Annotated in this window: 43 protein-coding genes and 1 pseudogene; 18 read left to right on the top strand and 26 right to left on the bottom strand. The window is 74.3% G+C overall.

What is annotated here, in order from left to right; all coding sequences use genetic code 11:
* The coding region (locus tag TOK_RS18335) for an AraC family transcriptional regulator (RefSeq protein ID WP_098959173.1) at positions 1–749 on the top strand (749 nt) is incomplete at its 5' end.
* On the opposite strand, the gene TOK_RS18330 is transcribed toward TOK_RS18335, so the two are convergent.
* Positions 665–1,087, bottom strand: coding sequence for a VOC family protein (locus tag TOK_RS18330; RefSeq protein ID WP_172457633.1), 423 nt, complete (start codon positions 1,085–1,087; stop codon positions 665–667). The two genes, TOK_RS18335 and TOK_RS18330, sit on opposite strands and share 85 nt — an antisense overlap.
* Before the next feature lie 70 nt (positions 1,088–1,157).
* On the opposite strand from TOK_RS18330, the gene TOK_RS18325 reads away from it, so the two are divergent.
* The 3 genes from TOK_RS18325 (at position 1,158) to TOK_RS18320 (ending at position 5,095) form a co-directional block, all read left to right on the top strand.
* Positions 1,158–3,989 carry a LuxR family transcriptional regulator gene (locus tag TOK_RS18325; RefSeq protein WP_098959172.1) on the top strand — a complete coding sequence of 944 codons (2,832 nt, stop codon included), beginning with the start codon at positions 1,158–1,160 and terminating at the stop codon, positions 3,987–3,989.
* 102 nt (positions 3,990–4,091) lie between these two features.
* The gene (locus TOK_RS31795; protein ID WP_141566441.1) at positions 4,092–4,571 is read left to right on the top strand and encodes a hypothetical protein; all 480 of its coding nucleotides are present in this window, start codon (positions 4,092–4,094) and stop codon (positions 4,569–4,571) included.
* Positions 4,568–5,095 carry a YceI family protein gene (locus tag TOK_RS18320; protein WP_141566440.1) on the top strand — a complete coding sequence of 176 codons (528 nt, stop codon included), beginning with the start codon at positions 4,568–4,570 and terminating at the stop codon, positions 5,093–5,095. The genes TOK_RS31795 and TOK_RS18320 overlap by 4 nt, the downstream gene beginning before the upstream one ends.
* 67 nt (positions 5,096–5,162) lie before the next feature.
* Here the strand turns inward: TOK_RS18320 and arc are convergent, their stop codons facing one another.
* Both arc and TOK_RS18310 read right to left on the bottom strand, forming a co-directional pair.
* Positions 5,163–6,977 (bottom strand): proteasome ATPase, encoded by a 1,815-nt coding sequence (arc, locus tag TOK_RS18315; protein ID WP_098959170.1) that lies wholly within the window; start codon positions 6,975–6,977, stop codon positions 5,163–5,165.
* 163 nt (positions 6,978–7,140) lie between these two features.
* Positions 7,141–7,989 (bottom strand): tRNA (adenine-N1)-methyltransferase, encoded by an 849-nt coding sequence (locus TOK_RS18310; RefSeq protein ID WP_098959320.1) that lies wholly within the window; start codon positions 7,987–7,989, stop codon positions 7,141–7,143.
* A 625-nt stretch (positions 7,990–8,614) separates the two neighbouring features.
* Between TOK_RS18310 and TOK_RS18305 the strand changes: the two genes are divergently transcribed.
* Together TOK_RS18305 and TOK_RS18300 are read left to right on the top strand one after the other, a co-directional pair.
* Positions 8,615–9,781 carry a PD-(D/E)XK nuclease family protein gene (locus TOK_RS18305; protein WP_216362007.1) on the top strand — a complete coding sequence of 389 codons (1,167 nt, stop codon included), beginning with the start codon at positions 8,615–8,617 and terminating at the stop codon, positions 9,779–9,781.
* Positions 9,782–9,811: 30 nt separating this feature from the next.
* On the top strand, positions 9,812–10,627 hold the full coding sequence (locus TOK_RS18300; RefSeq protein WP_253258469.1) for a thioesterase family protein: 816 nt from the start codon (positions 9,812–9,814) through the stop codon (positions 10,625–10,627).
* Positions 10,628–10,642: 15 nt separating this feature from the next.
* On the opposite strand, the gene hisG is transcribed toward TOK_RS18300, so the two are convergent.
* The 4 genes from hisG to metH form a co-directional block, all read right to left on the bottom strand.
* Positions 10,643–11,527, bottom strand: coding sequence for an ATP phosphoribosyltransferase (gene hisG / locus TOK_RS18295; RefSeq protein WP_098959168.1), 885 nt, complete (start codon positions 11,525–11,527; stop codon positions 10,643–10,645).
* Positions 11,528–11,564: 37 nt separating this feature from the next.
* Positions 11,565–11,828, bottom strand: coding sequence for a phosphoribosyl-ATP diphosphatase (locus TOK_RS18290; protein WP_098959167.1), 264 nt, complete (start codon positions 11,826–11,828; stop codon positions 11,565–11,567).
* 171 nt (positions 11,829–11,999) lie between these two features.
* Positions 12,000–12,689 carry an HAD family phosphatase gene (locus TOK_RS18285; protein ID WP_253258468.1) on the bottom strand — a complete coding sequence of 230 codons (690 nt, stop codon included), beginning with the start codon at positions 12,687–12,689 and terminating at the stop codon, positions 12,000–12,002.
* 1 nt (position 12,690) lies between these two features.
* Positions 12,691–16,227 carry a methionine synthase gene (gene metH / locus TOK_RS18280; protein ID WP_098959315.1) on the bottom strand — a complete coding sequence of 1,179 codons (3,537 nt, stop codon included), beginning with the start codon at positions 16,225–16,227 and terminating at the stop codon, positions 12,691–12,693.
* A gap of 103 nt (positions 16,228–16,330) precedes the next feature.
* Here metH and TOK_RS18275 point away from each other — a divergent pair, with 103 nt between their 5' ends.
* Complete coding sequence (locus tag TOK_RS18275) at positions 16,331–17,227, top strand: PAC2 family protein (RefSeq protein ID WP_098959165.1); 897 nt, start codon at positions 16,331–16,333, stop codon at positions 17,225–17,227.
* A 38-nt stretch (positions 17,228–17,265) separates the two neighbouring features.
* Entirely contained in the window at positions 17,266–18,447 is a 1,182-nt protein-coding gene (locus TOK_RS18270; RefSeq protein ID WP_306305149.1) for an MFS transporter, read from the top strand.
* A gap of 3 nt (positions 18,448–18,450) precedes the next feature.
* Here the strand turns inward: TOK_RS18270 and TOK_RS18265 are convergent, their stop codons facing one another.
* The 6 genes from TOK_RS18265 to TOK_RS18240 form a co-directional block, all read right to left on the bottom strand.
* Positions 18,451–18,810, bottom strand: coding sequence for a DUF2237 family protein (locus TOK_RS18265; RefSeq protein WP_098959163.1), 360 nt, complete (start codon positions 18,808–18,810; stop codon positions 18,451–18,453).
* Between the two features lie 24 nt (positions 18,811–18,834).
* Positions 18,835–20,073, bottom strand: a complete 1,239-nt coding sequence (gene mshC / locus TOK_RS18260) for a cysteine--1-D-myo-inosityl 2-amino-2-deoxy-alpha-D-glucopyranoside ligase (RefSeq protein WP_098959314.1) — start codon at positions 20,071–20,073, stop codon at positions 18,835–18,837.
* Positions 20,074–20,137: 64 nt separating this feature from the next.
* Positions 20,138–20,353 (bottom strand): hypothetical protein, encoded by a 216-nt coding sequence (locus tag TOK_RS18255; RefSeq protein ID WP_098959162.1) that lies wholly within the window; start codon positions 20,351–20,353, stop codon positions 20,138–20,140.
* A 5-nt stretch (positions 20,354–20,358) separates the two neighbouring features.
* A complete protein-coding gene (locus tag TOK_RS18250) occupies positions 20,359–21,546 on the bottom strand; it encodes an MFS transporter (protein WP_172457632.1) in 1,188 nt (395 codons plus the stop codon).
* A 99-nt stretch (positions 21,547–21,645) separates the two neighbouring features.
* On the bottom strand, positions 21,646–23,604 hold the full coding sequence (locus tag TOK_RS18245; protein ID WP_098959160.1) for a VWA domain-containing protein: 1,959 nt from the start codon (positions 23,602–23,604) through the stop codon (positions 21,646–21,648).
* Complete coding sequence (locus TOK_RS18240) at positions 23,597–24,997, bottom strand: ATP-binding protein (protein WP_098959159.1); 1,401 nt, start codon at positions 24,995–24,997, stop codon at positions 23,597–23,599. Before TOK_RS18240 ends, TOK_RS18245 begins: the two co-directional genes overlap by 8 nt.
* A gap of 138 nt (positions 24,998–25,135) precedes the next feature.
* On the opposite strand from TOK_RS18240, the gene TOK_RS18235 reads away from it, so the two are divergent.
* On the top strand, positions 25,136–25,660 hold the full coding sequence (locus tag TOK_RS18235; RefSeq protein WP_098959158.1) for a DinB family protein: 525 nt from the start codon (positions 25,136–25,138) through the stop codon (positions 25,658–25,660).
* A gap of 27 nt (positions 25,661–25,687) precedes the next feature.
* On the opposite strand, the gene TOK_RS18230 is transcribed toward TOK_RS18235, so the two are convergent.
* The 3 genes from TOK_RS18230 to TOK_RS18220 form a co-directional block, all read right to left on the bottom strand.
* Positions 25,688–26,593: a M56 family metallopeptidase gene (locus TOK_RS18230; RefSeq protein WP_098959156.1), complete on the bottom strand. Its 906-nt coding sequence runs from the start codon at positions 26,591–26,593 to the stop codon at positions 25,688–25,690.
* A 35-nt stretch (positions 26,594–26,628) separates the two neighbouring features.
* Entirely contained in the window at positions 26,629–26,970 is a 342-nt protein-coding gene (locus TOK_RS18225) for a BlaI/MecI/CopY family transcriptional regulator (protein ID WP_098959155.1), read from the bottom strand.
* A 132-nt stretch (positions 26,971–27,102) separates the two neighbouring features.
* Positions 27,103–27,804 (bottom strand): L,D-transpeptidase, encoded by a 702-nt coding sequence (locus TOK_RS18220; RefSeq protein WP_253258465.1) that lies wholly within the window; start codon positions 27,802–27,804, stop codon positions 27,103–27,105.
* A 302-nt stretch (positions 27,805–28,106) separates the two neighbouring features.
* Here TOK_RS18220 and TOK_RS18215 point away from each other — a divergent pair, with 302 nt between their 5' ends.
* Complete coding sequence (locus TOK_RS18215) at positions 28,107–29,612, top strand: MFS transporter (protein WP_098959152.1); 1,506 nt, start codon at positions 28,107–28,109, stop codon at positions 29,610–29,612.
* Here the strand turns inward: TOK_RS18215 and TOK_RS18210 are convergent.
* Positions 29,609–30,442, bottom strand: coding sequence for a TIGR03620 family F420-dependent LLM class oxidoreductase (locus tag TOK_RS18210; protein ID WP_098959151.1), 834 nt, complete (start codon positions 30,440–30,442; stop codon positions 29,609–29,611). The two genes, TOK_RS18215 and TOK_RS18210, sit on opposite strands and share 4 nt — an antisense overlap.
* A gap of 127 nt (positions 30,443–30,569) precedes the next feature.
* On the opposite strand from TOK_RS18210, the gene TOK_RS18205 reads away from it, so the two are divergent.
* Both TOK_RS18205 and TOK_RS18200 read left to right on the top strand, forming a co-directional pair.
* Positions 30,570–32,090 carry an FAD-dependent oxidoreductase gene (locus TOK_RS18205; protein ID WP_216362006.1) on the top strand — a complete coding sequence of 507 codons (1,521 nt, stop codon included), beginning with the start codon at positions 30,570–30,572 and terminating at the stop codon, positions 32,088–32,090.
* Between the two features lie 100 nt (positions 32,091–32,190).
* Positions 32,191–33,792 carry a bifunctional 3'-5' exonuclease/DNA polymerase gene (locus TOK_RS18200; RefSeq protein ID WP_098959147.1) on the top strand — a complete coding sequence of 534 codons (1,602 nt, stop codon included), beginning with the start codon at positions 32,191–32,193 and terminating at the stop codon, positions 33,790–33,792.
* A 4-nt stretch (positions 33,793–33,796) separates the two neighbouring features.
* On the opposite strand, the gene TOK_RS18195 is transcribed toward TOK_RS18200, so the two are convergent.
* The 3 genes from TOK_RS18195 to TOK_RS18185 form a co-directional block, all read right to left on the bottom strand.
* Positions 33,797–34,711: an SGNH/GDSL hydrolase family protein gene (locus TOK_RS18195; RefSeq protein ID WP_216362005.1), complete on the bottom strand. Its 915-nt coding sequence runs from the start codon at positions 34,709–34,711 to the stop codon at positions 33,797–33,799.
* Between the two features lie 98 nt (positions 34,712–34,809).
* The gene (speD, locus tag TOK_RS18190) at positions 34,810–35,997 is read right to left on the bottom strand and encodes an adenosylmethionine decarboxylase (RefSeq protein ID WP_172457631.1); all 1,188 of its coding nucleotides are present in this window, start codon (positions 35,995–35,997) and stop codon (positions 34,810–34,812) included.
* Between the two features lie 178 nt (positions 35,998–36,175).
* Complete coding sequence (locus tag TOK_RS18185) at positions 36,176–37,288, bottom strand: type III PLP-dependent enzyme (RefSeq protein WP_098959311.1); 1,113 nt, start codon at positions 37,286–37,288, stop codon at positions 36,176–36,178.
* Between the two features lie 57 nt (positions 37,289–37,345).
* On the opposite strand from TOK_RS18185, the gene TOK_RS18180 reads away from it, so the two are divergent.
* On the top strand, positions 37,346–37,810 hold the full coding sequence (locus TOK_RS18180) for a pyridoxamine 5'-phosphate oxidase family protein (protein ID WP_098959310.1): 465 nt from the start codon (positions 37,346–37,348) through the stop codon (positions 37,808–37,810).
* 82 nt (positions 37,811–37,892) lie between these two features.
* On the opposite strand, the gene TOK_RS18175 is transcribed toward TOK_RS18180, so the two are convergent.
* Positions 37,893–38,927 carry an acyl-CoA dehydrogenase family protein gene (locus TOK_RS18175; RefSeq protein WP_098959145.1) on the bottom strand — a complete coding sequence of 345 codons (1,035 nt, stop codon included), beginning with the start codon at positions 38,925–38,927 and terminating at the stop codon, positions 37,893–37,895.
* Complete coding sequence (locus TOK_RS18170; RefSeq protein ID WP_253258464.1) at positions 38,924–40,102, bottom strand: acyl-CoA dehydrogenase family protein; 1,179 nt, start codon at positions 40,100–40,102, stop codon at positions 38,924–38,926. Before TOK_RS18170 ends, TOK_RS18175 begins: the two co-directional genes overlap by 4 nt.
* 271 nt (positions 40,103–40,373) lie before the next feature.
* Here TOK_RS18170 and TOK_RS18165 point away from each other — a divergent pair, with 271 nt between their 5' ends.
* The 4 genes from TOK_RS18165 to TOK_RS18150 are packed head-to-tail and all read left to right on the top strand — an operon-like array spanning position 40,374 to position 43,028.
* Positions 40,374–41,099, top strand: coding sequence for an energy-coupling factor ABC transporter permease (locus TOK_RS18165; RefSeq protein WP_253258463.1), 726 nt, complete (start codon positions 40,374–40,376; stop codon positions 41,097–41,099).
* Positions 41,096–41,491: a PDGLE domain-containing protein gene (locus TOK_RS18160; RefSeq protein WP_098959144.1), complete on the top strand. Its 396-nt coding sequence runs from the start codon at positions 41,096–41,098 to the stop codon at positions 41,489–41,491. The genes TOK_RS18165 and TOK_RS18160 overlap by 4 nt, the downstream gene beginning before the upstream one ends.
* Positions 41,491–42,255, top strand: a complete 765-nt coding sequence (gene cbiQ, locus TOK_RS18155) for a cobalt ECF transporter T component CbiQ (protein ID WP_098959143.1) — start codon at positions 41,491–41,493, stop codon at positions 42,253–42,255. The genes TOK_RS18160 and cbiQ overlap by 1 nt, the downstream gene beginning before the upstream one ends.
* Positions 42,252–43,028, top strand: coding sequence for an energy-coupling factor ABC transporter ATP-binding protein (locus tag TOK_RS18150; protein WP_098959141.1), 777 nt, complete (start codon positions 42,252–42,254; stop codon positions 43,026–43,028). The genes cbiQ and TOK_RS18150 overlap by 4 nt, the downstream gene beginning before the upstream one ends.
* Positions 43,029–43,167: 139 nt before the next feature.
* Here the strand turns inward: TOK_RS18150 and TOK_RS18145 are convergent, their stop codons facing one another.
* The 3 genes from TOK_RS18145 to TOK_RS18135 all read right to left on the bottom strand — a co-directional run bounded on the left by TOK_RS18145 (position 43,168) and on the right by TOK_RS18135 (position 45,896).
* Positions 43,168–44,559, bottom strand: coding sequence for an SPFH domain-containing protein (locus TOK_RS18145; RefSeq protein ID WP_098959140.1), 1,392 nt, complete (start codon positions 44,557–44,559; stop codon positions 43,168–43,170).
* A gap of 64 nt (positions 44,560–44,623) precedes the next feature.
* The gene (locus tag TOK_RS18140) at positions 44,624–45,061 is read right to left on the bottom strand and encodes an NfeD family protein (RefSeq protein ID WP_098959139.1); all 438 of its coding nucleotides are present in this window, start codon (positions 45,059–45,061) and stop codon (positions 44,624–44,626) included.
* Between the two features lie 19 nt (positions 45,062–45,080).
* Positions 45,081–45,896: a DUF3097 domain-containing protein gene (locus TOK_RS18135; protein WP_098959137.1), complete on the bottom strand. Its 816-nt coding sequence runs from the start codon at positions 45,894–45,896 to the stop codon at positions 45,081–45,083.
* A gap of 182 nt (positions 45,897–46,078) precedes the next feature.
* Here TOK_RS18135 and TOK_RS18130 point away from each other — a divergent pair, with 182 nt between their 5' ends.
* A complete protein-coding gene (locus tag TOK_RS18130; RefSeq protein WP_098959136.1) occupies positions 46,079–46,876 on the top strand; it encodes a hypothetical protein in 798 nt (265 codons plus the stop codon).
* Positions 46,877–47,171: 295 nt separating this feature from the next.
* On the opposite strand, the pseudogene TOK_RS32715 reads toward TOK_RS18130, so the two are convergent.
* Positions 47,172–47,470 (bottom strand): annotated as a pseudogene (locus tag TOK_RS32715) (hypothetical protein); the annotation flags it as partial.

Here is a 47,470-nt window from a genome sequence, read left to right as displayed (position 1 = left end):
TCGAGTGCGGCTGGCGGTCCGCCGTGCCCGCCGGAACGCCCGGTGCCGACGCCCACGTGCTGCCCGACGGCTGCATGGACCTCATGTGGATCGACGACCACGTCGTCGTCGCCGGCCCCGACACCGCCGCCCACACCGTCCGCCGCTCCCCCGGCGCCGCCGCACACGGCCTGCGCCTGCACCCCGGCGCCGCACCCGCCCTGCTCGGCGTCCCCGCCACCGCGCTGCGCGACCAGCGGGTCCCGCTCACCGAGCTCGACCCGGCCGCGGCCGACCGCACCGCCCGCGCCGTCGACGCCGGCCGGGACCCCCTCACCGCCCTCGCCCGCCTGGCCCACGAGCTGCGCGCCGGGAACGGCGCCCCCGACCCGGCCGTCCACGCCGCCGCCCGGCTCATCGCCGCGGGTCGCAGCGTCGCCGACACCGCCGACGCCCTCGGCTGGACCGTCCGGACCCTGCACCGGCGCGCCGGTGCCGCCTTCGGCTACGGACCCACGACGCTGCGCCGCGTGCTGCGCTTCCGGGTCGCCGTCGCCCTGCTCGCCGCCGGACGGGCCCCCGCCGACGTCGCCGCGCACGCCGGCTACGCCGACCAGCCACACCTCAGCCGCGAGATCCGGGACCTGTCCGGGCTCACCGCCGCCGCGCTGCGGCCCCGGCCCGGTCAGCCCGTCGCGTCCTCACCCGCCGCGGGCAGCGGGGCGAACAGGTCGACGCCGTTGCCGTCCGGGTCGAGGACCGTGGCGTAACGCTGCCCCCAGAACGCGTCGAACGGCTCCACCTCGCCGTGGTGGCCCGCGCCGGTCAGCTCCGCGTACGCGGCGTCGACCGCGGCCGGGTCGTCGAGAAGGAACGCCAGCCCGATCCGGCCACCCGGCGGCGGCGGCGTGAAACCCGGCACGAACGAGCCGATCGTCGCCTCGGTGTCGAACGCCAGCCGCAGCCCACCCGGCAACGACACCTCGACGTGCGGCTCACCGTCTGCGTCGAGGGGCACCGCCAGACCCAGCGTCCGGTAGAAGGTCAGGGCCGCGGCCATGTCCGCGGTGATGCTGCCGATGACGTCCAGACGTGCGGAGATGCTCATGACCGCAGACGGTAGAGCCGCCGGGTCTGCATCGTCGTGAACGGATCGGACACCTGCCACACTTCCCGCCATGTCGCTCGTGGGCCGCGTCGCCGAGCTCGCCGCGCTGACCGCGGCCCTCGACGACGTCCGCGCGGGCACCGGAGCCACCCTGCTGCTCGCGGGCGAGCCCGGGATCGGCAAGACCACCCTCGCCGCGGCACTCACCACGATCGCCCGCGACGCCGCGGTGCCCGTGCTCACCGGCCGCTCCGTCCCCGGGGTCGGTGTCCCGCCCCTGTGGCCGTGGTGGCAGGCGCTGCACGGGCGCCCCGAGCACGACGTCCTCGCCGCGCTGCCCACCCCTGACGACAGTGCCGGCGGCACGGTCGACGGCACCGCCGCGGCGCTCCTCGGGCATCGCCTGCAGGCCTTCGAGGCCGTCGCCCGAGGCCTGGCCGACCGGCCCGGCGGGCTGCTCGTCGTGCTGGAGGACCTGCACTGGGCCGACGAGGCGAGCCTCGCGCTGCTCGCCCACGTCACCGCCCGCCCCGGGGTGCTCGCCGTCGCGACCTACCGCAGCACCGAACGGCCCCCGGCGCTGCGCGCGGGACTCGTCGCACTCGACCGCGCAGGGGCGCGACGACTCGACCTGGCCGGCTGGACCGGGGCCGAGGTCGCCACCGTCGCCGCCGACGTCCATCCCGGCTGGCACCCCGTCCTGCTCCGGACGTCCGGCGGGGTGCCGCTGCACGTCCGCGAACTGGTCACGACGCTGCGCGCCGCCGGGATCGCCGCCGGACCGCCGACCCACCCGGGGTGGCCGCTCGGGGTGCCGGCGAGCATCGGTGACATCACCGCCGACCGGCTCGACCGGCTCTCCCCCGCCGCCCGCGACGCCGTCGAGGCCGCCGCGGTCGCCGGTGGCGAGGCGGGGTGCGCCGAGCTCGCCGTCCTCTGCGGCCTCGACGCCGACACCGCACTCGCCGCCCTCGACGAGGCCGCCGCCGCGGGGCTGCTCGTCGCCGTCGGCGGGCCCGCGCCCGACCGGCACACGTTCCCCCACGCGCTGCTGCGCGACGCCGTCTACACCGGGCTGCCCGCCGCGCGCAGGCTCGCCGGGCACCGTGCCGCCGGGGCCGCCGTCGCCGCCGGGACGATGGCAGGCGACGCCGTCACCCATCTGCTCGCCTCCGCGACCGACGCCCCGAGCCGGGCTGCCGCCGTCCGGGCCTGCCTGGCCGCCGCTGCCGTCGCCCGCGCCACCCCCGACAAGGCCGTCGCCGTGCTCGACGCGGCACTCGCGCTGCCCGGCGTCGCCCGCGCCGACCGGTGCGCGCTGCTGCTCGCCGCCGCCGAGGCCGAGTTCGCCGCCGGGCTCGCCGACGCCGCGGTCGCTCGCTGCACGGCGGCCGCCGCCGACGCCCTCGACGGTGCTCCCGGGGACCCCGGCGCACTCGACGGCCGCGGGCGCGCCGATGTGCTCGCCCGCGCGAGCCTCGTCGTCCGCGGCCTGGGCGGGCCGGTCAACGCGACAGTCCTCGACCTCGCCCGCACCGCCCTGCCCCTGCTCGCCACGCACGCCCCCGACGACGACGCCACCCACGCCCGCGTCCTGGCCCAGCGCGCCCTCGCGGGCGCCGAGGTCAACGGCTTCGACGACCTCGGCGACGACCCCGCCGAGGCGTTCCGGCTGGCCGAGCGCTCCGGGGACCCGCTGGCGCTCTTCGACGCCCTCCGCGCCCGCCAGCACGCCGCCAGCGGCCCCGACGGCGTCGCCGAACGCCTCGACATCGCCCGCCGGATGGCGGAGCTGCCCCGCCCCGCCGACGCGCCGCTGTGGGGCCTGCTGTGGCGCATCGACGCCGCGTTCCAGCTCGGCACCTTCGACGTGGTCGACCCCGTCCTCGCCCGACTCGGTGTCCTCGCCGACCGGCTCGGCTGGCCGCTCGCGCACTGGCACCGGCATCGGATGGCCGCGGCGCTCGCGCTGGTCCGCGGCCGGTTCGACGACGCCGAGGAGGCCGCCGACGTCGCCCTCGACCACGCCCGCCGCACCGAGGACGTCAGCGCCGTCGCGATCGACGCGGCCTTCCGCTCCGAGCTGCGCCGGCTGCAGGGCCGGGCTTCCGAGACACTGCCCGCCCTGACCGCCGCGGCCGGGCACGCCGGGCACATGCCGATCTTCCAGGCCGCCGCGGGGACGATGTACCTGGCCGTCGACGACCCCGATGCCGCCCACGCCCACCTCGACCGGCTGCGCCCCGTCCTCGAAGGCCTCCCGGCGGACGGTCGCTGGCTGCCCACGATCTCCGCGGCCGCCGAGCTCGCCGCGGGGCTCGGCGACGCCGACGTCGCCCGCCGCTGCCACACGCTGCTGCTCCCCCACGCCGGCTACTTCGTCGCAGGCGGGTCGGGGTCCGTGCGCTGCGACGGCTCCGTATCCCGCACCCTCGGCCTCGCCGCGGCCGCGGCCGGTGACCCCACCGCAGCCCGCCGCCACCTCGAGGGCGCCGTCGCCGCCGAGGACCGTGCCGGCGCCGTCGCCTACCGGACGCTGTCCGAGCTGGCGCTCGCCGACGTGCTGCTGGGCGACCCCGCAGGCCTCGAACGAGCCGCCGCCCACGCCGAACGAGCCGCCGCCACCGCCCGCCGGATCGGGATGGCCGCGGCCCTGCGCCGGGCGGATGCGCTCCTGCTCGCCATCGGCCGGGCCCGCCACGACCGCACCGGCCTCACCCCGCGCGAACGCGAGATCGCCGCGATGCTCGCCGAGGGACGCACCAACCGTGACATCGCGGCCCGGCTCGTGCTGTCGGAACGGACCGTCGAGACCCACGTCGGCAACGTGCTCGGCAAGCTCGGCCTGGCCCGGCGGGCGCAGGTGGCGGGCTGGGTGGCCGAGCACGGACCTGTTCGGTAGCCGGATGCGTACCAGCACGGATCCGGGCGGCACCCCTTGCAGGCGACCGTGGTGACCGATGCGGGGCAACCCGACGCCCCGCCCGCACCCGGAGGTCAGCCCGTGTACGCCACGATCCTGCCGTTCACGACCACCCCGCCCGACGCCGTCGTCGAGGAGGTCCGGCTGCGCCAGATCGCCGGGCCCCGCGACGTCGTCGTGCGGCTCCACGACGGCGAGCCCGGCCCCGGCGGCTGGACCGTCGAGCTCGACTCCCTCGTCGGGCCACCGGGCGGCAAGGCCGCTGTCGCGGCCGTCATCACGTTCTCCGGGCCGCTGTCCGCCGCGGTCAAGACCGCCGTCGACCGCGCCGACCGCGACCGGATCGGTCCCTTCTTCGCCGAGCGCGCCACCGACACCCAGCGCGTGCTGCGGCTCTGGCAGCCCGAGGAGCGCAGGCAGCTGGTCGTCGTCACCGCCGTCGACCAACCGTCCCTCGAAGCGGGGTTCCACGGGATCTCGTCGATGGAGCTGCTGCCCGGCGAGGACCCGGCCCTGCTGCCGGAGCCCGACCACGTCGAGATCTTCGAGGTGACGGCGTGACCACCCGGCCGGCACCGCTCGCGGCGCGGGGTGGGTCCGGGGTGCGCGGGGTCGCCCCGGGCCACTACCGGGTCGCGCCGACCCGCAGCACCGTCGGGTTCCGGGTGACGTCGTTCGGCGTGGTCGTCGTCCACGGCACCCTGGCCGTCGCGGAGGGCGACGTCGAGGTCGCCGAGGGCCTCGCCCGGGTCCGGGTCGACGTCGACGCGGCATCGTTCACCACCGGCACCCGCCGCCGCGACGTCGACGTCCGCGGGCCCCGGTTCCTCGACGCCGTCCACCACCCCGTCCTGAGCTGGACGGGGGCGCTCGCCGACGGCGCCGGCCGCGCCACGGGGACGCTGCGGGTGCGCGACACCGAGACGCCCGTCGTCGCCGACGTCGTGTCCGTCGACGCGGGCCGGGCCGTCGTCGTCACGGCCCGGCTCACCGTCGACCGCGCCGCCGCCGGGATCCGCGGCGCGCGCGCCGCGGTCGGGCGGACCGTCGAGGTCGACGTGTCGCTCACCCTGCTGCGGGCCTGACCTCCCGCGCACCGACGACGGGCGGGCCCGCCGGAGCGCTCCGGCGGGCCCGCCCTGACGTACGCGTCTACAGGTACTGGCCGGTGTTCGACGCCGTGTCGATCGCCCGGCTCGTCTCCGTGTTCTTCCCCGTGACCAGCGTGCGGATGTAGACGATCCGCTCGCCCTTCTTGCCCGAGATCCGGGCCCAGTCGTCGGGGTTGGTGGTGTTGGGCAGGTCCTCGTTCTCGGCGAACTCGTCGACGATCGCGTCGAGCAGGTGCTGGACCCGCAGGCCCTGCTGGCCCGTCTCCAGCACCGACTTGATCGCCGACTTCTTCGACCGGTCCACGATGTTCTGGATCATCGCGCCCGAGTTGAAGTCCTTGAAGTACAACGTCTCCTTGTCACCGTTGGCGTAGGTGACCTCCAGGAAGCGGTTCTCCTCCGACTCGTCGTACATCCGCTCGACGACGCGCTGGATCATCGCGTCCACCGTCGCCTTGCGGTTCCCGGCGAACTCCGCCACGTCGTCGACGTGGATCGGGAGGGTGTCGGTCAGGTACTTGGAGAAGATGTCCTGCGCCGCCTCGGCGTCGGGACGCTCGACCTTGATCTTCACGTCGAGCCGGCCGGGACGCAGGATGGCCGGGTCGATCATGTCCTCACGGTTCGAGGCACCGATGACGATGACGTTCTCCAGGCCCTCCACGCCGTCGATCTCCGCCAGCAGCTGCGGCACGATCGTCGTCTCGACGTCGGAGGACACACCCGAACCACGGGTCCGGAAGATCGAGTCCATCTCGTCGAAGAACACGATCACCGGGGTTCCCTCGGACGCCTTCTCCCGGGCCCGCTGGAAGATCAGCCGGATGTGCCGCTCGGTCTCGCCGACGAACTTGTTGAGCAGCTCCGGGCCCTTGATGTTCAGGAAGAACGACCGGGCCTCGTTCGGGTCGTCGCCGCGCAGCGCCGCGATCTTCTTGGCCAGGGAGTTCGCCACCGCCTTCGCGATGAGCGTCTTGCCGCAGCCGGGCGGGCCGTAGAGCAGGACACCCTTCGGCGGGCGCAGCTCGTACTCGCGGAACAGGTCGGCGTGCAGGAACGGCAGCTCGACCGCGTCGCGGATCATCTCGATCTGGCGGAACAGGCCACCGATGTCCTCGTAGGAGACGTCGGGCACCTCCTCCAGCACCAGGTCCTCGACCTCGGCCTTGGGCACCCGCTCGTAGGCGTACCCGGCCTTGGTGTCGACCAGCAGTGAGTCACCCGGCTTCAACGGCACGAAGTCCGGGTGGCCCGGGTCGAGGGTGAGCGGCGCCGCGAGCCAGACGATGCGCTCCTCGTCGGTGTTGCCGGAGATCAACGCGCGGCCCGCCAGACCGTCCTCGGTCGGCCCGGAGAGCACCTCGCGCAGCGCGCACACCTCTCCGATGCGCTCGAAGTCGCCCGCTTCGACGACCGTGAGCGCCTCGTTGAGCCGCACCGTCTGCCCCGCGCGGAGCTCGCCCGTCTCCACCGCCGGGGACACCGCGACACGCATGCGGCGACCCGAGGTGAAGACGTCGACCGTCTCGTCGGGGAAGCGGGTGAGGAAGACGCCGTAGCCGCTCGGTGGCTGCGCCAGCCGTTCGACCTCCTCGCGCAGCGCCACCAACTGGGTGCGCGCCTCGCGGAGCGTCTCCTGCAGCTTCTCGTTGCGCGCGCTCAGCTGGGAGAGCCGGCTGGCCGACTCGGCCAGCCGCTGTTCGAGCACTCGGGTCTGTCGTGGAGATTCGGTGAGCTTCCGGCGAAGAAGCGCGATCTCTTCCTCGAGGAAGCGGATCTGCGCGGCGGCCTCTGCGGGGGTCAGGCCCCCCGGATCACCCGCACCGTGGCTGCCGGGACCGTCATAGGGGTTCACGGCATCCTCCCTCCGTGTTCCGTTTCCATACGGTACCCGGAGATGCGGGAGTTGCGTGTTGCGTCGAATCGGTGATCCGTCACTCAGCCGGACGGCACCTTGACGACACGTCGTTGTCCTGACCCAGTAACCGGGTGGTCGCCCGGCACTGGGCTGTCCGTCGTCACCGGCTGGTCGGTCTGCGCTGCGGACGCGGTGGGGCCACCCCGTCCGCCAGCCGCCGCGCCGTCACCAGGAACGCTGTGTGACCGATCATGCGGTGCTCCGGCCGCACCGCCAGCCCCACCACGTGCCACGGCCTGACCAGCGACTCCCACGCCTGCGGCTCGGTCCAGCACTGCATCTCGCGCAGCGCCTCCATGAGCCGGGACAGCTGCGTCGTCGTCGCCACGTAACCGACGAGGACTCCGCCCGGGATGAGCGCCGCCCGTACCGTGTCGAGCACCTCCCACGGGGAGAGCATGTCCAGCACGACCCGGTCCACGGGCTCCGCGGCGGCATCGTGGTCCTTGACGTCCCCGAGGCGAAGTGTCCAGTGGGTGGGACGGGAACCGAAGAACGTGTCGACGTTCTTCTCGGCGTGTTGCAGATGGTCCTCGCGGACCTCGTAGGAGATGACGCTGCCCTGCGGCCCGACGGCCTGCAGCAGCGAACACGTCAGCGCCCCGGACCCGGCGCCCGCCTCCATGACGCGTGCGCCCGGGAAGATGTCGCCCCACATCAGGATCTGCGCGGCATCCTTGGGGTAGATGACCGCCGCGCCGCGCGGCATGGACAGCACGTAGTCGGCCAGCAGCGGCCGTAGCGCCAGGTAGGGGGTGCCGACCGGCGAGATCACGACGCTGCCCTCGGGCTTGCCGATGAGGTCGTCGTGGGCCAGGCCGCCACGGTGCGTGTGGTACTGCCCGCCGTCCTCCAGCAGCAGCGTGTACTTGCGACCCTTGGGGTCGGTGAGCTGCACGCGGTCGCCGGCGCGGAACGGTCCGCCGCGCGCCGGGCCCGCTGCTCCCAGGTCCGTCGCTTCCGGGACCGGTCGGTCGTGATCAGGGTCGCCGTCGTGGTCAGGGTCGCCGTCGTGGTCAGGGTCGCCGTCCTGGGTGAGGTCGACGGCGTCGGGGAGGGCCGGGTCGACGAGGGACGGATCGACCGGCGAGTCGGTCGGAGCGGGGTCGGGCACGGGGCGCAACGCTATCCGGTACCCGTTCGGCGACCGGCCCCGGCCGAACGATCAGGCCCCGGGCCTCCGTAGGGGGTGCCGGCGATGCGCGCCGACGAGCCTGTGGTGTGCGGGCCCACGGAGCCGACCGGGACGGCAGCGACGCGGCCTCGTTGCCTCGGCCCGGGACGTCATCCGCGAGGTCGAGGCCGACCGCAACCTCACCGCTGCGATCTCCGGTCCCGGGCAGCAGTGACGTTGCGCCCGGGGGCTCGGGTGCAACCGCATCGCTTGCGATCTCCGGTCCGGGCAGCAGTGACGTTGCGCCGGGTGCCCTGTGCAACGTCGTTGTCGTGGACGGACGGGTCGGTGACCGCAACGGGGTTGCGTGCGGGCCCCGCGCGCGGCCGGTCACAGGCGGCGTCCGGGGTGGTGGCGTCGGCGTCCAGGAGTGTCGGGACGACCGCATACGGTTGTCCTCGTGACCGAGCCGGGAGTGCGCGCCGCCGACGTGGCAGCGCCGTGCCCAGCCGCTGCGACTCCCGCGATGCCCGCCGAGCCGGAGTCGGGACCACCGTCCGGGGCCGCGGCGCCCGGGGAGGCCGTGCCGGTGCGGCGGCGACCGGCGTTGTCGCCGTCGCGGGCGAGCGACTTCCGGGCCTGTCCGTTGCTCTACCGGTTCCGGGCGATCGACCGCCTCCCCGAGCACCCCACTCCGGCGCAGCTGCGGGGGACGCTGGTGCACTCCGTGCTGGAGCGCCTGTTCGCGCTGCCCGCACCCGAGCGCACCCCCGCCGCGGCGACGGCGCTCGTCGGCCCGGCTTGGGTCGACCTCGTGATCGCCTGGCCCGCCATCTCCGATGCCTTGTTCGGGCCGCTCCCGGCCGCCACCGAGGCCGCAGCCGGTCCGGCGACGGCCAACCCCCGGCACGGGCCCGGCGAGCCGCGGCCCGTCGAAGCCGGGACCGTCGAGCTCCGGTCCCCCGATCCCGGCAGCACCGACGCGGGCACGACGGGCGGACCCGCGAACGGGGACGGACCGGCCGGGGCCGACGCCGCCGCGCGGGAGGACCGGATCGGGTTCGCCGACTGGTTCGGTTCCGCCCGCGATCTCGTGGAGGCCTACTTCGCGCTGGAGGACCCCCGAGAGGTCACCGCCGACGCGGTGGAGCTGCGCGTGGAGTCCGACCTCGGCGACGGGCTGCTGCTGCGCGGCTTCGTCGACCGGGTCGACGCGCTGCCCGACGGCGGCCTGCGGGTCGTCGACTACAAGACGGGCCGGTCACCGGGCGAGTACGGCGAGGCCGCGGCGATGTTCCAGCTGAAGTTCTACGCGCTGACCCTGCTGCACGAGCGCGGTGTCGTTCCGGGCGAGCTGCGGCTGCTGTACCTGCGCTCGGGCGAGTGGCTGAGCTACTCCCCCGACCGCGGCGAGCTGGAGCGGTTCTCCCACATCCTGGCTGCGTTGTGGGATGCGATCCGCGCGGCGGGCCGGACCGGGGACTTCGCACCGCGCCGCGGCTCGGCGTGCCGGTTCTGCGCGCACCGGGCGGTGTGCCCGGAGTGGGGCGGCACACCGCCGCCGTACCCCGGCTGGCCGGACGTCGACCCGGATCTCGTCACGGCCCCGCCGCCGGGCGACACCTGACACGATCGGCGGGTGGCGCATGATCGGGGCGTGAGCGAAGCGGAGCCGTTCTACCTTCCCCTGGACCCGGACCCCCGTGACCCCGGCACGGGCCTGTTCCACGCGACGTACTCGACGACGGGGCCGTGGTTCGCCGACGCCCAGCATGCCGGGCCGCCGTCGGCGTTGCTGGTACGGGCGATGGAGCAGCGGCCGCAGCCGGACCCGGAGGTGCCGCTGTCGCTGGCCCGGGTCACGACGGAGGTGCTGGGCAGGATCCCGGCAGGCGACGTCGAGGTGCGGGCGCAGGTGCTGCGCCCGGGACGGCGGATCGAGCTGCTGCAGGCGGAGATGCTGGCCGGGGGCCGGATGGTGCTGCAGGCCAGGGGTTGGCGGTTCGCCCCCGCGGACACGTCGGAGGTCGTCGTCGGGACGGCGCCGGCGATCGCCGGCCCCGAGGACGCCGTGCTGCAGGACGCCCGTCCGGAGGGCTGGCTGCCCGGGTTCATGGACATGATCGAGTGGCGCTGGCTGTCGGGCGCGTTGGGCGAGCCGGGGCCGGGCCGGGCGTGGGTGCGCCAGCGGGTGCCGCTGGTGGCGGGCGAGGAGCCGTCGCCGCTGCAGCGGCTGGTCGTGGCGGCCGACTCGGCGAACGGCATCGCGGCACCACTGGACCTGCGGTCGTGGCTGTTCGTGAACACCGAGCTGAGCCTGCACGTGCACCGCGCGCCCGTCGGCGAGTGGATCGGCGTCGACGCGGCGACGGTCATCGGGCCGTCGGGAGCGGGGACGGTGTCGGCGGTGCTGCACGACGCGGCCGGGCACACCGGCCGCGCCACACAGGCCCTCACGGTCGGCCCCCGCTGACAGCGGACCCCGCGGTCAGTCCTCGGAGGACGTGACCGCGCGGCAGGAGCGGATCTCCGAGGTCAGGATCGCGCGGGCGCCGGTGGCGGCCAGCTTGTCCATGACGGCGTTGGACTCGCGCTTGGTGACCATCGACCGGACGGCGACCCAGCCCTCACGCTCGAGCGGTGCGATGGTCGGCGACTGCAGGCCGGGCGTGATGGCGGTGGCCTGGGACAGCACGTCCTTGGGGCAGTCGTAGTCGAGCATCAGGTACATGCGGGCGAAGACGACGCCGCGCAGCCGCTCGGTGAAGATCCGCTTGGCCGCCTTGACCTCGTCGGCCTCGTGCCGGTCGAGGCGGGGCTCGCGCTCGATGAGCGTGGCCTCCGACTCCGCGATCGGGTCACCGATGACCTTCAGGCCGTGCTGGCGCAGCGTGCGGCCGGAGGAGACGACGTCGGCGATGGCATCGGCCAGGCCGAGCTGCACCGAGATCTCGACGGCACCGTCGAGCTTGATGATGTTCGCGCCGATGCGCTTACCGCTGAGGTGGGAGCGGACGAGCCGCGGGTAGGACGTGGCGATCGTCTTGCCGTCGAGGTCGTCGATCGTCCAGTCCTCGTCGGCGGGGACGGCGAAGCGGAACTTCGACGCGCCGAACCCGAGCGGGAGCACCGGCTGCACCTGGCTCCCGGACTCCTCCATCAGGTCGTGCCCGGTGATGCCGAGCTGCAGGTCCCCGGAGCCGACGTAGGTGGAGATGTCCTTGGGTCGCAGGTAGAAGAACTCGATCTGGTTCTCCTCGTCGATCATGCTGAGATCGCGCGAGTCGGAGCGCTGCCGGTACCCGGCCTCCCGCATCATGGTGCTGGCGGGCTCGGCGAGGGTGCCCTTGTTCGGGAGCGCGACGCGGAGCATCGGGGTTCCTACTTTCGGACTGCGTGGGGTCGGTCGGTCAGAGGTACTTGTAGACGTGGTCGAGGGTGATCCCGCGGCCGATCATGATCACCTGTGCGCGGTAGAGCAGCTGCGAGATCTCTTCGGCCAGTGCATCGTCGGACTCGTGCTCGGCGGCCAGCCAGACCTCACCGGCCTCCTCGAGCAGCTTCTTGCCCTGGGCGTGGACGCCGGCATCGAGGGCGGCGACCGTGCCGGAACCGTCGGGCCGCGTCACGGCCTTGTCACTGAGCTCGGCGAAGAGCCCGTCGAAAGTCTTCACGTGGAGTATCTCCTTCCGCGCTCAGTGTCGTCGGTCGTCCCGGCGGCCACGAAATCGGCATCGTGTGGTTGCTTTCACCGGGGGCTGTGGTGCGCCGGATGGCGCGGACACCCCCAGGTCAGGAGGGTATACACCAGCCTGTGCGCGCCGAGCGGTACCCGCAGCGGGGGCTCAGCGGGCGGGGCCGGCCGACGGGGCACGCACGTCGGTGAACAGCCGGGCGAGGCCGTCGACGCCGAGCCCGGCGAGGGTGTCGCGGCGGGTGCGCAGCGGCCCGTCGGGCACCGGGACCTCGCACGGGACCACGAGCACGACCGCGCCCGCCGCCTCGGCGGCCGCGGCCCCCGTCGGGGAGTCCTCGACGGCAAGACAGTCCCCGGGCGCGACGCCGAGCAGCTCGGCGGCACGCAGGTAGACGTCGGGTGCGGGTTTGCCGTGCGCGACCTCGTCGCCGCAGACGGTCGCCGCGAACCACCCGGTGCCGATGGTGCGCAGCGCGAGGTCGGTGAGCCGGCGTCCGGTGTTGGTGACGAGGGCCGCGGGGACGCCGGCGCCGTGGATCGCGACGAGCAGCTCCCGCGCACCGGGCCGCCACGGCAGCCCGCGCAGGAACAGCTCCTCGGTGCGCGCGACCAGGTGTGCCGCCGTGTCCGCGACGCGTGTCGGGGTCGCCTCGACACCCGCCTCGCGCAGCAGCGTGCGGACGCTGAAGTCGAGGTTGCCGCCGACGGTCTCGCGGCGCGCCTCGTCGCGAAGCGGTCCGCCACCCAGCCACCCCAGGGTGTCGACGAGCGAGCGGTCCCACAGCTTCTCGGAGTCGACGAGCGTGCCGTCCATGTCGAACAGGACCGCGGCCGGCATGTCACCCGGCATTGAAGTACTTCGCCTCCGGGTGGTGGGCCACGAGCGCGTCGGTGGACTGCTCGGGATGCAGCTGCAGCTCCTCGGACAGCCCGACGCCGATCCGGCCCGGCTCGAGCATGTCGACGATCTTGGTGCGGTCCTCGAGGTTCGGGCAGGCGCCGTAGCCGAGGGAGTAGCGGGCGCCGCGGTAGCCGAGCTTGAAGAACTCCTCGACGTTCTCGGGGTCCTCCTCGGCGAGGTTGCGGCCGGTGGACCAGGTGAGCTCCTCGCGGACGCGCTTGTGCCAGAACTCCGCGAGCGCCTCCGTGAGCTGGACGCTGAGCCCGTGCACCTCGAGGTAGTCGCGGTAGGCGTTCTTGGCGAACAGCTCGTTGGCGTAGTCGGCGATGGGCCGGCCCATCGTCACCAGCTGCAACGGCAGCACGTCGACCTCGCTGTTGGTGATGGCGACGTCGCGGGGGCGCCAGAAGTCGGCGAGGCACAGGTTGCGGTCGCGGCGCTGGCGCGGGAACGCGAACCGGTACCGCTCGGGGGCATCGGCCCGCGGCTCGGTGAGCACGACGAGCTCGTCGCGCACCGCCACCGCCGGGAAGTACCCGTAGACGACGGCGGCGTTGGCGAGGACGCCCTCGGTGGCGAGCCGGTCGAGCCAGTACCGCACGCGCGGACGGCCCTCGGTCTCGACGAGCTCCTCGTAGCTGGGCCCGGAGCCGCCCTTGGCGCCGCGCAGCCCCCACTGCCCGAGGAACAGGGCGCGCTCGTCGACCATCCCCGCGTACTCGGAGACGGCGATGCCCTTGACGACGCGGGTGCCCCAGAACGGCGGCGTGGGCAGCGGGTTGTCGAGCGCGACGTCGGAGCGCTCGGGCAGCGGCCCGGCGGCCTCGGCCTCGGCGGCCTTGCGCTTGGCCGCGATCCGCTTGGAGCGTTCGTGGCGGGCCCTGCGCTCGGCGGCCTTGGCCTCCTCCTCCGGGTCGACCTCGGGTGCGTCGCCGCGGGCGCGGGCCATCGTGGCGTCCATCAGACGCAGACCCTCGAAAGCGTCGCGGGCGTAGGAGACGCGGCCGTCGTAGACGTCGGACAGGTCGTTCTCGACGTAGGAACGGGTCAGGGCGGCGCCGCCGAGGAGCACGGGCAGCTTCTTCGCGACCCCCCGGGAGTTCATCTCCTGGAGGTTCTCCTTCATGATCACCGTCGACTTGACCAGCAGCCCGGACATGCCGACGGCGTGCGCGCGGTGCTCCTCGGCGGCGGTGAGGATCGTCGAGATCGGCTGCTTGATGCCGAGGTTGACCACCGTGTAGCCGTTGTTGCTCAGGATGATGTCGACGAGGTTCTTGCCGATGTCGTGCACGTCGCCCTTGACCGTGGCCAGCACGATCGTGCCCTTGCCGTCGGAGTCGGTCTTCTCCATGTGCGGTTCGAGGTGGGCGACGGCGGCCTTCATGACCTCGGCGCTCTGCAGCACGAACGGCAGCTGCATCTGCCCCGACCCGAACAGCTCGCCGACGGTCTTCATCCCGGCGAGCAGTGTGTCGTTGATGATCTCGAGGGCGGGGCGCTCGTCGAGCCCGCTGTCGAGGTCGGCCTCCAGGCCGACGCGCTCGCCGTCGACGATGCGCCGCTCCAGGCGCTCGAACAGCGGCAGCGCCGCCAGCTGCTCCGCGCGCCCGGCCTTGGCCGAGGACGCGGTGACTCCCTCGAACAGCTCCATGAACCGCGACAGCGGGTCGTAGCCCTCGCGGCGGCGGTCGTAGACGAGGTCGAGCGCAACCGAGCGCTGCTCGTCGGCGATCTTGGCCATCGGCAGGATCTTCGAGGCGTGCACGATCGCGGTGTCGAGGCCGGCGTTCACGCACTCGTGCAGGAACACCGAGTTGAGGACCTGCCGGGCTGCGGCGTTGAGGCCGAAGGACACGTTGGAGATGCCCAGCGTCGTCTGCACGGTGGGGTGGAGGCGCTTGAGGTCCCGGATCGCCTCGATGGTCTCCAGGGCGTCGCGGCGCACCTCCTCCTGGCCCGTCGTGATCGGGAAGGTCAGGGTGTCGACGACGATGTCCTCGACGTGCATGCCGTGGTTCGTGGTGAGGTCGGTGATCAGCCGGTCGGCGACGCGGACCTTCCAGTCCGCGGTGCGGGCCTGGCCCTCCTCGTCGATGCACAGCGCGACGACCGCGGCACCGTGCTCGCGCACCAGCGCCATCGCGCGCTGGAACCGCGACTCGGGGCCGTCGCCGTCCTCGTAGTTGACCGAGTTGACGATGCAGCGCCCGCCGAGGCGTTCGAGGCCGGCCTGCAGCACCTCCGGCTCGGTCGAGTCGATCATGATCGGGAGCGTGGACGCCGTCGCCAGCCGCCCGGCCATCTCGGCCATGTCGGCGACGCCGTCGCGGCCGACGTAGTCGATGTTCAGGTCGATCATGTGGGCGCCGTCGCGGGTCTGCTCGCGGGCGATGGCGACGCAGTCGTCCCAGCGCTCCTCGATCATCGCGTCGCGGAAGGCCTTGGAGCCGTTGGCGTTGGTCCGCTCCCCCACCATGAGCACCGAGGTGTCCTGGCGGAACGGCACCGGCGCGTAGAGCGAGCTGACGCCGGGCTCGGGCCGCGGGTCCCGCTGGGCGGGCGTCACGGCGGCGACGGCGTCGGCCACCGCACGGACGTGCGCGGGCGTGGTGCCGCAGCAGCCGCCGACGAGGCGCAGACCGTAGTCGCGCACGAACGTCGACAACGCCTCGGCCAGCTCCTCGGCCGACAGCGGGTAGACGGCGCCGTTCGGGCCCAGCTGGGGCAGCCCGGCGTTGGGCATGACCGACAGCGGGATGCGGGCGTGCTTGGACAACGTCCGCAGGTGCTCGCTCATCTCGGCGGGGCCGGTGGCGCAGTTGAGGCCGATGAGGTCGATGCCCAGCGGTTCGAGGGCCGTGAGCGCGGCGCCGATCTCGCTGCCCAGGAGCATCGTGCCGGTGGTCTCGACGGTGACCTGGGTGATGATCGGGATGCGCCGGCCTTCGGCGACCATGGCCCGCTGCACGCCCAGCACGGCGGCCTTGACCTGCAGCAGGTCCTGGCAGGTCTCGACGACGAACGCGTCGGCCCCGCCGGCGAGCAGTCCGATGCCGCACTCGGTGTAGGCGTCGCGCAGCCGGGCGAACGACTCGTGGCCCAGCGTCGGCAGCTTCGTGCCGGGCCCGACCGAGCCGAGGACGTAGCGCGGCCGGTCGGCGGTGGAGGCCTCGTCGGCGGCCTGCCGGGCCAGCCGGGCGCCCTTCTCGGCGAGCTCCCGGATGCGTTCGGGGATGTCGTACTCGGCGAGGTTGGGCAGGTTGGCGCCGAACGTGTTCGTCTCGACGGCGTCGGCGCCGGCCTCGAGGTAGGCCGTGTGGATGTGCCGGACGACGTCGGGGCGGGTGTCGTTGAGGATCTCGTTGCAGCCCTCGAGCCCGGCGAAGTCGTCGAGCGTCAGGTCGGCGTCCTGCAACATCGTGCCCATGGCACCGTCCGCGACGACGACACGCTCGGCGAGCGTGTGGAGCAGAGATGTGTCGTGGCCGTCGGGGAGACGGTTCGGGTTCTGTGCGGGCACGCCGACAAGGTTAGCCGGGCCGTCACTCCGGCCCGGTCCGCCGTAGGCTGACCCGATGACCGATCGCGTGCCGGACGACGGGCCACGGCCCGATCTCCCCGAGCTCTCCGAGCCGGTGATGATCGTCGCGTTCGAGGGGTGGAACGACGCGGGCGAGGCCGCCAGCACGGCGCTGGAACACCTCGAGCTCAGCTGGGATGCCACGCCTCTCGACTCGATCGACCCCGAGGACTATTACGACTTCCAGGTCACGCGCCCGTTGGTGCACCTCGCCGACGGGGTCAGCCGACGTGTGGAGTGGCAGACGACGCGGCTCTCGGTGGCGAAGCTGCCGGGTACCGACCGGCACGTCGTCCTCGTCAACGGGATCGAGCCGAACCTGCGGTGGCGATCGTTCTGCGGCGAGCTGCTCGACTACGTCGACGTCCTCGGCGTGACGAAGGTCATCTCGCTCGGGGCCATGCAGACCGAGACCCCGCACACCCGGCCCACCCCGGTGACGGGTTTCTCGTGGGACCGCGACTCGGCGGGCGAGCTGCAGGTGGAGCCGTCCTCCTACCAGGGCCCGACGGGCATCGTCGGGGTGTTCCACCAGGCGTGCGTGGAGGCGGGGGTCCCCGCGATGTCGTTCTGGGCGTCGGTGCCGCACTACGTGTCGCAGGCCCGGGTGCCCAAGGCTGCGGTGGCGCTGCTGCACCGCGTCGAGGAGGTCCTCGACGTCGAGGTGCCGCTCGGTGGGCTGCCGGAACAGGCCGAGGAGTGGGAGCGCACGGTCTCGGAGATGGCCGAGGCCGATGACGAGGTCCGCGACTACGTGCGCCAGCTCGAGGAGCAGGCCGTCGAGGAGGAGCGCGCCGCCGCGTCCGAGCTCAAGGAGGCCAGCGGCGACGCGATCGCCGCCGACTTCGAGCGCTACCTGCGTCGTCGTGGTTCGGGGGGCTCGGGCTCCTGACGGGCACGCCGTGTGAGCCGAAGTCCCGCCGGGAACCGATACCGGCGGGACGGCCACCGGGTATCCGGTCGCGGCTCACCCGGGGCGCGATCTTCGCCGGGGCCTTCATGGGCCCGTTCGGCGGCGGCATCACCGTTTCGATGCTCCCGGAGCTCGGCGCCGACTTCGGCATCTCGGCGAGCGCCGCGTCGCTGTCGGTCACGGCCTACCTGGTGCCGTTCGCGGCGCTGATGCTCGTGTCGGGGACCCTCGGCGAGCGCTGGGGACGCCGGCGCGCCGTGATCGCCGCCTACCTGGTGTACGTGGTGGCGTCGCTGGTCGCGTTCTTCGCGACGTGGCTGCCGCTGTTCCTGGCCATGCGGGCGCTGCAGGGCGCGGCGAACGCCTTCACCACACCGCTGCTGCTGGCGGTCGTCGCCGGGTCGGCGAAGGCGGGGGCACTCGGGCGCTCGCTGGGCTGGTTCGGATCGCTGCAGGCGGCGGGCCAGACGTCGGCTCCGCTGATCGGCGGGCTCGCCGCCGAGTTCGACTGGCGCTACGCGTTCCTGGGCGTCGCGGTCGCCGCAGGGGTCCTCGCGGCGGTGGGTCTGCCGCCGTCGGCCCCGTCGACGACACGCGCCCGGCCGAAGCTGCGCAGCGCCTGGCGGGTGCACGTGCTGCGGATCGGGGTCGTCGGCGGGTTGGGCTGGGGCTGTGTCGCGGGCCTGAACTTCCTCGTCGCACTGCGCCTGGAGGACGTGTTCGGCCTGGGCGCGGCGCAACGGGGGCTGCTGCTGACCGCGCTCGGCGCCGCCGGGATCCTGACGGCCAGGCTGATCGGGTCGGCCGTCGACAGGGTCGGGCCACGCCGCTGCGTGCTCGCCGGCGTCGTGCTGGGCGCCCTGGTGATCGCGGGCGTCGGCCTGTCACCGGAGGTCTGGGCCATCGGGGTGCTGTGGGCGTTCGGCGGGGTGGCGAGCCAGCTCGTCCTGGTCGGGGTGAACGCGCTGGTGCTGCGGTCGTCTCGGGCGAACCCGGCCGGGTCGACGTCGGTGGTGCAGTCGTTCCGGTTCACCTTCGCCGCACTGGCACCCGTCGTGATCATGCCGCTCTACCACGCCCAGCCGGCGCTGGCGTTCGTCGCACCGGCGGCGTTGCTGCTGCTCGTGGGGCCGCCGACACTCCCCCGCGACGAGGAACGCCCGGGCAGCGGTGTCGACGGGGGCGCCGCGAAGGCCTGACGCTCAGGTGGCGGCGTGGGCCTGCAGGTCTGCCAGGTCCACCCACTCCAGCGTGCGGGCGTGGGTGGCCTCCAGCACGACCGCCGGGGCCGTTCCCGCACGCAGCGCCTCGGCCCAGCGGTCGGCGCACAGGCACCACTGGTCGCCGGGCTTCAGGCCGGCGAAGCCCCACTCGGGCCGCGGCGTCGACAGGTCGTTGCCCTGTTCCTTGCTGAACTCGAGGAATTCGGCGGTGACCCGGGCGCACACCGTGTGCACGCCCATGTCCTCCGCGCCGGTGTCGCAGCAGCCGGTGCGGTAGAAGCCGGTCATCGGGTCGGTGCCGCAGGTCGCGAGCTCACCGCCGAGAACGTTGCGTGCCATCGGAACACCCAACCACGCGCCGTGTCAGAGCTCGACCCCCAGCAGGGCGTCGACGGCGTCGCGGACCACGCCGGGCGCCGCGGCGTCGCCGCCCCGGCGCTCCAGGGCCGCCGACACCCAGGCGTCGACCGCGGCCAGCGCGCGCGGGGTGTCGAGGTCATCGGCGAGGTGGGTGCGCAGGTTCGCGACGGCCTCGGCCGCATCGGGCCCGGCGTCGAGCGCCACGGCCTCACGCCAGCGCGCGAGCCGCTCCTGCGCCTGCGCCAGCAGCTCGTCGGTCCACGGCCGGTCCTCGCGGTAGTGCCCGGACAGCAGGGCCAGCCGGATCGCGCCGGGATCGACGCCCGCCGAGCGCAGCTTGGAGACGAACACCAGGTTCCCGCGCGACTTCGACATCTTCTCGCCGTCGAGACCGATCATCCCGCTGTGCACGTAGTGGCGGGCGAACGGATGGGCGCCGGTGAGGGCCTCGGCGTGGGCGGCGCCGAACTCGTGGTGCGGGAAGATCAGGTCCGAGCCGCCGCCGTTGAGGTCGATCTGCTCGCCGAGGCGGTTGAGCGAGATCGCCGCGCACTCGACGTGCCAGCCCGGGCGGCCGGCGCCCAGCTCCGACTCCCACGACGGCTCGCCCTCGCGGGCCATCCGCCACAGCAGTGCGTCGGTGGGGTGGCGCTTGCCGGGCCGGTCGGGGTCGCCGCCGCGTTCGCGCGAGAGCCGGAGCATGGTCTGCTCGTCGTAGTTCGACTCGTAGCCGAAGTGTCCGGTGGCGGAGCTGTCGAAGTACACGTCGGGGTACTCGGGGTCGTCGATGCGGTAGGCGCTGCCGCCTGCGAGCAGCTTGCCGACGAACTCCGAGATCTCGGTCATCGCCTCGACCGCGCCGATGTAGTGCCGCGGCGGTACGACGCGCAGCGCCTCCATGTCCTCGCGGAACAGTGCCGTCTCCCGCATCCCGAGGACGACCCAGTCGTCCTGGTCGCGGGCGGCCCGCTCGAGCAGGGGCTCGTCGATGTCGGTGACGTTCTGCACGTAGTGCACGTCATGGCCGAGATCGCGCCAGTAGCGGTTGACCAGGTCGAACGCCAGGTAGGTGGCGGCGTGGCCGAGGTGGGTGGCGTCGTAGGGGGTGATGCCGCAGACGTACATCGTGGCCTCGGGCCCCGGCGCCGTCGGCCGGATCCGGCCGGTGGAGGTGTCGTGCAGGCGCAGCGGCGGCCCGCCGCCCTCGAGCCGGGGGATGTCGACCGGAGCCCAGGATTGCATGCCCACAACTTACGCGGTGCCGTCCCGGTCCCGACCTGATCCCGATCACGCCGGAACGGCGGTGTCATCTCTGGGGCGGGGCCCACCAGGACGGGGCGAGCCGGGCCTCGATGTCGCGGGTGTGCGCGCGCACGCACGACGGGCACAACGACCGGCCGGGACCGGCATCGCCCGGTTCCCGCTCCCGCGACCAGGTCAGTGCGGTCGCCGGGTCGTCGACGTCGCGGACGGCGTCGCACCGCGCGCACTGCTCCCCCGTCGCGTGCTCCGCCCCGGTCACACGGTTCAGCCTGCCCGTACCGCCCGGGCGCGCACCAGCACCACCGGCAGCACTGCCGTCAATGCCACGAACCAGATCGCCACCCGCAGCGACGTCAGCTCCGCCAGCCCGCCGATCACCGTGGGTCCGACCAGGAACCCGGAGTACCCGCCCGACGACACCGCCGCGAGCGCAGGAGCGGCCCGGGCGCCGGTCACTCCCGCCTCGGCGAGCAACGCCGGGAACGTGATCGAGATCCCGGCGCCGAGCAGCATGAACCCGGCGACGACCGCCACGATCGCCACCGGCCCGTCCGTGAGCTCGGCGACGATCAGGCCCGCCGTCAGGCCGCCGGCGCCGAACCCGGCGAACAGCCGCACTGCGCGGCGCCGCCCGAGCCGGGTCAGCACGCGGTCGCCGACGAGCCGGCCGAGCGTCATCGTCGCCGAGAACGCGGCGAACGCCGCCCCCGCGGCGGCCGCGCCGGCGCCGAACGAGTCACGCAGCAGAACGGCGGACCAGTCCGCCGTCGCACCCTCCGCCAGCAGCACCGCGAAGGCCGCGATCGCGAGCGGGATCAGCGGCCCGCGCGGCACCGCGAACACCGGCGGGCGCGGCTCGTCGTCGGGAACCGGTGGGTCGGGCAGGAACCCCGCCGACACCGGCAGCACCACGACCAGCCAGAACATCCCGAGCACCACGAACTGCCACAGCAACGGCACCTGATGGGCGGCGGCGACGCTGCCGACGAGGGTGCCGCCCAGCGCGCCGAGGCTGAACACGGCGTGGAACGACGACAGCACCGACCGGCGGTAGGACTGCTCCACGGTGATGCCCTGGGCGTTCATCAGCACGTCGAGCGCACCCGTGGTGGCGCCGAACAGCAGCAGCGCCCCGAACAGCGGCGCGGCGCCCTCACCGGCGGCCGCCGCCCACGCGATCGGCAGGGCCGAGAGGAAGAACGCCACCAGCGCCCAGCGGGTGGTGCGCCCGCTCCCCCAGCGGGCGGCGATCCCACCGGCCAGCGGCAACGTCAGCAGCGAGCCGGCGCCCGGCGCGAGCAGCGCGAGACCCAGCGTGCCGTCGGACAGGCCCAGTGCCGCCTTGATCTCGGGCACCCGCGGCGCCCACGACCCGAACACCGACCCGTTCGCCGCGAACGTCAGCGCCACCGCGAGCCGGGCCCGCCGTGGCACGACAGGTCGCGCGTCCACCAGGCTCCCTCCGCGCCGAGCTCGACATCGGACCGGGGTCTCGGTGGGAGAACCGGTCCGACGTCGAACCAGGCAGTCAGCGGTCCGCTGCGTTCGTGGTCAGCGGCGCCGGGTCCGCAGGTAGTCCGACACGACCTCGGCGCCCAGCCCGTCGAGTGTCGGCGCGACGACCCGGCCACCGCAGCGGCGCGCGACGTCGTCCATGAACGCCGCCAGCCGTGGGTCGTCACCGAGCACGAAGAACGTGAACGCCGCACCCAGGCCGGTGAGCCGGTCGAGCTCGGACACGGTGGCGCGCAACGTGTGCGGGCTCGGCGGGTAGTCGAAGTACGCCTCGCCGTCGGGTTCGAGGTGCGCGGTCGGCTCTCCGTCGGTGACGACGAGGACGACCGGCATCGCGTCCGGGTGGCGACGCAGGTGCTGCCCGGCGAGCAGCATCGCGTGGTGCAGGTTGGTGCCCTGGGCGTACACCCCGTCGAGGCCGACGAGCTCGCCCAGCTCCACGGTGCGGGCGTGGCGCCCGAACGTGACCAGCGCGAGGTCGTCGCCGCGGAAGCGCGTCGAGATCAGCTGGTGCAGTGCCAGCGCGGTGCGCTTCATCGGCACCCACCGGCCCTCGGCCACCATCGACCACGAGGTGTCGACGAGCAGCGCCACCGCGGCACGGGTCCGCTGCTCGGTCTCGACGATCTCCACGTCGGTGACGTCGAGCGCCCGGGTGTCGCCGCCGGCCTGCCGGAGCTGGGCGTTGAGCAACGTCCGCGGCACCGACCAGGCCTCGGTGTCGCCGAACTCCCACGGCCGGGTCGCGCCGGTGGCCTCCCCCGCCGGGCCGGAGCGTCGCGTCTCGCGTTCCCCGCGCCGCGACCCCGTCTTGTCGACGACGTCGCGCAGCGCCGACTCCCCGAGGCGGCGCAACGCCTTGGGCGACAACTGCAGCGACCCGTCGGGGGCGCGTTCGAACAGGCCCTGGCGCTGCAGCTCGCGCTCCAGGTCGGCCAGCGCGCGGGCGTCGACGCGGGCCTCGTCGCCGAGCAGGCCGGCGACGGCATCGAGGTCGATGTCCTCCATCCGCGCCCCGGGGTAGCTCTGGGCGAGCTGCTCGGCGAGCGCGTCGAGCTGTCCGAGCTCCTCCATGGCGCGGGTGGCCTCACCCATGCCCATCGGGTTGTCACCGCGGAACCGGCCCGACCCCTGCCAGTCCTCACCGGGCCGCAGCCCTTGGAGGTTGGCATCGAGCTGGGCCAGCGCCTGCGCGAGCCGCGGGTCGCCGAACGCCTGTTGGGACAGCTCCATCAGCTCGGCCTGCTGCTCGGCCGACATCGAGTTCAGCATCCGTTGCGCCGCAGCGGCGCGGGCGGCGAGCAGGTCGGCCAGCTCGTCGGTGTTCTCCGGGTTCTCCGGGAAGAACTCGCCGTGGGAGTCCATGAACTCCGAGAACTGCTCGGTCGTGTCCTGCCCGTCGGCGTGGTTCTGCAGCAGCGAGTTGAGGTCGTCGAGCATCTCGCGGATGCCCTCGACGTCCTGCGGCGTCGCGTTCTCCATGGCCTGCTTCATGCCCTGGAACCGCTGGTCGAGCATCTCCCGGCCGAGCAGGTCGCGGATCTCTTCGTAGGCCTCGCGGGCGTCGGAGGACCGCCAGTCGTACTCACCGAGCTCCCGGACAGCGCCGCCGGTGTCGTTCGGCAGCGCGTCGAGCTGCATCTCCCGGAACCGGGCGTCGTCGGAGTCCTCGTTGCCCAGCGCGTCACGCTCGGCGTCCATGGCCCGATCCAGCAGCTCACGGACCTGCTGCAACGTCCCGTCGAGCCGGTTGTCGCGCTGCAGGTCGCGGCGGCGCTGCCACACCTGGCGCGACAGCTCGTCGAGACCGCGACGGTTCTCCATGCCGCGGCGAAGCAGCTCCTGCAGCGCCTGGCGCGGGGAGCTGCCGTCCATGACGTCGCGGCCGATCTGGTCCATCGCCGACCGGATGTCGAACGGCGGCGCCAGCGGGTCCGGCCCGCCGGCGTAGGGCCCGTAGGCGAAGCGGCGCCGCTTCCGGCGCGGGTCAGCCATAGCTGACCGTGTCACCGTCGTCGGACTCGTCCTTGGCCAGCTTCCGGGTCAGGAACAGGTACTCCAGCGCCAGCTCGGCGGCCGACGCCATCGGTCCCGGGTCCTCGGTACCGGCAGCACCGAGGCGGGTGGCGACCTCGGTGAGCACCGCCACCTTCGGTAGCGCCGACACGACCTCCGCGGCCGGGACCCGCTCGCCGGTGCGTACCGGGTGGGTGCCGACGGCGTCGGTCAGCTCCGAGAGGTCGACGCCGCGCAGCGCGAACCGGGCGGTGTCGGCGACGGCCCGGCGCAGCAGGTGTTCGAGGATCTCCTCCTCGCGCCCCTCCTCGCCGGAGGCGAACTCCAGCTTGCCGCGCAGGACCGCGGGCACCGAGTCCAGGTCGACGGGCCGGGCGTAGGCCCGGGACTCCCCCGTGATCGCCGCGCGACGCAGTGCGGCCGCGGCGACGGTCTCGGCGGCCGCGACCGCGAAACGGGCCGAGACACCGGACGACTGGTCGATCGCGGTGGCCTCACGCAGGTGCCGGGTGAACCGGGCGACGACCTCAATCAGGTGCCGCGGGACCTCGGCGACGAGGCCCGCCTCCTGCAGCACGAGCGCGACCTCGTCGGCCACCTCGAGCGGGTAGTGGGTGCGGACCTCGGCGCCGAAACGGTCCTTGAGCGGGGTGATGATCCGCCCGCGGTTGGTGTAGTCCTCGGGGTTGGCCGAGGCGACGAGCAGCACGTCGAGCGGGAGCCGCAGCGTGTAGCCGCGGACCTGGATGTCGCGCTCCTCCATGACGTTGAGCAGCGAGACCTGGATGCGCTCGGCGAGGTCGGGCAGCTCGTTGATCGCGACGATGCCGCGGTGCGCCCGCGGGACCAGCCCGAAGTGGATCGTCTCCGGGTCGCCCAGCGAGCGGCCCTCGGCCACCTTGACCGGGTCGACGTCGCCGATGAGGTCGGCGACCGCCGTGTCGGGGGTGGCGAGCTTCTCGGTGTAGCGCTCGGACCGGTGCCGCCACGCCACGGGCAGCGCGTCGCCGAGCTCGGCGGCCCGGCGGATCGAGGCGGGCGTGACGGGTTCGTAGGGGTGTTCCCCGAGCTCGGAGCCGTCGATGACGGGGGTCCACTCGTCGAGCAGGCCGACGAGGGAACGGAGCAGCCGGGTCTTGCCCTGGCCACGCTCGCCCAGCAGGACGAGGTCGTGGCCGGCGAGCACGGCACGTTCGAGCTGGGGCAGGACGGTCGACTCGAAGCCGACGATCCCGGGCCAGGGGTCGCGGCCCTCGCGCAGCGCGGCGAGGAGGTTCGCGCGGAGTTCGGACCTGACGTCGCGCTGCGTGTGACCGGAGGCGCGCAGCGCGCCGAGGGTGTCGGGAAGATCGGGAGGGAGTGTGACGGGCACTTCTCCACGCTACGCCGCAGCCGCCGCGGGCAGGTCCGGAAGAAGGATCGCCGACCTGCCGCTTGCGGTCAGGATCCGGCCACAAGCCTCCGTAACGTTCTCCTCGTCGAACAGCCCAGACCAACCCCGGAGGACGAGATGATCGACACCCAGGACCGCGCCCGGACCGCCACCGGCGAGCGCGCCGACCTGCTGGAGGCGCTGGCCAAGCAACGGTTCTTCCTGGTCAACACCCTGCGCGAGCTCAGCGACGAGCAGCTCACCTCCACCCCGACCGTCTCCGAGCTGTGCCTGGTCGGCCTGGTCAAGCACGTCGCCGCGACCGAGGACAGCTGGCTGGACTTCATCGAGAACGGCGCCTCGAAGCAGCACGGCGAGCCCGACTACGAGGGCCACGCCAACTCGTTCCGGTTGCTGCCCGGTGAGACCGTCGCCGGCGTCCTCGCCGAGTACGAGCGCGTCGCCGCCCGCGCCACCGAGATCGTCACCACGCTGCCCGACCTCGACCACTCGCAGCTGCTGCCCGAGGCCCCCTGGTTCGAGCCGGGCGCGCGGTGGTCGGCACGCCGGGTGCTGCTGCACATCGTCGCCGAGACCGCGCAGCACTGCGGTCACGCCGACATCATCCGCGAAGCGATCGACGGCGCGAAGTCGATGGGCTGAGGTCTCCCCCGACGGCCCGGACCGCTCTCAGGGGTGGAGCAGCAGGGCCGTCGGGACGGCCACCAGCGCCACGGCGGCCAGCCGGACCAGCACCCGGAACGCCGTCGACGGCGGCGGGGGCGGGGCGGAGATGCGGGCGATCCGCGCGTCGACCGCCGAGGTGAACGACGACAGCGCCGCCGCGGGCGCCGATCCGCCGACCGTACGCAGCGCCCCCGCGAGCTCGAGCTGCGTCGAGCGGGTGGCCGCGACGTCGTCGGCGCGCATCTCGATCAGCGCCGCGACCGCCAGCTGCGCGCACACCATCCCCCGTACGAACGGCGCCGTCGCTCCCCACGCGACGAACGGCAGGACGACGAGGTCGTGGCGCTCGGTCAGGTGCGCGCGCTCATGGGCGAGGACGGCGCGCACCCCGTCGGGTGCCAGCCGCTCGAGCACCCCGGCCGACACGACCAGCCGCGAGCTGCGGCCCGGCAGGCAGTACGCCACGGGGATCGGGTGGTCGAGCACCCGGGTGCCCGGCACCGCCGGCCACGGGGTGGCCAGCACGTCGAGCAGGTCCCGGTGCCGCGCCCGGGCCCGCAGCGTCCGCACCGTGACCGTGCCGAGCACGGCGCACAGCCGGGTCCCCAGCAGCACCGTCGCGACCAGCGCGACGAGGTTCCCGGCGCCGAGATCGTCGAGCAGCCGGCCCTCGCGGATCGAGCGGAACAGCCCGCCGACGGCCGGGATCAGGCTCTGACCGAACGGCGACAGCCCGTAGACGACACCGGCCCCCAGCAGCGACAACCCGCCCGCGAGACCGACGGCCTGCCACACCAGCAGCGCCCCGACCGGGTCACGGGCCGGCCACCGTGCGCTCGCGAGCGCACGGCTCAGCGGCTCGGCCAGCAGCAGGCCGAGCACGAGCAACCCGAGGGCGGTCAGCTCCACCGATGACGCCGGGACACGGACGACGGCCGGAGCCGTCAGTCCAGCAGGTCGCGCAGGGCAGCGCGTGCGTCCTCGGGGATCGACCCCAGGAAACGCGACAGCGCGGCACCCCGATCGGGCGCCGCATCGAGCGCGTCACGCATCAGCTCGGCCACATGGTCCTCCCGGCTGGCAACCGGCTGATAGTGGTGGGCTCGCCCGTCACGGGTGCGGGTCACCAGTTGCTTGCGCTCCAGCCTACCGAGCACCGTCAGCACGGTCGTCGTCGCCAGGTCCCGGTGGGCGAGGGCTTCCTGGACCTCTCTCGCGGTCTGCGACCCGCCGGCGGCCCACAGCACCTCCATGACGGCACGCTCGAGCTCACCCAGACTTGGCACGAGGCCGATTCTACCCCGCGTAGAAGAGAATTCGGTGCGTCCGGACGAAGTGTTCGCACCGGAAATCTCGTCCGTCCGAACGAGGCCGCGCGCGCGTCCCGCCGACCGTCCCCACCGACGGGTCCGCAGGTCTCAGTGGACCTGTACCTCGTCGCCGACCTGGAGGTAGGAGTACCAGGCCTTCGCGTCGTCGAGGACGAGCTTCACGCAGCCCGCCGACGGGGTGTCCTGCCTGCCCTCGTGGAACGCCACACCGCCCGGCGCGAAGAACACCGAGTACGGCATCGGGGTGCCGAACTCGCGGCTCGTGTACTGCTCGGCCTTCCACTGCACCGTGAACGTCCCGGTCGGCGTCGGGTACTCCGAGCCGCCGTGCTGCATCGCGACCGGCCCGCGGACGATCCGGTCGCCGTCGAGCAGCCACGCGGTGCGCGACGCGAGATCGACGCACGCCCGCGCCGTCGCGGTGCACGGCGTCGTCGCGATGCCCTCCGGCCGGGCCGTGGGGGTCGTCGCCGGCGGAACCGTGGTCGTGGTCGTGCCCGGGGTCGTCGTCGTGCGCGGGGTCGTGGTCTGCGGCGACGTCGCCCGGGACGTCGCGGGAGGACGCGACGTCGTCGTGGCGCGGGGGGCGACCGTCGTCGGGGCCGTGTCGCCGGTGGCGGGGCGCTGCGCGGTGCCGAACAGCGGCAGGCCGGCCCGGACCGGGTCGATGCCGGAGGCGGGTGGCGGGCCGGCCGGTGCGGCGAGCGCGACGCCCGCGCCGCCGAGGGCGGCGACGGCGACCAGTGCAGCGGCCGTCAGCGCACGGCGCGTCCGGACGGGCGCGCTCACCCTGCGCCACCTGTGTGCACCCATCGCCTCGCTACCTCCCGCCGGGCCCACCCGGTTCAACGATCGCCGCGCCACCCGGTGACGAGCTGGTCACCGACTGTTCCACAGAGGGTCGTTCACCCGGCGAGTCGGTATCCCCCTCACGAACATCGCAGGAAACCGATCACGGAACGTGACACTGGATGCGCAATGCCACCCGGTTCGCCGATCACCGACGAGGCAACCTCCGGCCGTCCCGCCGCCACGTGGCGGTCCGCGCGGCGCAGAACCGGCGCGTGCGGCGGGGACTAGGGTCGTCCTCCATGGCCGACGCCGCGGGCGAGCTGCGACTACGAACCCCCGCGGGACGATGGGTGCTCCTCGCGACCGTGCTCGGCTCCGGCATGGCGATGCTCGACGGCACCGTCGTGAACGTGGCCCTCGAACGGATCGGCCGTGACTTCGGAGCCGGCTTCACCGGCCTGCAGTGGACCGTCAACGCCTACACGCTGACGCTGGCGTCGCTGATCCTGCTGGGCGGCTCGCTGGGTGACCGGTTCGGTCGTCGCCGCGTCTTCCTCATCGGCGCGGTGTGGTTCGCGCTGGCGTCGCTGATGTGCGGGCTCGCGCCGAACATCGAGACGCTGATCGCCGCCCGCGCACTGCAGGGCATCGGCGGCGCCCTGCTCACCCCGGGCAGCCTGGCGATCATCTCGGCGTCGTTCCACGGCCGCGACCGCGGCGCGGCGGTCGGCGCCTGGTCCGGGCTGGGCGGCATCGCCGGTGCCGTCGGGCCGTTCCTGGGTGGCTGGCTCGTCGGCATCGACTGGCGGCTGGTGTTCCTGCTCAACCTGCCGCTCGCGGTGCTGGTGATCGTCGTCGCGATCCGGCACGTGCCCGAGACGCGGGACCCGTCCGCCGCCCCGCATCTCGACGTCATCGGCACCGTCCTCGCCGCGCTGGGGCTCGGTGCGCTGACGTGGTCGCTGACCGGGCTGGGGTCGGGCACCACGCCCGCGCTCCTCGTCGGGCTGGTGATCGGGGTCCTCGCGCTGGTCGGGTTCGTCGTCGTCGAGCGGCGGTCGCGCCATCCCCTCGTCCCGCCCGACCTGTTCGCCGACCGCGTGTTCACCGCCGCCAACGTCGCGACCCTGCTCATCTACGCCGCGCTCGGCACGGTGTTCGTGATGCTGGTCATGTTCCTGCAGGTCGTGTCCGGGTTCAGCCCGCTGCAGGCAGGCACGGCCCTGCTGCCGGTCACGGTGATCATGCTGCTGTTCTCGGCGCGGGCCGGGGCGCTCGCGCAGCGCATCGGCTCCCGCATCCCCATGACCGTCGGCCCGCTGGTGTCCGCGGGCGGGCTCGCGCTGATGGGACGCATCGGGCCGGACGCGTCGTGGCTGGTCGACGTCCTGCCCGCCGTCGTCGTGTTCGGCGCCGGGCTGTCGCTGACGGTGGCCCCGCTGACGTCGACGGTTCTCGATGCCGCCTCCGACCGCCACGCCGGTGCGGCGTCCGGGGTGAACAACGCCGTCGCCCGCGCCGCCGGGCTGCTGGCCGTCGCGGTGATCCCCGGTGTCGCGGGGATCACCGGGGACGCCTACACCGACCCCGTGGCGTTCGCGGCGGGCTACCGGGTCACGGTGTGGATCGGCGCGGCCCTGCTGGTGACCGCCGCCCTCGTGTCGTTCGTGTTCGTCCGGACGGGCCGCACCTCGACTCCCGACGCCGCGGCCGACCCCGACCGGTTCGCCCTGGAACGCTGCCCGCAGTGCGGGATCGACGGCCCGCTGGTGCACCCCGCCGACCGCGCCGACGACACTCCCTAGAGCCCCAGCGCCGCCGCCAGCTCGGTGAGCCCGGGGACCGGGTCGGCGCCCTCGGCGACGAGCAGCTGCGCGCACACGTGGTCGGCGCCCGCAGCGAGGTGCTCGTCCAGCCTGGCCGCGACGGCGGCCGCGTCACCGTGGGCGACGACGGCGTCGATCACCGCGTCGGCCGCCGAGTCGAGCTCGGCTTCGGTGAAGCCGAGCCGCATCAGGTTGCGGCGGTAGTTGACCAGGCCCAGGTACGGGCTGATGACGGCCGGGCGCCCCAGCTCGCGGGCCCGCTGCGGGTCGGTGTCGAGGACGACCTTGTGCTCGGCCACGAGCAGCCGGCCGGCGCCGATGATCTCCCGCGCCTCACGGGTGTGCTCGGGCGTCGTCAGGTAGGGCAGGGCGCCCGCGGTCCGCTCGGCGGAGACCTTCAACACCCTGGGGCCCAACGCCGCCAGCGCCATACCCTCGACGGGGACGCCGGCGGCGTCGAGCGCGTCGAGGTAGCCCAGGATCGTGTCGAACGGCTTCGCGTACTGCTGTGTGGCCTCGGGGTGGCCGATGCCGACGCCGAGCAGGAACCGGCCGGGGAACGCCTTCTCGATGCGGTGGTAGGAGTCTGCGACCTCGGCGGCCGGGCTGTTCCACATGTTCACGATGCTGGTGCCGACCGCGATCGAGTCGGTCGCCGTCAACAGCTCCTCGACGATGCCGAGGCCTGCGGGCGGGGAGCCGCCGATCCAGATCGCGCCGTACCCGAGCTCCTCGATCCGCGTCGCCAGGGCGCCGTCGAGCTCACGCTCGCGCCGCCAGACGCCGTACCGCCCGACCTGCACCGTCATCGACGTTCCTCTCGACCGGCCGTCGCCGGCGGCTGCAGGAGCGGTACCGACGGGCTCGCTCTACGCTCGACGCGTGGGCTCCCCCGGCGGTCGCGCCGCTCCTCTGCGGATGCGGCCACGACTCCTCGTGACCGCCGATCCCACCCTGCCACGCCACGCCCCTCCGGGCACCGGGGCGATCGTCGTCGGGGCGGGGGTGGCGGGTGTGAGCGCGGCCACGGTGCTGGCCGAACGCGGGGTCGCGGTGACGCTCGTCGAGGCCGCGGCGACGCTCGGCGGGCGTCTCGGCGCATGGCCGGTCACGTTGCCCGACGGCTCCGAACAGGTTGTCGAGCACGGGTTCCACGCCTTCTTCCGGCAGTACTACACGTGGCGGGACGTGTTGCGCCGCATCGATCCCGGCCTCGGGTTCCTGGCGCCGGTCGAGGGCTACCCGGTGATCTCGCGACGGTTCCCGCCCGAGGACCTCGGCGGGCTGCCCGCCGCTCCCCCGCTGAACCTGCTCGCGCTGTTCGCCCGCTCGCCCAGCCTCACGATGCGGGACCTCGCCGGGGCCGACGTGGCGTTGGGCACCGAGCTCCTGACCTTCGACCGCCACCGCACCGTCACGGTGCTCGACACGATGAGCGCCGGGGAGTTCCTTGCCGGGCTACGGGTGTCGGACCGGGCGCGGGAGATGCTGTTCGAGGCGTTCGCGCGGTCGTTCTTCTGCGACCCCGACGGGCTGTCGGCCGCCGAGCTCGTCGCGATGTTCCACTTCTACTTCCTCGGCAACCCCGAGGGCATCGGTTTCGACGCCCCGCGCACCGACCACCTGCACGCCATCTGGGCGCCGCTGGCGGAGTACCTGCGGGCCCGGGGCGCGACGATCCGGACGGGCTGCGCGCTGCGGTCGCTGCGCCCCGACGGCCCCGACTGGGCCCTCGAGCTCGACGACGGCGCGACCCTGACCAGCCGCCACGTCGTCCTCGCGCTCGACCCGGGGGCACTGCGCGAGGTCGTCGGTGCCTCGCCCGGACTGGCGTCGGTCGCACCGCGGCTCGCCGCGCAGGCCGCGGGCCTGACGACGGCGCCGCCGTTCGTCGTCAGCAGGCTGTGGCTCGACGCCGACGTCGACCCGTCCCGGGCGGTGTTCAACGCCGTCAGCGGCGAGGCCACCCTCGACTCCGTGACCGTGTACTCGCGGCTGGAGGAGCCGTCCGCGCAGTGGGCGCGCGGGAGCGGCGGCAGCGTCCTGGAGCTGCACTCCTACGCGTGCACCGAGCCCGACGGTGCCGCCGACCGGATGCGCGCCGAGCTCGCCGGGCTGTGGCCCGAGACGGCCGGGCCGGCGCAGGTGCACCGCGTCGACCGGGTGGACGCGACCGCGCCGGCGTTCCCGCCGGGCAGCGCGGGCACCCGCCCCGGGGTGCGCACCGACGCCCGCGGCGTCCGCGTCGCGGGAGACTTCGTCGAGGCGCCGCTGGTGTGCGGGCTGATGGAACGCGCGGCCGTCACCGGTGTGCTGGCGGCGGCCGATGTGCTCGCCGAGGTCGGCGCCACCGGCGTCGACGTGTACGGCGTCCCGCAGCGGGGTCTGCTGGCCGGGCTCCCGTCGAGGGCCCGGCACCGCGCCGTCGGACGTCCGGCCCCGCGAACGGGGCTGTGAGCCGGGGCCTCCGGGGGATGTCGGTGGCCGGCGTTAGGGTCCGCGCATCGAACCGTCGACACCGGCGCAGGCCGGCGCCCGCCCCGCGCCGCGCATCGCCGTGCACGCCGATCCCGGCGGTCCGTTCCTGATCCAGCGCCTCGACGACGCGGACGCCCCGGCCGGCCCGGTGAACGCGGCGGGCCCGGCGCAGCTGTCGCTGCTCGACGACGACGCGCCCCGCTGGGTCTGGCGCAGTCCCCGGACCTACCGGGCCCTGCTCGCCGCCGGGGTCCGGGTGACGCGCGCGCACGACGTCGAGCTGGTGGAGCGGCTGCTGGTGGCCGCCGCAGGCCGGTTCGGGGCCCCACACGGGCTCGCGGCGGCGAGTGCGCGGCTGGCGGGACTGCCCGAGGAGCCCGACCCGCCCCCGGAGGCCGACGACGAGCCACCGGGCCTGTTCCCCAGCGCCGCCCCCGCCGGACCCGAGACACTCGCGGCGGTCGTCGCGGTGCACGCCGCGCAGCGCCGCACCCTCGCCGGGAACCCGCGGCTGGCACTGCTCGCGACGGCCGAGTCGGCCGGGGGTGTCGTCGCCGAGGAGATGCGCGCCGACGGACTGCCGTGGGACGCCGACGTGCACGACGACCTGCTCACCACCGCGCTGGGCCCCCGGCCGGCCGGGTACGCCCGACCGCGGCGCCTCGCGGAGCTGGCCGCCGACATCGACGCCGCGTTCGGCCGACCGGTCAACCCCGACTCCCCCGCGGAGGTGCTGCGCGCGTTCGGCAGATCCGGGTTCGAGCTGCCCAGCACCCGGTCCTGGGTGCTGAAGAAGGTCGACCACCCGGCCGTCGCGCCGCTGCTCGCCTACAAGGAGCTGGCGCGGCTGCACACCGCCCACGGCTGGGCGTGGCTGCGCACCTGGGTGCACGACGGACGGTTCCGGCCGGAGTACGTCGTCGGCGGGGTGGTGTCCGGGCGCTGGGCCACCCGCGGCGGTGGGGCGCTGCAGATCCCGAGGGCCGTGCGCGGCGCGGTCCGCGCCGACCCGGGCAACCGCCTGGTCGTGGCCGACGCCGCCCAGCTCGAACCGCGCATCCTCGCCGCGATGGCGGGCGACGACGCGCTCGCCCGCGCCGGTGGCCGCGAGCCGGACTCCGACCTCTACGCCGGGCTCGCCCACGAGCTGTTCGGCGGGTCCGCCCCCGACGGGCGGGCCAAGGCCAAGCTCGCCGTGCTGTCGGCGATCTACGGGCAGACCTCCGGCGACGCGGGCGTGCACCTGGCGTTGCTGCGCCGGCGGTTCCCCGCGGCGGTCGACGTCGTCGAGGCGGCCGCACGGGCCGGGGAGGACGGCCGGATCGTCCGGTCGTGGCTGGGCCGCACCAGCCCACCCGCCGCCCCCGGCGACGAGGTGCCCGCACGGGCCCGGGCCCGCGGCCGGTTCACCCGCAACTTCGTGGTGCAGGCGACGGCCGCCGAGTGGGCGCTCGTCCTGCTCGCGGAGCTGCGGGCGGCGCTGCACGCGGCGGGCGACCCGGCGAGGCTGGTGTTCTTCCAGCACGACGAGGTGCTCCTGCACGGCCCGGCCGACGGCGCCGAGCTCGCTGCGGCGATGGTGCAGGACGCCGCGGACACCGCGACCCGGCGGCTGTTCGGCGACACCCCGGTCCGGATCCCGGTCCCGGGCCGGGTCGTGACGTCGTACGCGGAGAAGTAGGGCGTCAGGCGACGTTCGACGACGGCACCGGCTGCCCGAGCACCGCGTCGGCCATGCCACGCATCCCGGCGGCGTTGGGGTGCGCAGGCGCGGCGGGTGAGGTCGGGATCAGGCCCTCGATCCAGCGGGTGCCGTGGTCGGCGCACATGTCGTGACCGATCGAGGGGGTGTAGGTGTCGACGTAGCCGACGCCCGCGGCGGCGGCCTGGTCGGCGAGCATGGTGTTGAGCTGCTTCTCCACGCCGCGCAGGTAGGCGACGTCGCCCGCGCTGAACGGCACCACCGGGAAGCATCCGGCGCCGGTGTCGGGCAACAGCGCCGGGTAGCCGACCAGCAGCACGCGCGCCTGCGGCGCCCGCTGCGTGATCGCGGCGAGCGCGGCGGCGATCTTCGGGGCGGTGGCGTCGATGCGGGCGGCGAGCTCGTCCGTGCCGCCCGCGGTGTAGTGGTCGTGGCACGCGGCCCCGCTCGGGCGCACCGGGGAGCGGGTGGCGCAGTCGACGATGATCGAGACGAACCCGATGTCGTTGCCGCCGATACCCAACGTCACCAGCGACACGTCGGGGCCCAGTGCGTCGAGCTGGGGGGCGTTGGTGCCCAGGCCGGTGCCCTGCGGCCCGGCCAGGTTCGCCGTCGTCGCGCCGCTGCAGCTGACGTCCTGGCTGGTGGTGAAGGCCAGGCCCTTCGCCACCAGCGCCGGGTAGTTGTTCGTCGACCGCAGGCAGCCGACCGGCTTGCCGGTCTGGATCGGGACGAGCGGACCGGCGGTGTAGGAGTCGCCCATCGCGACGTAGCGGCCGGGGGGCGCCGGTTCCTGCGCCGAGGCCGGCGCGGCGACGACCACCGCGGTCGTCAGCGCCGCGACGACAATCAACGCCGCCCTCGGGATCCGGCCCCGCCACAACCGACCACGCCGCACGACCGCTCCCGGGACTCGCGACCCCCGACGGGCCGAACCTCGTCGAGCATGGCCTACGCGCCCGGCGCGGCGGAAGAACCCCGACGGGCGATTGCGGCTCAACGGCGGCGCAGCCCCACGGGAGCGACCGTGCGCGAACGGAGGAACTCGGCGTCGATGGTCACCGGCCGGTACGGCAGCGCCGCGAGCTCCGGCTCACCCGGGTCCGCCCCGCCGACGAGGAACGACCACTCGTGCTCGTCGCTGCCGACGTAGCGGACGTGGGCGAACACGTCGTGGAACCGGTCCCACGCCGCGCGCAGCGTCGCGTCCCGCCACACCGCCGCGCTGCCCGCCTGCGACACGACCACCCCGCCGTCGGTGAGCCGGTCGCGGCAGTCGGCCAGGAAGTCACGGGTGTAGAGCCGGTTGAGCTGGTTGCCGGCGTCGTCGGGGCGTTCGTCGGGCAGGTCGACGACGATCACGTCGTAGCGTGGGCCCTCGCCCCGGACCCACTCGCGGCCGTCGGCGTAGTGCACCCGCACCGGCCCGTCGCCGCGCTCCGCCGCCACCAGGGCGTCCGGGGTGTAGCCGTAGGGCAGGTGCGCCGCACACGCCCGGACGGCTGCCGTGTCGACGTCGACGTGATCGACGAGCGTTGCGCCGCAAGCGATCGCCAGCTCGCTGACCACGCCCTCGCTGGACCCGACGACCAGTACGCGCTCACGGCGGCGGGCCCACAGCACGGCCGGGACGTAGAGCGCCTCGTGATAGGTCAGCTGCGTCGACTCGGCGCTCTGCCGCTCGTCGTCGCAGAACAGGGTGACGCCGTGCGCGGTGTCGGCGATCAGCAGGTGTTGGAACGGCGTCGTCTCCCGGTGGTGGACGCGGCCGATCTCCCAGGTCCGGGTCAGCCCCGGCGAGACCGGCTCGACGACCCGGCCGCGGGCCGCGCCGCGCGGCTCGGTCCGGGACTCGCGCACGCCCGCACCCAGCGTCTCGGCGAGCAGGACGACCGCCAGTTCCGGGTCGGCCGCGTCGCCGCAGGTGAACACGTCGACCAGGGCGCGGCCGTGCTCGGGCCACGTGTGGATCGAGGCGTGGGACTCCGCCAGCAGCGCGACGACGGTGACCCCGTGCGGCTCGAACGCCTCGGCGACGACCTGGCGCACCGTCGCACCCGCCGCGGTGAGCGCGCCGGCGAGCGCGGCGCGCAGCCGGTCGGTGTCGTCGAGGACGGCGGCGTCGACGCCGTCGAGGTCGGCCAGGACGTGGCGGCCGGCGGGCTGGGGGGACACGTGCTCCACGGCGTCGGACCCTAGATGAGCGCCCGGGCCCACCCGGCGCCCCGCCACCCCGTCGGCGCGCAACCGCACTGCTCCTGCCCGGCCGTGCGACGACCGTGGCGTTGCGGCCGCGAGGCCGGGCGCGGCCTCACGGTCCTCCGGACGCCCCGCGACGGCCCGCGACGGCCGCTGCCGGATCTCAGTCCTGTGCGGGGACGACGTGCACCGGCAGCGGGCCGAACCCGTTGAACCCCACCGACGCGTACGACGCCGTGTAGGCGCCTGCAGCCAGCAGGTCGACGTGGTCGCCCGCGCGCAACGACAGCGGCAGCGAGCAGGGGGTGCGCCGGTACAGGACGTCGTCTCCGTCGCAGGTCGGGCCGGCCGGCACGACCGGCCCGGCGGGGCCGTCGCGGCCGGGGGTGCGCAGCGGGTAGCCGATCGCCTCGTTCTCGGTCTCGGCGAGGCCCTGGTAGCGGCCGGCGTCGAGGTACACCCAGCGCCGGTGGTCGACACCGGGCCGCCGCGACACCCGCAGCACGCTCGTGCGCAGCACCCCGGCCTCGGCGACGAGAGCACGACCTGGCTCCAGGACGAGCCGCACGTCGTGTTCCCCGACCGCGGCGGCGAACTCCGCGAACCCGGGCACCTCGGACCGGTACGCGACGGGCAGCCCCCCGCCGATGTCGAGCACCGGACGGTGCAGCCCCGCCTCCCGGGCGACCTCCAATGCGGTCGCGACCCCGGCGGCGTAGGTCGCGGGACGGGTCTGCTGGGACCCGGCGTGGAAGGTCACCCCGGTAGCGACGAGACCTCGGGAAGCGCACGCGCGCAACAGGTCCACGGCCGCTGCGGGGGTGGCGCCGAACTTCCCGGAGAACGGCGTCGCCGAGCCGCTGTCGTCGACGAGCACGCGGACCAGGACGTCCGACCCGGGCGCGTGCGCGGCGATCTCGTCGAGATCCTCGGGGCTGTCGGTGACGAACCGGCGCACCCCCGCCGTGTGGCAGGCCGCCGTCGCCGAGGCTCCGCGGACCGGGTTGCCCGCGCAGATCCGCTCCGGCGCCGCACCGGCGTCGGTGCACAGCGCCACCTCGGCCGGGCTCGCCGCGTCGAACCCGGCGCCGGCGGCGACGAGCGCGCGCAGCACCGCCGGGTGCGGGCACGCCTTGACCGCGTAGAGGATCTCCGCGCCCGGGAACGCCGCTGCCAGCGCCGCGTACCGGTCGACCACGACCGCGGGGTCGAGGACGAGGAACGGTGTGGGCCGTCCCCGGTCGGCGAGGAAGTTCTCGAGGGCGTCGGAGAGCACGCCGTCAGTCTGGTCGAGCGCCGCATGTCGTCCGGCCACCGGTTAACGTCGGTGATCGTGAAGCCGCAACGCCGCGCCCGCGCCATCGCCATGACCGCCGACGAGATCGACGCCTTTCTCGCCGAGGAACGCACCTGCCGCGTCGCCACCAACGGCACCAACGGGCCGCACGCCACCCCCCTCTGGTACGCCTGGCACGGGGGCGCACTGTGGCTGACGTCGCTGTCGCGCAGCCAGCGCTGGACCGACCTGATGGCCGACCCACGGATCGCCGCCGTCGTCGACGCCGGGCACGACTACGACGAGCTGCGCGGGGTGGAACTGCGCGGGAGCGTCGAGGTCGTCGGCGAGGTGCCGCGGACGGGGGAGCCGTGCCCGGAGCTCGACGGCCCCGAGCAGCTCATGGCCGATCGCTACCACGGGGGGACGGTCCGCCACGACGGCCGGCACGCCTGGCTGCGCCTGCGCCCGGAGAAGATCACCAGCTGGGACTTCCGGAAGCTGCCCGCCGACCGGCGCTGACCGTGTGCACGGCGCCCGTGAGTGGCAACGGTCGCGACAACGACTGTCGCCACCCCACGGGCGCCGTGGGCGTGCTGGGCTCTCAGGCCGTGACCAGTGGCCACAGTCCGTCGGCGCCCGCGGCCAGGACGAGGTCGCCGATGCGGGTGGCCCACTCGCCATCGGTGCCGTCCTCGTCGCGCCACGCCCAGAGCCGGGTCGTCGTCAGCCGCAGGTCGTGCTCGCGGGTGAAACCGATGGCGCCGTGGACCTGGTGGGCGATGCGGGCCACCTCCGTGGCCGCCTCCCCGGTGCGGACCTTCGCCGACGCGACGGCCAGCTCGGCCGTCGGGGCGCCGACACCGTCGCGGACGACGACGCGGGCCGCCGACCCGGCTGCCGCCCCACCCGCCGCGACCTCCGCCGCGGCGAGCGCGAGCTGCTGCTGGACGGCCTGGAACCGGCCGATGGGGCGGCCGAACTGCTCCCGCTCCCCCGCATAGCCGACCGAGCGGGTCAGCGCCCCGCGGGCAGCCCCGGCGAGCAGGAGCGCCCGCGACAGCGCCGCCCACAGCGCGAACTCGGACTCCGCCCCGTCGGGTGCCGCGGCGACGGCCGCACTCGCGCCGTCGACGGTCAGGGTGTCGCGCGGCTCCTCGGCGACGTTGGTGCCCTCGACGAGTGTCGCCGTCGCCGGGTCGAGGACCACGACCGATCCCCCGGTGAGCACCACGACCGCCGCGGCCGACCGCGCCCACGGCACCCGCGCCAGCGTCCCGGACACGGTGTCGCCGTCGACGGTCAACGCGCCCGCGCGGTCCAGCGCGAACGTCAGGGGGCCCACCGGGACATCCAGGCCCGCGGCCGCGGCGAGCCGGCAGGCGACGTCGGTCTCGGCGAGCGGCACCCGCGCGGCCCCCGCCCCCGCCTCGACGAGCACGGCGGCCAGGTCGAGCAGCGATCCGCCGCTGCCGGCGGCGTCCTCGGCGACGGCGAGGCGGGCCAGCCCGGTCTGTTCCAGGGTGTCCCACAGCGCGGTGTCGAGCCCGGTGCCGTCGACGTCGGCGTCGGCGAACACCGATGTGGCCAGCTCGACGAGATCGGGGTCGACGACGGGCAGGTCGGTGTGCGCGCTCATCGCAGCCCCAGTCCCCGCGCGACGATGCCGCGCAACACCTCGTTGGTCCCCCCGCGCAGCGTGAAGCCGGGGGCGTGCAGCACCGCGTCGGCGAGCAAACGGGCGTAGCCGCCCTCGGCGCCAGGGTCGGGCGGTACCGACACCAGCAGCCGCGCCGCGTCGATGATCTCGTTCTCGAACCGCGTGCCCAGGTCCTTCACCACGGCCGCGGCCAGCTCCGGCGCCTCCCCGGACGCCAGCGACCCGGCCACCGCGAGCGACATCCGCCGCAGCGACCACAGTCGCGCGACGAGCGAGCCCAGCTGCCGCCGCCCCGCAGCACCCAGGTCGGCACCCGACAGCTCCCCGACGAGCGCAGCCAGCAGCGGGAACGTCGACAGGAACCGCTCCGGGCCCGACCTCTCGAACGCCAGCTCGCCGGTGACCTGCGTCCACCCGGAGCCGACGTCACCGAGCACCATGTCGTCGGGCACGAAGACCTCGTCGAACACGACCTCGTTGAAGTGGTGCGCCCCGGTGAGCAGCGGGATCGGGCGGACCGTGACGCCGTCGGCGTGCAGGTCCACGATCAGCTGCGACAGCCCGGCGTGCCGCTTGCCCTCCTCCGGCGGCGAGGTGCGGACCAGCGCGAAGAACGCGTGCGCACGGTGACCGCCCGACGTCCACACCTTCGTACCGGTCAGCGACCAGCCGCCGTCGACCTTCGTCGCGCGGCTGCGGACCGACGCGAGATCGGAGCCGGAGTCGGGCTCGGACATGCCGATCCCGAAGTAGACCTCACCCGCGGCGATGCCCGGCAGGTACTTCCGCCGCTGGGCGTCGGTGCCGTGGCGCAGCAGCGACGGCCCGATCTGCCGGTCGGCGACCCAGTGCGCCGCGACGGGTGCGCCCGCCGCGAGCAGCTCCTCGGTGACGACGTAGCGGTCCAGCGGCGACGCACCGTGCCCGCCGTACTCGGCCGGGATCGTCATGCCCAGCCAGCCCCGCGCGGCCAGCCTCCGGGTGAAGTCCTCGTCCCAGCCCGACAACCACACATCGGATCGGGGGGTCCACGAACCGGCGGCACGTTCGTCGGCGAGGAACTCCCGGACCTCGGCGCGCAGCGCCTCGGCTCGCACGGGGAGCTCGGCGGCGGGCGGCGTCAGTGCCGGCAGCCGCGACAGGGTCTGCGTCACCGCCCCATCGTGGACGACACGGCCCCGATCGGCATGTGACGTGCACCGCCCCTCCGATCGGAGGGGCGACCTGACCATCGTGACCGGGACGCGACCGGGCACCGGCCCGAGTCGGCCCCGGACGGGTCACCGCAGGTCGCACGGCCCGTACCACCATCGACCCGCAATCGCAGATCGAGGGTTCTCGCACATCTCTGGCAAGAGGAGGGCCGGGTGTGTTCTGCTGTCGCTCGCGAAGGGTCCCGTGCCGCGGGACCGGTGAGGAGCGAAGGTGTCCACCACAGACGTCGCGATGCACATGAGCGACGGCATCGTGAACGCGCCGACGTCGCTGATCTTCGGCGTGATCTCCATCCTGTTCGTCGGGCTGGCCGCCGTGCGTGCCCGCGCCGACCTCGACGACCGCACCGCCCCCATGGCCGGCCTGGTCACGGCGTTCGTCTTCGCCGTCCAGATGATCAACTTCCCGATCCTGCCCGGGGCCAGCGGTCACCTGCTCGGCGGCGCGCTCGTCGCGATCCTCGTCGGGCCGTGGGTCGGCACCTTGTGCATCACGATCGTCCTCGTCGTGCAGTCGCTGCTGTTCGCCGACGGCGGCCTCACCGCACTGGGCACCAACGTCTTCAACATGGCGATCATCGGGGTGTTCGTCGGCTGGGCCGTCGCCCGCGCCATGCGCGGCCTCGCCCGCCGAAGCCGCCGCGGCCTGATCGTCACCGCGTTCGTCGCCGCCTTCGTCAACACCGTCGTCGCGTCCCTCGGGTTCGTCCTCGAGTACGCGATCGGCGGTGCCGCCGGCGCCACCACCGGCACCGTCCTCACCCTCATGGTCGGCTTCCACGCCCTCATCGGCATCGGCGAGGGCATCATCACCGCCGCCACCGTCGGCGCCGTCGCCGCCGTCCGCCCCGACCTCGTCCACCTGCTGCGCACCGCACCCCGTGTCGCGCAGCCCGCCGGCCGCGGCCCCGCCCGCGGCGAGGGGAGCACGGCATGACCGCGCCCGACACCCGACGCCGGTCGCGGTTCCTCATCGGGTTCCTGCTCGCCGCGCTCGTGATCGCCGGCGGCGTCTCCTACCTCGCCAGCTCCTCCCCCGACGGCCTCGACTCCGTCACCCTGCACGGCTGCCAGGTCACCGAGACCGCGACCGGCGAGCAGCTCGACGGCGCCTGCATCGCCCAGAACGCCACCGAGCACCCCGCGGCGACGGGCCCGCTCGCCGACTACTCGATCGGCGGCGCCGAACACTCCGTCGGCCTCGCCGGGATCATCGGCGTCATCGTCACCGTCCTCGCCGCGGGCGGGCTGTTCTGGCTGCTGCGCGGCCGTCGCGGCCCCGCGGCGGGAGACGGTCCCGGCGACGACGGCGCCCACGACCACGGCTGATGGGCGCCGGGCACTCGCATCCGCTGTACCTGGAAGGCAGCTCGGTCGTACACCGGCTGCCGGCCGAGGTGAAGATCGTCGCCGCGTTCCTCACCGTGCTCTGCGTCGTCGCGACGCCACGCGAGGCGTTCTGGGCCTTCGGCGGGTACCTGCTGCTCCTCGCCGCGGTGTGGGCCGCGGCCCGCATCCCGCCGGGCTGGATGGCGCGGCGCGCCCTGATCGAGGCACCGTTCGTCGTGCTGGCGGTCCTGCTGCCGTTCACCGGCCCGGACCCGCGGTTCGAGTGGGCCGGGCTGTCACTGTCGCACGCCGGCACACTCGGCGCCTGGAACATCCTCGCCAAGGGCACTCTCGGCGTCCTCACCTCGCTCACCCTCGCCGCCACCACACCGATGCGCGACCTGCTGCTCGGGCTCCAGCGGCTGCGCGTGCCCGCGCTGGTCCTCACCATCGCAACGCTCATGCTGCGCTACGCCGACGTCATCGCGGGCGAGGCCCGCCGGATGCGGCTCGCACGCATCGCCCGCGGCCACGACCCCCGCTTCCTCTGGCAGGCCGGTGCCACCGCCCGCGGCATCGGCAGCCTGTTCATCCGCTCCTACGAACGCGGCGAACGCGTCCACCTCGCGATGCTCTCCCGTGGCTGGACCGGCACGATGCCGACGACCGGAGCCCCCGCGACCGTCCGCAGCCAGTGGCTCGTGGCGCTGGCCCTCCCGCTCGTCGCCGCCGCGCTGGCCGTGACGGGCATGATGACGACGTGAGCGCCCACACCGAGCCGGCGTCGCCGCCCGCCGCCGACCCGGCGGTCGCGTCCCTCGACGTCCGCGGCCTCGACTTCGCCTACCCCGACGGCACTACCGCCCTGCACGGCGTCGACCTGCGCATCGAGCCCGGCGAACGCGTCGCCCTGCTGGGCCCCAACGGTGCCGGGAAGACGACGCTCGTCCTGCAGCTCAACGGGATCCTCGCCCCGACCGGGGGTGAGGTCGTCGTCGGCGGGCTACCGGTGCGCAAACCGCACCTGCAGGAGGTCCGCCGCCGCGTCGGGATCGTCTTCCAGGACCCCGACGACCAGCTGTTCATGCCGACGGTCCGCGAGGACGTCGCGTTCGGGCCCGCCAACTTCGGGGTCCGCGGCGACGAGCTCACCGCCCGTGTCGAGGCCGCGCTCGAGGCGGTGGGGATGGCCGAGCACGCCGACCGCTCGCCGCTGCACCTGTCAGGTGGGCAGCGCCGCCGCGTCGCGCTGGCGACCGTCCTGTCGTGCGACCCCGAGATCCTGGTGCTCGACGAACCGTCGTCCAACCTCGACCCGGTGGCCCGGCGCGAGCTCGCCGAGGTGCTACTCGGGCTCGACCGGACGCTGCTGATGGTCACCCACGACCTGCCCTATGCGCTGCAGCTGTGCCCGCGCAGCGTGGTCGTCGACGGCGGGCGCATCGTCGCCGACGGGCCCACCCGGGCGTTGCTGGCCGACGACGGGATGCTGCGGGCGCACCGCCTCGAACTGCCGTTCGGCTTCACGCTCGCCTGAGCCCACGCCGGACGCTGCACATCCGGACGCGGCACATCCGGACGCCGAGTTCGACGTGGGACCGGTGTCGATCATGATCGGACGGGTCTGTTGCCGAACTCGGCGTCGACGTGCGGGGTCGGCTCAGCGCGGGGTCGGCTCAGCGCGGGGGCGGCGGTGCCGGGTAGCCCGGCAGCCCGCTGCCGTCGTCGTCGCCGGAGCGGCCGCTCTGGTTCTCGTCGCGGCCCGGTGCGGGGGTCCCCCGCGGCGGCGTCGGCACCGAGCTATGGCCCTCGTCGTTCCAGTCGTCCGGCGCGATCTCCCGGGGTGCCTCGTGCCGCGGAGCCGGCGACGGCGCCTGGCGCTGCTGCCGGGGACCTGCCCCGGGGCCGAGCCGCGGCGGAGCCTCCGCCGACGGGATCGCGCTGGGCTCCGCGCCCAGCGGCGGGACCTCCCTGCGGGCCTGCGCCTCGGCGTTCGCGACGACCGCCGCGATCTCCGGGTTCGTCCGGGTGTCGAACCAGGCGTCCATCCCCGGGTCGTCGTCCTCGGGGCGGTTCGTCGGCGCGCCGTCGTCCGGGCTCGGCTGGTAGCGGAAGACGCCGTCCTCACCCGGGGCGCCCAGCATCCGGGTGAAGCCTTCGAGGGCCTTGCCGAAGTCGCTGGGCACCAGCCACACCTTGTTGGCGTCGCCCTGCGCCATCTGCGGCAACGTCTGCAGGTACTGGTAGGCCAGGAGCTCCGGCGTCGGCTTGCCCGCCTTGATCGCCGCGAACACCTTCTCGATGGCCTTCGCCTGACCCTGCGCCTGCAGGTAGCGGGCCGCGCGGTCACCCTGCGCGCGCAGGATCCGCGACTGCCGGTCGGCCTCCGCGTTGAGGATCGCCGCCTGCTTCGCGCCCTCGGCGGTGAGGATCTGCGCCTGCTTCTGGCCCTCCGCGCTGCGGATCGCGGACTCGCGCTGGCCCTCCGCGGTGAGGATCGTCGCGCGCTTCTCGCGGTCGGCCTTCATCTGCCGCTCCATCGACTCCTGGATGGACGCGGGCGGGTCGATCGCCTTGATCTCGACGCGGGCGACGCGGATGCCCCACCGGCCGGTGGCCTCGTCGAGCTCACCGCGCAGCTGGGTGTTGATCTGGTCGCGGGACGTCAGCGTCCCCTCCAGCGTCATGCCGCCGACCACGTTGCGCAGCGTCGTCGTGGTGATCTGCTCGACACCGACGATGTAGTCGGAGATCTCGTAGACCGCCGCCCGCGGGTCGGTGACCTGGAAGTACACGACCGTGTCGATGTTGACCGTCAGGTTGTCCTGCGTGATCACCGGCTGCGGCGGGAAGGACACGACCTGCTCGCGCAGGTCGATCCGCTCGCGGATGCGGTCGACGAACGGCACCAGGAACGTCAGCCCGGGCGGCTGGGTGCCCTTGTACCGGCCCAGCCGCTCGATCACGGCCGCCGTGGCCTGCGGGATGATCTGAACAGCCCTGATCAGCGTCACCGCCACCAGCACCACGATCACCAGAACGACGATGAGCGTCACCGTGCCGTCCACCCCGATCCCCTCCTTGCCGAGGGTCCTGCGGACCCTCCATGGGCCGCACCGTATCGCCCGCCGATCAGTCCTCGGCGAGCACCATCGCCGTCGCGCCGGAGATCTCGATGATCCGCACGCGGCTGCCGTTCCCGATCGTCTGCTCATGGTCGTAGGCCTGCGCCGACCAGACGTCGCCGCCGATCTTGACCCGGCCACCCGTGTGGTCGCCGCGGATCTCCGCGACGACGGTGCCGTGCCTGCCGACCAGCGCCTCGGTGTTCGTGGCGTGGTGCTCGATCCCCCGGTCGAGGCGGCGCCGCAGTGCCGGGCGCACCGCGAAGATCAGCAGCACCGACACCGCCGCGAACACCAGGGTGGCCGGCAGCACCGACAGCCCCAGCAGGGAGCCACCGGCGGCGGCGAGCGCGCCCGCGCCCAGCATCAGCAGGAAGAACTCGCCGCTGAGCACCTCCGCGGCGATCAGCGCGACCCCGGCGATCAGCCAGATCAGTGCGCCCATGCCCTGATCCTGCCAGACCTCAGCCGGTCACCGTCACGAAGTCGATCAGCTGCTCGACCGCCCCGATCAGGTCGGACTCCAGATCCCGGAAGCTGCGGACCGCACCGAGGACGCGCCGCGCCCCGTCGGCGGGCTCGCCCCAGCGCAGGGCGTCGCACACCCCCGTCTTCCAGTCGGTCCCGCGCGGGACCACCGGCCACGCCCGGATGCCGACGACGGACGGCTTCACCGCCTGCCACACGTCGACGAACGGGTGCCCGGTGACCAGCACGTCCGGACCGGCGACGGCGTGCGCGGCCCGGGTCTCCTTCGACCCGGTGACGAGGTGGTCGACGAGGATCCCCAGCCGCCGGTGCGGAGCCGGCCCGAAGTCGGCCACCGCGGCCGCCAGGTCGTCCATCCCGTGCATCGGCTCGACGACGATGCCTTCGACCCGCAGGTCGTGACCCCACACCGTCTCCACCAGCGCCGCGTCGTGGATGCCCTCCACCCAGATCCGGCTGGCCCGCGCCGTCCGCGCCTTCACGTTCGCGACCGCCACCGAACCCGACGCCGACCGCCCCGGGCTCCTCGGCGCCGCCTTCGGAACCACCAGCGTCGCCGGGGCGCCCTCGAACAGGAACGCCGCCGGGCGCAGCGGGAACACCCGGCGCCTGCCGTGGCGGTCCTCCAGCGTCACCTCACGGATGTCGGCCTTCACCACCGCACCGCAGAAGCCGCTCGCCGGGTCCTCGACGACGAGCCCGGCCTCGGCCGGGACCTCCGGGACGGACCGGCGGACCTGACGGCGGACACCGTCCGCGCCGAACGAGCCGCTGTAGTCGTGGGAGCGCACTGACACGGCAGGGTTTGTACCCCGCGCCGTCGGCCCGACACGGGCGACACGCCGTGTGCGGCGCCACCCGTGCGGAGCCGACCGGTCGTGACCCGCGGAAACCGGCCGGTCACACCTCGTGGCCATCCTCACCCGGTCGGAGGTCCTGCCGTCGCCCGCCCGAGTTGGTTAGCCTGTCTCGCGTGTCTCGTCCCTCCGCGACCCTGACGGTGTGGGCCTCGGCCTGGCTGGCCGGCGCCGCGGCACCCGACGACGTCCTCGACGCACTCGCCCCGTGGGCCGACGCCCACGACGTGGTCGCCGCCGACGACACCGCCGCCGACGCGACGGACCTGCCCCTGCCCTCGCGGCCCCCGTCATCGCTGACGTTCCTGCTCGCCGCCCTGCGCCGGGCCGCGCCGCGTGGCCAGGCCCGGCTGGCGCTGCCCGTCGCCGGGGACATCCGGGGCCTGCCCGGTCCCGGCCCGTTCTCCGAGGCTGCGCTCGCCGCGGGTGAGGGCGTGCTGTTCCCTGACGCCGGGCTCGGCGCGGTCCCGGGCATCGTCGCCGACGGGGTGCTGCGCTGGACCGTCCACGTCGTGCGCGACCAGCTGCCGCCCGCCGAGTACGTCCCGCTCAACCACGCGGAGTTCGAGCTGCGCGACCAGGTCCGCCGCTCCGCCTCGGTGCTCACCTCGCTCGGGGTGGCCCGGCACCGGCCCGGGGTCCGCGAGGAGATCGCCGCGGCGCTGCGGTCGCGGCCCCACTCGCTGTGGCCCGACGGCATGCCCGCCATCTCCCTGCGGGTGCTGCAGCACGCCGACGAGGTCGACGCCATCCTCGCCGCCGCGTCGGTCGACGAACCGGGTGGCGCGCTGTCGGCCTCGGCGGCCGTCGCGCGCCGGGACGCGTTGCGCCCCATCGAGACCGCGGTCCGCGTCGCCCGCCGTGCTGCCGTCGCCGAGGCCGTCCGCGTGCTCGCGGCGAGCCCCCGCGTCTGACCCGCCCGCCGAGCGGTCCCCGGCGGGCCGCTCCGGGCTGTCCGGCGACGAACATGTCGTGAGAGCGGCCCCGCGACGCTGGTGACACGGTCGGCGACGTCCCGCGCGCGAGCGTGTGGTGGGAGCGATCGGGGAACGCTCACGACGCGCTCGGGCGAGCAGGGCGAGCGGCCGATGACCCGCGCTCCACCCCGAACCCACGCGAGCCTGTCGTGAGAGCTGCACCAATGCTCCCGCCACACACTCGACGGGGCGGCACGGGCGTACGCACCCTCGGCGGGAGGGCGGCCGACGATCAGGACGTCGACCGCACCGCGGCGACGAGCGCGGCGAGGTCGTCGGGGTGCAGGTGGCGAGGCGACTCCGCGGCCTGCTCGGCGTCCCGGAGCACGGCGTCCCGCGCCGTCTCCCGCTCCGCACCCTCGCGGAGCGCGGCCTCGCGCAGCTCCGCCTCCCGGTCGGCGCGCTCCGTCGCCCTCCGGACCTCGTCGCGGAGCCGGTCGCGCTCGCGTTCCCATTCCCGAGCGTCGGCGGCGGCCCGGTCGACGGCGTCGGCACGCGCCCGTTCCGCCGCCTCGGCGGCGGCGCGGGCGC

It is taken from the genome of Pseudonocardia sp. N23 (assembly GCF_002583555.1).
Taxonomy (GTDB): Bacteria; Actinomycetota; Actinomycetes; order Mycobacteriales; family Pseudonocardiaceae; genus Pseudonocardia.
The sequence above is the reverse complement of the archived record's forward strand: the minus strand, read 5'-3'. Positions and strand labels throughout refer to the sequence as shown.

Excerpts from the sequence above, each read along its gene's own strand:
- TOK_RS18330 (WP_172457633.1), bottom strand. The coding sequence starts at position 1,087 with ATGAGCATCTCCGCACGTCTGGACGTCATCGGCAGCATCACCGCGGAC.
- TOK_RS18325 (WP_098959172.1), top strand. The coding sequence starts at position 1,158 with ATGTCGCTCGTGGGCCGCGTCGCCGAGCTCGCCGCGCTGACCGCGGCC.
- hisG (WP_098959168.1), bottom strand. The coding sequence starts at position 11,527 with ATGCTCCGCGTCGCGCTCCCGAACAAGGGCACCCTCGCCGAGCCCGCC.
- TOK_RS18285 (WP_253258468.1), bottom strand. The coding sequence starts at position 12,689 with ATGCCGGCCGCGGTCCTGTTCGACATGGACGGCACGCTCGTCGACTCC.
- TOK_RS18275 (WP_098959165.1), top strand. The coding sequence starts at position 16,331 with ATGACCGATCGCGTGCCGGACGACGGGCCACGGCCCGATCTCCCCGAG.
- TOK_RS18265 (WP_098959163.1), bottom strand. The coding sequence starts at position 18,810 with ATGGCACGCAACGTTCTCGGCGGTGAGCTCGCGACCTGCGGCACCGAC.
- mshC (WP_098959314.1), bottom strand. The coding sequence starts at position 20,073 with ATGCAATCCTGGGCTCCGGTCGACATCCCCCGGCTCGAGGGCGGCGGG.
- TOK_RS18245 (WP_098959160.1), bottom strand. The coding sequence starts at position 23,604 with ATGGCTGACCCGCGCCGGAAGCGGCGCCGCTTCGCCTACGGGCCCTAC.
- TOK_RS18235 (WP_098959158.1), top strand. The coding sequence starts at position 25,136 with ATGATCGACACCCAGGACCGCGCCCGGACCGCCACCGGCGAGCGCGCC.
- TOK_RS18215 (WP_098959152.1), top strand. The coding sequence starts at position 28,107 with ATGGCCGACGCCGCGGGCGAGCTGCGACTACGAACCCCCGCGGGACGA.
- TOK_RS18210 (WP_098959151.1), bottom strand. The coding sequence starts at position 30,442 with ATGACGGTGCAGGTCGGGCGGTACGGCGTCTGGCGGCGCGAGCGTGAG.
- TOK_RS18175 (WP_098959145.1), bottom strand. The coding sequence starts at position 38,927 with ATGAGCGCGCACACCGACCTGCCCGTCGTCGACCCCGATCTCGTCGAG.
- TOK_RS18160 (WP_098959144.1), top strand. The coding sequence starts at position 41,096 with ATGACCGCGCCCGACACCCGACGCCGGTCGCGGTTCCTCATCGGGTTC.
- cbiQ (WP_098959143.1), top strand. The coding sequence starts at position 41,491 with ATGGGCGCCGGGCACTCGCATCCGCTGTACCTGGAAGGCAGCTCGGTC.
- TOK_RS18140 (WP_098959139.1), bottom strand. The coding sequence starts at position 45,061 with ATGGGCGCACTGATCTGGCTGATCGCCGGGGTCGCGCTGATCGCCGCG.